At 58.7% G+C, this 57,671-nt stretch carries 50 protein-coding genes (2 of these 50 cut by a window edge); 17 read left to right on the forward strand and 33 right to left on the reverse strand.

All coding sequences use genetic code 11. The annotated features are described in order from the left end of the window. A protein-coding gene (gene minD, locus EDC30_RS09860) for a septum site-determining protein MinD (protein ID WP_132258656.1) crosses the window boundary here: on the reverse strand, positions 1-397 show its 5' portion. 419 nt of this gene lie to the left of the window's left edge; the window shows 397 of its 816 coding nt (coding positions 1-397); it begins with the start codon at positions 395-397; its stop codon lies beyond the left edge, outside the window. 66 nt (positions 398-463) lie between these two features. Further along, positions 464-1,222 carry a septum site-determining protein MinC gene (minC, locus tag EDC30_RS09865; protein WP_132258657.1) on the reverse strand — a complete coding sequence of 253 codons (759 nt, stop codon included), beginning with the start codon at positions 1,220-1,222 and terminating at the stop codon, positions 464-466. Between the two features lie 230 nt (positions 1,223-1,452). On the opposite strand from minC, the gene EDC30_RS09870 reads away from it, so the two are divergent. The 7 genes from EDC30_RS09870 (at position 1,453) to EDC30_RS09900 (ending at position 6,352) form a co-directional block, all read left to right on the forward strand. Then, positions 1,453-2,325: a DUF4184 family protein gene (locus EDC30_RS09870; RefSeq protein WP_132258658.1), complete on the forward strand. Its 873-nt coding sequence runs from the start codon at positions 1,453-1,455 to the stop codon at positions 2,323-2,325. A gap of 162 nt (positions 2,326-2,487) precedes the next feature. Then, positions 2,488-2,799 carry a hypothetical protein gene (locus EDC30_RS09875; RefSeq protein WP_132258659.1) on the forward strand — a complete coding sequence of 104 codons (312 nt, stop codon included), beginning with the start codon at positions 2,488-2,490 and terminating at the stop codon, positions 2,797-2,799. A 212-nt stretch (positions 2,800-3,011) separates the two neighbouring features. Continuing rightward, entirely contained in the window at positions 3,012-3,275 is a 264-nt protein-coding gene (locus EDC30_RS09880; protein WP_132258660.1) for a hypothetical protein, read from the forward strand. Between the two features lie 3 nt (positions 3,276-3,278). Further along, positions 3,279-3,659, forward strand: coding sequence for a hypothetical protein (locus EDC30_RS09885; protein ID WP_243656716.1), 381 nt, complete (start codon positions 3,279-3,281; stop codon positions 3,657-3,659). A 27-nt stretch (positions 3,660-3,686) separates the two neighbouring features. After that, positions 3,687-4,835: a DUF3182 family protein gene (locus EDC30_RS09890; RefSeq protein ID WP_132258661.1), complete on the forward strand. Its 1,149-nt coding sequence runs from the start codon at positions 3,687-3,689 to the stop codon at positions 4,833-4,835. Next, on the forward strand, positions 4,828-5,649 hold the full coding sequence (locus EDC30_RS09895) for an alpha/beta hydrolase family protein (protein ID WP_132258662.1): 822 nt from the start codon (positions 4,828-4,830) through the stop codon (positions 5,647-5,649). Before EDC30_RS09890 ends, EDC30_RS09895 begins: the two co-directional genes overlap by 8 nt. A gap of 394 nt (positions 5,650-6,043) precedes the next feature. After that, entirely contained in the window at positions 6,044-6,352 is a 309-nt protein-coding gene (locus tag EDC30_RS09900) for a hypothetical protein (RefSeq protein ID WP_132258663.1), read from the forward strand. A gap of 153 nt (positions 6,353-6,505) precedes the next feature. Here the strand turns inward: EDC30_RS09900 and EDC30_RS09905 are convergent, their stop codons facing one another. Continuing rightward, positions 6,506-6,751, reverse strand: coding sequence for a hypothetical protein (locus tag EDC30_RS09905; RefSeq protein WP_132258664.1), 246 nt, complete (start codon positions 6,749-6,751; stop codon positions 6,506-6,508). A 244-nt stretch (positions 6,752-6,995) separates the two neighbouring features. Here EDC30_RS09905 and EDC30_RS09910 point away from each other — a divergent pair, with 244 nt between their 5' ends. The 4 genes from EDC30_RS09910 to EDC30_RS09925 all read left to right on the forward strand — a co-directional run bounded on the left by EDC30_RS09910 (position 6,996) and on the right by EDC30_RS09925 (position 12,152). Beyond that, positions 6,996-9,590 (forward strand): penicillin-binding protein 1A, encoded by a 2,595-nt coding sequence (locus tag EDC30_RS09910; RefSeq protein WP_132258665.1) that lies wholly within the window; start codon positions 6,996-6,998, stop codon positions 9,588-9,590. Positions 9,591-9,859: 269 nt separating this feature from the next. Beyond that, the gene (locus EDC30_RS09915) at positions 9,860-10,183 is read left to right on the forward strand and encodes a hypothetical protein (protein ID WP_132258666.1); all 324 of its coding nucleotides are present in this window, start codon (positions 9,860-9,862) and stop codon (positions 10,181-10,183) included. 255 nt (positions 10,184-10,438) lie between these two features. After that, positions 10,439-11,056, forward strand: a complete 618-nt coding sequence (locus EDC30_RS09920; RefSeq protein ID WP_243656726.1) for a trimeric intracellular cation channel family protein — start codon at positions 10,439-10,441, stop codon at positions 11,054-11,056. A gap of 133 nt (positions 11,057-11,189) precedes the next feature. Further along, entirely contained in the window at positions 11,190-12,152 is a 963-nt protein-coding gene (locus tag EDC30_RS09925) for a hypothetical protein (RefSeq protein WP_132258668.1), read from the forward strand. Here EDC30_RS09925 and EDC30_RS09930 read toward each other — a convergent pair. Together EDC30_RS09930 and EDC30_RS09935 are read right to left on the reverse strand one after the other, a co-directional pair. After that, positions 12,149-12,976, reverse strand: a complete 828-nt coding sequence (locus EDC30_RS09930; protein WP_132258669.1) for a protein phosphatase CheZ — start codon at positions 12,974-12,976, stop codon at positions 12,149-12,151. The genes EDC30_RS09925 and EDC30_RS09930 overlap by 4 nt on opposite strands. A gap of 148 nt (positions 12,977-13,124) precedes the next feature. Then, the gene (locus tag EDC30_RS09935; protein ID WP_132258670.1) at positions 13,125-13,550 is read right to left on the reverse strand and encodes a hypothetical protein; all 426 of its coding nucleotides are present in this window, start codon (positions 13,548-13,550) and stop codon (positions 13,125-13,127) included. A gap of 126 nt (positions 13,551-13,676) precedes the next feature. Between EDC30_RS09935 and EDC30_RS09940 the strand changes: the two genes are divergently transcribed. Continuing rightward, the gene (locus EDC30_RS09940) at positions 13,677-14,735 is read left to right on the forward strand and encodes an AI-2E family transporter (protein WP_132258671.1); all 1,059 of its coding nucleotides are present in this window, start codon (positions 13,677-13,679) and stop codon (positions 14,733-14,735) included. Between the two features lie 59 nt (positions 14,736-14,794). Here EDC30_RS09940 and EDC30_RS09945 read toward each other — a convergent pair whose 3' ends face one another. From EDC30_RS09945 to bamE, 3 genes are all read right to left on the reverse strand, one after another. Continuing rightward, positions 14,795-15,310, reverse strand: a complete 516-nt coding sequence (locus tag EDC30_RS09945) for a sensor histidine kinase (RefSeq protein ID WP_165973786.1) — start codon at positions 15,308-15,310, stop codon at positions 14,795-14,797. 166 nt (positions 15,311-15,476) lie between these two features. Beyond that, entirely contained in the window at positions 15,477-16,031 is a 555-nt protein-coding gene (locus EDC30_RS09950; RefSeq protein ID WP_165973787.1) for a DNA-3-methyladenine glycosylase, read from the reverse strand. A gap of 22 nt (positions 16,032-16,053) precedes the next feature. Continuing rightward, entirely contained in the window at positions 16,054-16,560 is a 507-nt protein-coding gene (bamE, locus tag EDC30_RS09955) for an outer membrane protein assembly factor BamE domain-containing protein (protein ID WP_132258673.1), read from the reverse strand. A gap of 312 nt (positions 16,561-16,872) precedes the next feature. Between bamE and EDC30_RS19605 the strand changes: the two genes are divergently transcribed. Next, positions 16,873-18,570: a right-handed parallel beta-helix repeat-containing protein gene (locus EDC30_RS19605; RefSeq protein ID WP_207907251.1), complete on the forward strand. Its 1,698-nt coding sequence runs from the start codon at positions 16,873-16,875 to the stop codon at positions 18,568-18,570. Between the two features lie 25 nt (positions 18,571-18,595). Here the strand turns inward: EDC30_RS19605 and EDC30_RS09965 are convergent, their stop codons facing one another. Next, the gene (locus EDC30_RS09965) at positions 18,596-19,627 is read right to left on the reverse strand and encodes a TerC family protein (protein WP_132258674.1); all 1,032 of its coding nucleotides are present in this window, start codon (positions 19,625-19,627) and stop codon (positions 18,596-18,598) included. Between the two features lie 362 nt (positions 19,628-19,989). Between EDC30_RS09965 and EDC30_RS09970 the strand changes: the two genes are divergently transcribed. After that, on the forward strand, positions 19,990-22,398 hold the full coding sequence (locus tag EDC30_RS09970; protein WP_132258675.1) for a penicillin-binding protein 1A: 2,409 nt from the start codon (positions 19,990-19,992) through the stop codon (positions 22,396-22,398). A gap of 65 nt (positions 22,399-22,463) precedes the next feature. On the opposite strand, the gene EDC30_RS09975 is transcribed toward EDC30_RS09970, so the two are convergent. The 6 genes from EDC30_RS09975 to nhaA all read right to left on the reverse strand — a co-directional run bounded on the left by EDC30_RS09975 (position 22,464) and on the right by nhaA (position 34,988). After that, positions 22,464-23,864 carry an efflux transporter outer membrane subunit gene (locus tag EDC30_RS09975; protein WP_243656717.1) on the reverse strand — a complete coding sequence of 467 codons (1,401 nt, stop codon included), beginning with the start codon at positions 23,862-23,864 and terminating at the stop codon, positions 22,464-22,466. Between the two features lie 8 nt (positions 23,865-23,872). Then, positions 23,873-27,136 carry an efflux RND transporter permease subunit gene (locus tag EDC30_RS09980; RefSeq protein ID WP_132258677.1) on the reverse strand — a complete coding sequence of 1,088 codons (3,264 nt, stop codon included), beginning with the start codon at positions 27,134-27,136 and terminating at the stop codon, positions 23,873-23,875. Continuing rightward, positions 27,133-30,255 (reverse strand): efflux RND transporter permease subunit, encoded by a 3,123-nt coding sequence (locus tag EDC30_RS09985; protein ID WP_132258678.1) that lies wholly within the window; start codon positions 30,253-30,255, stop codon positions 27,133-27,135. Before EDC30_RS09985 ends, EDC30_RS09980 begins: the two co-directional genes overlap by 4 nt. Before the next feature lie 25 nt (positions 30,256-30,280). After that, positions 30,281-31,879 carry an efflux RND transporter periplasmic adaptor subunit gene (locus EDC30_RS09990; protein ID WP_132258679.1) on the reverse strand — a complete coding sequence of 533 codons (1,599 nt, stop codon included), beginning with the start codon at positions 31,877-31,879 and terminating at the stop codon, positions 30,281-30,283. Between the two features lie 419 nt (positions 31,880-32,298). Next, complete coding sequence (pbpG, locus tag EDC30_RS09995) at positions 32,299-33,414, reverse strand: D-alanyl-D-alanine endopeptidase (protein WP_132258680.1); 1,116 nt, start codon at positions 33,412-33,414, stop codon at positions 32,299-32,301. Positions 33,415-33,785: 371 nt separating this feature from the next. After that, positions 33,786-34,988, reverse strand: coding sequence for a Na+/H+ antiporter NhaA (gene nhaA / locus EDC30_RS10000; protein ID WP_132258681.1), 1,203 nt, complete (start codon positions 34,986-34,988; stop codon positions 33,786-33,788). A 368-nt stretch (positions 34,989-35,356) separates the two neighbouring features. On the opposite strand from nhaA, the gene EDC30_RS10005 reads away from it, so the two are divergent. Together EDC30_RS10005 and EDC30_RS10010 are read left to right on the forward strand one after the other, a co-directional pair. Further along, positions 35,357-36,904: a BCCT family transporter gene (locus EDC30_RS10005; RefSeq protein ID WP_132258682.1), complete on the forward strand. Its 1,548-nt coding sequence runs from the start codon at positions 35,357-35,359 to the stop codon at positions 36,902-36,904. After that, entirely contained in the window at positions 36,901-37,644 is a 744-nt protein-coding gene (locus EDC30_RS10010) for a MarC family protein (RefSeq protein WP_132258683.1), read from the forward strand. The genes EDC30_RS10005 and EDC30_RS10010 overlap by 4 nt, the downstream gene beginning before the upstream one ends. Before the next feature lie 340 nt (positions 37,645-37,984). Here the strand turns inward: EDC30_RS10010 and thpD are convergent, their stop codons facing one another. The 14 genes from thpD to EDC30_RS10080 all read right to left on the reverse strand — a co-directional run bounded on the left by thpD (position 37,985) and on the right by EDC30_RS10080 (position 52,650). After that, the gene (thpD, locus tag EDC30_RS10015; protein WP_132258684.1) at positions 37,985-38,893 is read right to left on the reverse strand and encodes an ectoine hydroxylase; all 909 of its coding nucleotides are present in this window, start codon (positions 38,891-38,893) and stop codon (positions 37,985-37,987) included. 16 nt (positions 38,894-38,909) lie between these two features. After that, the gene (locus EDC30_RS10020) at positions 38,910-39,311 is read right to left on the reverse strand and encodes an ectoine synthase (RefSeq protein WP_132258685.1); all 402 of its coding nucleotides are present in this window, start codon (positions 39,309-39,311) and stop codon (positions 38,910-38,912) included. After that, a complete protein-coding gene (gene ectB, locus EDC30_RS10025) occupies positions 39,308-40,603 on the reverse strand; it encodes a diaminobutyrate--2-oxoglutarate transaminase (RefSeq protein WP_132258810.1) in 1,296 nt (431 codons plus the stop codon). Before ectB ends, EDC30_RS10020 begins: the two co-directional genes overlap by 4 nt. A gap of 53 nt (positions 40,604-40,656) precedes the next feature. Continuing rightward, complete coding sequence (gene ectA, locus EDC30_RS10030; protein ID WP_132258686.1) at positions 40,657-41,184, reverse strand: diaminobutyrate acetyltransferase; 528 nt, start codon at positions 41,182-41,184, stop codon at positions 40,657-40,659. Positions 41,185-41,269: 85 nt separating this feature from the next. Further along, complete coding sequence (locus EDC30_RS10035) at positions 41,270-41,812, reverse strand: MarR family winged helix-turn-helix transcriptional regulator (protein ID WP_243656718.1); 543 nt, start codon at positions 41,810-41,812, stop codon at positions 41,270-41,272. 372 nt (positions 41,813-42,184) lie between these two features. Continuing rightward, positions 42,185-42,955, reverse strand: a complete 771-nt coding sequence (locus EDC30_RS10040; RefSeq protein WP_132258687.1) for an enoyl-CoA hydratase — start codon at positions 42,953-42,955, stop codon at positions 42,185-42,187. Positions 42,956-43,030: 75 nt separating this feature from the next. Then, positions 43,031-44,227, reverse strand: coding sequence for an acetyl-CoA C-acyltransferase (locus EDC30_RS10045; protein ID WP_132258688.1), 1,197 nt, complete (start codon positions 44,225-44,227; stop codon positions 43,031-43,033). Between the two features lie 31 nt (positions 44,228-44,258). Continuing rightward, the gene (locus EDC30_RS10050; protein ID WP_132258689.1) at positions 44,259-46,646 is read right to left on the reverse strand and encodes a 3-hydroxyacyl-CoA dehydrogenase NAD-binding domain-containing protein; all 2,388 of its coding nucleotides are present in this window, start codon (positions 46,644-46,646) and stop codon (positions 44,259-44,261) included. Between the two features lie 15 nt (positions 46,647-46,661). Further along, positions 46,662-48,452, reverse strand: a complete 1,791-nt coding sequence (locus EDC30_RS10055) for an acyl-CoA dehydrogenase C-terminal domain-containing protein (protein ID WP_132258690.1) — start codon at positions 48,450-48,452, stop codon at positions 46,662-46,664. Between the two features lie 15 nt (positions 48,453-48,467). Beyond that, positions 48,468-49,127: a TetR/AcrR family transcriptional regulator gene (locus EDC30_RS10060; protein WP_132258691.1), complete on the reverse strand. Its 660-nt coding sequence runs from the start codon at positions 49,125-49,127 to the stop codon at positions 48,468-48,470. A 118-nt stretch (positions 49,128-49,245) separates the two neighbouring features. After that, entirely contained in the window at positions 49,246-49,632 is a 387-nt protein-coding gene (locus EDC30_RS10065) for an RNA-binding S4 domain-containing protein (RefSeq protein ID WP_132258692.1), read from the reverse strand. 19 nt (positions 49,633-49,651) lie between these two features. Beyond that, entirely contained in the window at positions 49,652-50,821 is a 1,170-nt protein-coding gene (gene clsB / locus EDC30_RS10070; RefSeq protein WP_132258693.1) for a cardiolipin synthase ClsB, read from the reverse strand. A gap of 60 nt (positions 50,822-50,881) precedes the next feature. Beyond that, positions 50,882-51,691: an endonuclease/exonuclease/phosphatase family protein gene (locus tag EDC30_RS10075; RefSeq protein ID WP_132258694.1), complete on the reverse strand. Its 810-nt coding sequence runs from the start codon at positions 51,689-51,691 to the stop codon at positions 50,882-50,884. Beyond that, positions 51,688-52,650 (reverse strand): LysR family transcriptional regulator, encoded by a 963-nt coding sequence (locus tag EDC30_RS10080; RefSeq protein WP_132258695.1) that lies wholly within the window; start codon positions 52,648-52,650, stop codon positions 51,688-51,690. Before EDC30_RS10080 ends, EDC30_RS10075 begins: the two co-directional genes overlap by 4 nt. A gap of 161 nt (positions 52,651-52,811) precedes the next feature. Here EDC30_RS10080 and EDC30_RS10085 point away from each other — a divergent pair, with 161 nt between their 5' ends. Further along, a complete protein-coding gene (locus tag EDC30_RS10085; RefSeq protein WP_132258696.1) occupies positions 52,812-53,102 on the forward strand; it encodes a hypothetical protein in 291 nt (96 codons plus the stop codon). A gap of 133 nt (positions 53,103-53,235) precedes the next feature. Here EDC30_RS10085 and EDC30_RS10090 read toward each other — a convergent pair whose 3' ends face one another. The 4 genes from EDC30_RS10090 to EDC30_RS10105 all read right to left on the reverse strand — a co-directional run. After that, positions 53,236-54,810, reverse strand: a complete 1,575-nt coding sequence (locus tag EDC30_RS10090; RefSeq protein ID WP_132258697.1) for an acyl-CoA synthetase — start codon at positions 54,808-54,810, stop codon at positions 53,236-53,238. 92 nt (positions 54,811-54,902) lie between these two features. Next, positions 54,903-55,397: a dihydroneopterin triphosphate diphosphatase gene (nudB, locus tag EDC30_RS10095; protein WP_207907252.1), complete on the reverse strand. Its 495-nt coding sequence runs from the start codon at positions 55,395-55,397 to the stop codon at positions 54,903-54,905. 114 nt (positions 55,398-55,511) lie between these two features. Further along, complete coding sequence (gene aspS / locus EDC30_RS10100; RefSeq protein WP_132258699.1) at positions 55,512-57,317, reverse strand: aspartate--tRNA ligase; 1,806 nt, start codon at positions 57,315-57,317, stop codon at positions 55,512-55,514. A 73-nt stretch (positions 57,318-57,390) separates the two neighbouring features. Beyond that, positions 57,391-57,671, reverse strand: partial view of a DUF502 domain-containing protein gene (locus tag EDC30_RS10105; protein WP_132258700.1) — the final stretch only. 352 nt of this gene lie beyond the right edge of the window; the window shows 281 of its 633 coding nt (coding positions 353-633); the start codon falls outside the window, past its right edge; its stop codon occupies positions 57,391-57,393.

Here is a 57,671-nt window from a genome sequence, read left to right on the forward strand (position 1 = left end):
GCGCCATCACCGCGCCGCGCTCGATACCAGCGGGAGAATCGCAGACGATGTATTCAAAGCCCATGCCGATCAGATCGTTCAGCACGCGCTCGACGCCGTCTTCTGTCAGGGCATCCTTGTCGCGCGTCTGCGAAGCCGGCAGCACGAACAGGTTGTCGCAATGCTTATCCTTGATCAGCGCCTGATTCAGCGTAGCTTCGTTATTGATGACATTGACCAGGTCATACACGACGCGGCGCTCGCAGCCCATGATCAGATCGAGGTTGCGCAAGCCGACATCGAAGTCGAGCACGGCAGTCTTGTGGCCGCGCAGAGCCAGGCCGGAAGAGAAGCTGGCGCTCGAAGTCGTCTTGCCGACGCCTCCTTTACCCGATGTCACCACGATGATCTTTGCCACGAAATGCTCCTTGTCGAAATAAGGCAATCTAAAAAAACGGGAATTTTAATGGGTTTTAATGTTGTTTCAATGCGGATTGACCGGGACCAGCTCGATTTTGTCGCCAACCAGCTTCACCTGGGCCGGATGGTGAAAGACCTTGGGATCGAATCCATTCTCGAACGTACTGTAAATGCCGGCGATCGATACCAGTTCGGCTTCCATGCTCAGCGCAAAGATGCGCGCCGACGTATTGCCGGAGGCTCCAGCCAGGGCGCGACCGCGCAATGGCGCATAGACATGGATGCTGCCGTCGGCGATCAGCTCGGCGCCGGCATTGACGATGGCGGTGACCACCAGGTCGGCGCCGCGCGCATACACACGCTGCCCGGCGCGCACTGGAGTGTCGATGATCAGGGTCTGCGCAGCGGCCGGGGCCGGAATCGGCTCAGGCGCAGGCGCGGTTTGCACGACAGGTTGCGGTGCCGGCGCTGCGGATTCCTCGGCAGCACGCGCAGCCGGGGGCGCCCCGACATCCAGGCTCAAGCCGGCGGCGATGATATCCGGCGCCATTTCCGGCGGCGCATTGCGCACGGCCACAGGATTAAGACGGAATGACTTCAGCAAGCTCACCAGCGCAGGCCAGTCCACGCGCTTGCCTTCCAGTTCGACGGTGCCGACGTCGATAACGGCAAATTCATCGTCGAAGTAGTCAGGCGCGCCGCCTGTCATTTCCTGCATCGCCTGGTTCAGCAAAGACAGTTCAACTTCGTGCAGGATGACCGAGACAGCCACGACAGTGGAAATCTTGATCTCGATAGGCTTGCGGGATTGAATTTTTGACATGAAAACGGTATTCAGAATGCGGGAAACTGCCGCATCTCAAAAAACTGATTAAAAGCAATACAGATGCGGCTCGCAAGTATAGGGACAAGTTTCCCAATTGAGCAAGAAACTCCTGTCCTGCCGCATTTCTTCCGTCGTTCCAGCAAGCAGGGCTTTTAGAAGATAATGACGCTTTCTCATGCCAATCTGGCATGCCAATCAGCCACTAATACTGAATTGCCCGCCGATTTATGCCATTTACCTTTGCCCACCCTGCTGCCGCGATTCCCTTGCAACGAATCTTAAAGCACCGGGCAGTCCTGTCGGCACTGGTAATCGGCAGCATGGCTCCAGACTTTCAAAACTTTCTGCCATTTGATGTCGAGCGCGCCGATAGCCATAGCTTCGCCGGCATGTTCTGGTTCAGTTTGCCGGTGGGCATGGCGATATTCTTGGTTTTCCATCTACTCCTGAAAAAACCATTGTGCAGCCTGCTGCCCACGTCCATCGGCGCACGCCTCTCCCCGGTTCTTCATGGGCCAAGCCTGCCGCCAGTCTCCGGCAGCGCGATCGTCTGTTCTCTTTTACTGGGAACGCTGACGCATCTTGCCTGGGATGCCTTCACGCACTACACCGTCGTCACGACGTCGGCGCTGCCCGTGCTGAGCAGGCACCTGTTTTCAGTGGGGGGATACCATGTCTACCTTTATAAATTACTGCAGCATGCCAGCTCGCTCATCGGCACCCTACTGGTGGGATACTGGTGCCTGCGCGGGTTGCGGCGCGCCCCTTTGCCGGCGCAATCGCCGCCTTCCCTGCTAACCTGGCGCCAACGCTGCGCCGTCATCGGCATCTTGCTGCTCGCCCCGCCATTGATCGGCTGTGGCCGTGCCGCTCACAGCTGGCTCGTCTCCTATGTGCCGGTCATACTGAATGACCTGGTGCGTGAAGCGGTGGTAACGGCGATCTCGAGCTTCGGCATATTGGTCATCCTGTATAGCATGATCTGGCATGGCATCGTGCGCAAGCCGCAGGAGCCATCCTCGTCCAGCCATCCCTCCGGCTTTCCTTTTCCATCTGCGAAAGCGCACGGCCAAAAGCCTTCTACCTTAGTCAGCAAATAAGGCAATTGCGCCGGCAAACCGGGAAACGCCCTCCTTTACTTTCAGGTGATCAATACCGCGAATCTTCCTTCTCTTTTACAGGCATATGCTTTGCTAGCTTTCATGGGCACCCACGGAAAAGTGGCGATTCATCAAAAGCGAGCATATAAAAGAGGCAAACACATGGAAAAAATGCGTGTCCGGCATACAGATGATGCCGTCTCCGGCGTAAGCGCATTGCGGGAAATCCTGGTCAACGAATTAGCCAATATCGAAAGCCTGATTGCGCTCTCTGCGCAGGAGAGTGAGGATATCGAGGCGGACCCCTTGATTCTCGAGGCATACCAGCGACTGCGCACCAGCCTGATCAGCGGCGTCGTCAGCGCCGATGAAGTCCTGGGCTGGGTGCATGCGCTCGCTGAAAAGGACCCGGAAGGCAATGAACTGGAATGCGTACGTCGCCTACCGCATGTAAACATCTTGCCGACCAATTGATTCCGGACTGTTCCGCTGGCGCTCGCAGCGATAAGGCCGCACCCGATGTCGCAGCCTTGCTCAAGTCGGTGGCACACCGCAGCGAAGACAATCATGCTGAAACAAATGCCGCATCAATTACAAAGCGTTTGCAAAAAGCTGGATGCAATACGGTAAGCAAAACCGGGAAATTTTGTAGATTTTTTCAATCAGTTCGTCACGGAGATAAGCGCATGTCGCCACGCTACTTCAAGGCCGGGATCCTGATCGACACCTGCTGCGAGCACTGCGGTGCCCGGCACAAAGAAACCTTCGCCCGCCTTTACTCGGATGCCAAGCTGATCTGCGCAAGCTGCGGCCAGGAGCATACGAAAGACCGCAGCCGTTTTCGTCAGAACGTCGACGAGACGGAGTCGCTGGTGGATGACATGTCCGGTTGGGCGGATACCGTGGCAGTCAAGGTACGTAACTGGTGGAAAGGCATGCAGGCTGGATAAGCGATGGAATATCAATGTGACGAGGTGGAACTTCAGGCAACAGGGATGCTCAATGAGCATTTGCATCAGTCTGAATGGAACGATAAAGCAATGACTTTAGGAAAGCAGCCTTCACCTCTTCATTACAGCCCGGCCCGTTTACTCGATGCCTTGCTCCACCATCTCAAGCTCAACAACGACAATGCCCTATCACGTCGCCTGCATGTAACCGGCAATGTCATTCAGGCGATCCGCCACGGCACCATGCCGATCGGCGCATCCATGCTGTTATGGATGCAGGAAGTCAGCGGTCTCAGTGTTCATGAATTGCGCCAGCTGCTTGGCGACCGGCGCGCGCGATGCCGCCCGGCTCACGTCATCCGCTCGCGCCGCCCCCATCGATAATTCGCATCCTCTGCAAAGGATCCCCTCGTGATACCACATGCTTCACTAGCACCGAACACCAGGAAAGAATCTGCGGATGGGGGCATTCTGCTGCTGTACTCTTGCCAGCAACGCGCCGATCCGTCACGCCACGAGTACGCCAGCCAACTCGCCCTGGCGCGCAAGCTGGCAACCTTGCTGTCCTATGAATTCGGCGGCGAATTCGACCCGGCGCGACATTATGCCGCCTCTCCCTACTTTGTCCCGGTCGACACCCTGGAAAGCCTGGAACAGGCGCATGCGCTCGGCATCCATGGCAATGCACATCTCTTCGGCGGGGTCGTGCCACACCCGTTTGTCGCCACCAAGGTAATCACTCATCCGCTTGTCGCAGCCGATGCGCCGGCGCCTGCAGGCTGGTCCCATGAATTGGGCAAACGCATTGCGGACGTGGTCTTGCCAGGATATTCCGTTTTTTCGCGGGATGATGCCATGCGCGCCGCCACCGACCTGCTTAACCACGGCGCCGTGCGCATGAAAAAAGCCGGCGGCAGGGGCGGATGCGACCAGCTGGTAATCCGCGACCAGGCCTCACTGGAAAGCGCGTTGCGGAGCGTGGATGAGGAAGAATGGGCGCAAAGCGGCGTGGTCTTCGAACGTAACCTGACCCAGGCGACCACCCACAGCATCGGGCAAGTGCAGGTCGGCACCCTGCTCGCCACCTATTGCGGCATGCAGACAACCACGCGCGACCATCGAGGCAATGAAGTCTATGGAGGATCTCACCTGACCGTGGTGCGCGGCGGCTTTGACGCGCTGTTGGAGCTGGACCTGAACGCCGGCACGCGCACCGCCGTCGCCCAGGCGCGCACCTATCATGCCGCAGCATTGACAGCTTTTCCGGGCATGTTTGCGTCACGCTGCAATTACGATGTAGCGCAAGGCTACGACGACCAGCGGCAATGGCATTCCGGCGTCCTGGAGCAATCGTGGCGGATCGGCGGCGCCAGCGGCGCGGAAATCGCCGCCCTTGAAGCGTTCCAGGCGACGCCGGGGCTCGATGTCGTGCGCACCTCGACCACCGAACTGTACCAGGCTAATCCCGTGCTGCCGGATGACGCCATGGTCTATTGCCAGCAAGTCGACCCGGTGACCGGCCCGATCGTCAAATACGCAAGAATCGAAGCCTATGCCTAGCCACGACCATCCCATATCCATCCCCGTCGATGGCGGCACGATTGCCGGCACGCTGGTGACGCCGACCACCAGGCTCCCCGGCGTGCTCTTCGTGCATGGCTGGGGCGGCAGCCAGCAGCAATACCTTGCCCGCGCGCGCAAGATCGCCAGGCTCGGCTGTGTCTGCATGACGCTGGACTTGCGCGGACATGCCGGCACCAGCCCCCAGCAGGAGACCGTTTCGAGAGAAGACAACCTGCGCGATGTGCTCGCCGCCTATGACGAACTGGTCTCGCACGAGCAAGTCGACCCGACATCCATCGCGTTGGTGGGCAGTAGCTATGGTGGCTACCTCGCCACCATTCTCACCGCGCTGCGTCCGGCCAAGTGGCTCGCACTGCGCGCGCCGGCCCTGTACATGGACCGCGACTGGGACAAGCCCAAACGTCAATTGCACAAGGGGCAGGATCTGCATGCCTACCGTCAGCGCATCCTGCCGGCGGACGATAACCGCGCGCTGCGCGCCTGCGCCGCATTCGAAGGAGACATCCTGCTGGTCGAATCAGAGCATGATCAGGTCATTCCCCATCCTGTCATTGTCAGCTATCGTGAAGCCGCGAAACAGGCCCGCTCGCTGACTTACCGCATGCTGGAGGAAGCCGACCATGGCCTGACCGACGATGCCAGCCAGCGCGCCTACACATCGCTGCTGGTCGACTGGATGCAGGAAATGGTCATTAGCGCGGTGAGCGACATGCCCTCCAAGCGTGAACAAGACAAGACAAGGAAGAAAGCACGCGAAGGCGAGCGGGAACAGCCTGAAGGCGAAGGGTAAAAAGCAGGACAAAAAAAAGCCCGCCACCTTGAGGTGCGGGCTAAATCCAATTCATAGAGACTTGGAGGAGACAAGTGAAACTATAAATGACCAGTTCCCTCAAGTCTGCTTTATTTCCCACATAACTGTTATTCGATTTAAAAATAACAGGAGTGGTTTAATGAGTTTTAATTAGTACAAAGCGCAGCGAGAATATTCTCACTGCGCTCTGCTTGTCTCCCAGCTTCTCCAGATTTGGATTTTTTTAACTGCGACCGAATAATATTACAGTTCAGTTACACAGTCATTCTGCATTGCAATAGATTCCGCAGTACAATATTACCTAACAACAATATTGTGTTTTTTACTTTAATTTGTAATAAAATTAATTATTAAATTAATTACAAGGATGATTATGGACAGCAACCCACTGTTAAATCGGCCCGAGTATGATCCCAACAACCTGCTGGACTCTCTGATCGAGAAACTGGGATTGAAAAACGACGCCGCGCTATCGCGCGCGCTCGAAGTGGCGCCGCCAGTCATCAGCAAGATTCGTCATCGCCGTTTGCCGGTAGGCGCATCGCTTTTGATTCGCATGCATGAAGTCAGTGACTTGAGCATCAAGGAACTGCGCCACCTCATGGGCGACCGCCGCGAGAAATTCCGCATCAGCCCGGAACAGTTCAAGCCCAAACACCCGCAAGACACCAGCGGCGAGTAATTTAATCCGTCGCATGTGTATGCATGCGACGGATCGAAGGCATCAAGCCTGTTGATATCAACAGGCTTTTTCCATTGGTGAAAGCTAAAACGCGCCCATCAAGGTTCACGCTCGGACAGGCCTGCAAATAAAACCGGCCTGTTGTCAGTAAATTCACGAACCGGACTGCAGCTTGCGTAGCAGGCGCTCGGCTTCCACCGATGCATCGTACTGGCTCGAACCCCGCTGGTAAAGCATCGCACCGACCGTGCCGAGAAATGCAAACTCCTCTTCCGATACCTTGGACTGCATATGGGCCATGAATTCGGCGAACGGCGATACCAGATCTTCCAGTGACCAGGCATGGTCGAGCCGGTCGCTGAGCTGACGCATCAGCACGATCGCATCTTCTTTTTCCATTGTTCCTCCCTGTAATTGTTTTTTCATTCTAGGTAAGTGAGCGAGGAAAGAAATATCAGTATTGAAAAACCGGCGGCATTTTCACCAACTCCCTGCAAATCCTGACTTAACTGTCGCATGCCTGCTACAAAGCAAGGGCATAGCGCTACAATGCGGGTCCATGCCAGCTTCGTTTCACGATGTTGGCGGCGCTGACGGCCTTCCCTGCCCTGGCGCGTGATGCCGACGGAATTCAGTACGAAATATGAATTTGAAAGTGATTCGCAAGCTGGGCGACTGGCTGCAGCGCCAGGATTGGCGCAAGCGCACTGCCTGGGCCAGGCAATTCTGCCTTTATATCGCGACGTGCTTCAAGAGAGTCGTCGACCCCGCGCTGAGCAAGCGAGCCAGGATCGGGGCGCTGTGCAAAGGATTGGCCGCGCTTGGCGGCGCCATGCTTGGACTGCTGCTTGCGTATGCATTACTGCTCATTCCCTTCACGCCGGGCATATCCGACCTGCGCAAGGCCAAAATCGACCAGCCGGCCGTGCTGCTGTCAGCCGACGGCAAGGAACTGGCCACATTCAAGCGCAATAACCGCGAGTGGGTCGAACTGAATGAAATTTCCCCTTACGTCGTCAAGGCGCTGATCGCCACCGAAGACCACCGCTTCTATGAGCACCATGGCCTCGATTTCAAGCGCACCGCCTCCAGTATCGTGCACACCTTGCGCGGCAATCCGCAGGGCGGCTCCACGCTTACGCAACAACTCGCCCGCAACCTGTATCCGGAAGAAATCGGCCGCGAACGCTCGATCAATCGCAAGATCAAGGAATTGATCACCGCCCTCAAGATCGAGCTCACCTACACCAAGGATGAAATCCTGGTGACGTATCTGAATACCATGCCTTTTTTGTATAACGCCTTTGGCATCGAGATGGGAGCGCGTACCTATTTCGACAAGCCAGCGGCCAAACTGAACGTGCTGGAAAGCGCCACGCTGATCGGCATGCTGAAAGGGACCAGTTACTATAACCCGGTGCTGAATCCGGAACGGGCGCAGCACCGGCGCAATGTCGTGCTGTCGCAAATGCTCAAACGCGGCGTGCTCGGCCAGGCGGAATTCGATAAGCTCAAGAATCGCCCGCTGCGCCTGGATTTCGAGCGCCAGGAAGCGCCACAGGGCATTGCCCCTCACTTCGCCGAATACGCACGCAAATGGCTCATCGATTGGGCCGACCGCAATGACTACAACATTTACGCCGACGGTCTGGTAGTCCGCACCACCATCGATTCGCGCCTGCAGGCCGCTGCAAACCAGGCCGTGCAGCGCCAGCTGAATGCCTTGCAGGCTGTGGCCGATGTCGAGTGGGCATTGCCTTCCGATCGTCTCATTTCTTCCAGTCCGTATGCCTACGTGGGCATGCAGCGGCGCGTAAAGCCCTTCAGTCATTTCTGGAACAGCAAGGGTGCCATCACCGATGCCTTCGTTCGCGAATCGATTGCCTATCGCCGCGTAGTCAATGCCGGCATGACGGCAGATGAAGCGCTCACCCGGCTCAAAAAAGATGGCGCTTTCATGGACAAGCTGCGCGCCGAGAAAACCCGGCTGCAGGCCGGTCTTGTCGCGCTGGACCCGTCCAGCGGCGAAATCCGCGCCTGGGTCGGCAGCCGTGACTACGAAGCCGATCAGTTCGACCACGTGGCGCAGGCGCGCCGCCAACCGGGCTCGACCTTCAAGCCGATCGTCTACGGTGCCGCGCTCGAGAATGGCATGGCAAAAGACCAGCGCTTCGCCGACAAGGAAGTCGAGATTGCCATGAAGGATGGCACGGTGTGGCGCCCGACCGACATGTCAGGCCCGAGCGGACGCATGATGAGCATTCGCCAGGGGCTGATGTACTCGAAAAACACCATCACCGCCCAAGTCATGCAGGAAATCGGCCCGCGCAAGACGATTGCCCTGGCGCGCAAGATGGGCATCAGGCAAAGTGAACTGGAATCGCTTCCCGCCCTGGCGCTGGGCGTAAGTCCGGTCACGTTGCTGGAAATGGTATCGGCCTATGGCACTATCGCCGCCAGCGGTGAATATCGCGCTCCTGTGTTTGTCGCAAGTATCGAAGATAAACAGGGACGCTTGCTGGCAAGCTTCACCAGCAAGCCGTCACGCGCCATGTCGCGCGAAACGGCGGAAGAATTGATCGACATGTTGCGCGGCGCCGTCAGACAAGGCACAGGCCGCGGCCTGATCTCGCGCTTTGGCGTCGTTGCCGATGTCGCAGGCAAAACCGGCACCACGCAAAACAATACCGATGGCTGGTTCATCCTCATGCATCCCCGTTTGGTGACCGGCACCTGGGTCGGCTTCAACGATGCCAGGGTCACGATGCGCAGCGATTACTGGGGCCAGGGCGGGCACAATGCCCTGCTGGTAGTCGGAGATTTTTTCCGCCATGCCGCCAGCAGCCGTTTGATCGATGTGCGGGCGCAGTTCCCGCAGCCGGATGACGGCATGTTCGGCCCGCTGCTGCGGCACATCGATGAACTGCTGGGCCGGAAAAGGCCGGCGCCAGCGCCGAGCGCGCCTGCCGATCCGGAAGAAGAACCGAGCAAAGACACGCCGCTGGATGAAGTCGAGCGCATCATCAGGCAGGCGCACGACGTTGCGCAAACGGTCGAGCGGGAACAGCGCCGCATTGAAAAAGCCGTTGAAATGCCGATGAAGGCGCTAAATGACCTTCAGCGTGAAATCGCGGCACAAGGCGGCAACCGCGCAGAACCGCTTCCCCGGGGACAGGCGGAGGACAAGGCACACACTCGGGATACCGAAACGACCTCCGGCACGGTCACGAACCAATGATTGTTTCTGACGGCATGGCGCCTATTACAAGGCGCAAATGCCAGATTCACGCCAACCTGGAGATTGGTAGTCTATCAATTCCGTTTTTTCGAATTAACTCATCCAGTATTTCAGGTTTTAATATTTCCTTCGATCTGTATCATAATGGTTCGCCTGGCTGGCCAGAACATCTGGTCCGACATGGACCGCAGGAGCCCGTATCGCGATGCTGATATCGGGAGCTTCCTGGTGCTGACTGGCATAGTGGCACATTAGTCAAGGAGTACAGCATGCAGGAAAAAACAGATTGGGAACTCGTCGATGAGCCGATGCGGCAATCGCACTGGTCGAAATCCGAATGGAGTTCGCACGATCAGGCACAAAGCCGTGCGCAAGGCGCAGCGGGAATGAAGCCGCTATTGCAGGCAATGATGGGACGCTGGTGGCGCTGGAAGCTGATAGGAGCAGGCCTTTTCGCCGCCCTCACCCTTATCATGGTTGCCATGCTGACCGGCGTGGTGGCGCTGATTGCCGCCGCAAGCGCCGTACTGGCGATCGGCATCACCAAGGTTCGTCAATGGACCCGCCGCCACAGCAGCGCGCTGACTCCCTGACTCTTCCACTCTCGATCAGCGCCTCTCCGAAGCCGGTTTGTTCACCGGCTTTTTCCGGAATTCTTTCAGCAGACACGGCTTTCGTTTCCTGACATGCCCATCACGGGCAGACGAAGCGTGGCTTTGATGCGAAAATAGCGGCTTTCCAAGCAGACTGGATCGCCGCGCCGGCCCATGCCACATGGGAGCGCGCCATGGTGGCTTTTGCGGCTGCCGAGGCGGTCATGTCATCCCAAGAGTGCTGAACCGATGCTGCTGACTACGATATACATTATTGCCATCATTGCCGAGGCCATGTCTGGCGCCATTATGGCGATGCGCCGCGGGATGGATTTATTTGGCATTTGTCTTATCGGGATCATTACCGCGCTGGGCGGAGGCACGGTCCGGGACATGCTCCTCAATCATTATCCAATCGGCTGGGTCAAGCACCCCGAGTATCTCCTGTACACCTCGCTGGCAGCCATCGCCACGACCTTCACCGTGCGTCACCTGCATCACCTGCGTTATGTCTTCCTGGTGGTGGACGGCCTGGGACTGGTTGCCTTTACCATCATCGGCTGCAATATCGGCCTGGAAGGCGGGGTCCATATCAGCATCGCCATCATCGCCGGCATGGTGACGGGCGTGTTCGGCGGGCTGCTGCGCGACCTCTTGTGCCACCAGATGCCGCTGGTTCTGCAAAAGGAAATCTACGCCATGGTGTCGCTCGCGGCCGGCGCCGCTTATGTCGCCATGCTCAAGGCAGGCATCAATACCGGCACGGCTTCCGTGCTGGCGCTTGCCGGCGGGGTGACATTCCGCATGCTGGCGATCCATTTCCGCTGGCAGCTCCCCAGTTTCAAGAACGCCGATATTCGCGGTTTCGACTGAGTTAAGAACGGCTTAAAAAGCATTCGTGCATTAACCGAATCAGTGTCATAATGACCACATTGTTATAAAAATATAAACACAGGCAAAAGAAGTCGGCGGACAATGCATCCGTTGCAAACGAGGAGACCATGCCATGCAAGTGCTCGACCACCTGGATGTCACGCATTCCGTTGACCTGACAGATCCGCTCGCTGTCTGCACGGCGGTATGCGCCGTGCTGGAAGATGCGGGCTGCACTGTCGAGCGAGGCCTGATCGAACGCGGCTTCGATTTTTTTTCGCGCCTGTATGCGGGCGAACTGCCGGAATACCACGGTTGCGAAACCTTCTATCACGATATGCAGCATGCGCTGGATGTCACCCTGGCCTGCGCGCGCCTGCTGGCCGGGCATGAGCACATGCAGTCGCCTGCGCTGCGTCTCGGTGCGGCGCGCGTGACACTCGGCGTTATCGTCGCGCTCTTGCATGACGCCGGTTATCTCCGGCGCCGCGAAGACCGGGCATGCTGGCATGGCGCGCAATACACGCTGCTGCACGTCGGGCGCGGCAGCGGCATGCTGAGCGACTTCCTGCGCCGCGAAGGCCGCACCGACTGGGCGGAGCGCGCGAGCAAGCTGATTCACTTCACGGGTTACGAAATCCCGCTCGACCAGATCGAGCTTAACGATCCGCTCGACCGCCGGCTTGGCCACCTCATCGGCACGGCCGATCTGATCGCGCAAATGGCGGACCGCATGTACCTGGAAAAATGCCGCGACTATCTGTTCGAGGAATTCGAACTGGGCGGCTTAACCACACGGCGCCATGCCGATGGCAGCGTGGAAGTCATTTACGGGTCCAGGCAAGAATTGCTGAGCAAAACGCCGGCCTTCTACCAAGCCATGGTGCGCAAGCGTCTGGACAAGGATTTTCAGGAAGGATATCGATATCTCGAAACCCTGTTTGATGGCCGCAATCCCTACCTGGAAGCGATCGAGCGCAATATCGCTTATCTGCAGCAGGTGCTGGATGACGGCCATTCGGAGAAACGGCTGCGGCGGCGCCCGGAGCCGGTGCTGGCTCCCAGGGAAAGCGCGGCCGACATTTTGCAGGCTTAAAAGCCCAGGTCTGCCAGCAAGTCGTCGACGTCGCCCTGCACCAGCGCCACGCCCGGCGCCGATGGCCCTGAAATCAATTCGGAATGCTTTTCCTTGACCGAAGCGGGCGCATTGTCGAGCAAGAGCTGGGCAAGTTCCTGCTCGATACTCTTGGTCACGCCAAGGATCTTTTTGATCATCTGGCCGGTCAGGTCCTGGAAATCCTGCGCCATCATGATCTCCAGCAGGCGCGACTTTTCCTGTTCTCCAATCGTGGCGACATTGCCGGCAAATGCGCGGGAATCGGCGGCCAGCACCTTGAATTCCTCGATGCCGATCTTGCCGGCGTATAGCTGGGCCCAACGCTCTTCCATCTCGCGGCCTTGCTTGATCAGCGCTTCCTGCGCCGGCATGGCTTCTTCGAGCGTATTCAAGACCTTGACGGCGGATTGTTCCGTCAATGCGGCGATATGTTCCAGCCTGTCCTTGGATTCGGTAATTTGCGAACTGGCATCCGCCAGCGATTTGTCGTAACCCAGCTCGCGCAGCGAATCATGCAGCAGACGCACGACGCTGCCCAGCCGCTCATACAGGGAACCATCGGCACCATCCGCCTGTCCTGAACTGGCTGCTGCCGCCATGTCCGTGGCGGCTGGCGATGCTGCCGCGGCAGCAGGACGCTCCTGGTGATACAGCCCGGATACCGCTTGATAATAACGATCCAGACTGTTTTCTACCGCATCGGCAGCAGGGGCGGCAGATTGCGGGGCTGCTGGCGCGGCTTGGCCAAAACGCGCCGCCTCGGCATCAAACAAGGCTTCCAGGTCGTCCATTTCACTCGACATAAACCATTACTCCGAAACTGATACGCTTGGGCGCATTCAAGGGTTGCTGGGCGGCATCAAATCACCGTGGCCAATAGTACAACGCTTCGCCGGCATTCGCACCTCTCATGATGTTAAGAAACATCACATTGGCACAGACTTACCACAGTTACCACAGGCGCTTGCGGATCCGGAAATCGTGGTCGATGACGACGCGGGAAGATTCAATCAGGCTGCTCAGGCCCAGCAACAATTGCGTCAGCTTCGTGCCAGGCAAGGCCCAGATCTGCGAGGAAGGCGGATTGCATCCGGTGGCCGCAACAATCACGGGGGTGACCCATTCGGCTTCCGGCGTGACATCCAGGATCACTTCGCCTTCCGGGTCGGTATGTAGGAAGATTTCGCCACCGTGACCGAGGCGAAAGCAGATGCCATGACGGTTGGCCTGCGGCTTGCTGACGACCTGCTGCAAATCACGGTTGAACTGGTCGGTCCAGGCTTCGACGTCATAGCTGGTGGTCAGCACGATCCAGGGCCGTTCCTTGAATTCATCCTGTTGATCGTCCTTACGCTTGCCATCTGCTTCGCCAGTCATTGCTTGGTGCTTTCATTGATCTATCCAAGTATCGAGTATCGTCATCCCTGAGAATTCTTGCAAGTACGGAGCGACAGTCGGGTAAGATTGTGATAAGAACAATCATTTGACGCGCTGCATATAAATATGGGCTCTCCCGAACTCCAAAACAAGACTTTCGTTTTTCTGCTGATCGCCGTCTCCATTGCTTTTGCCTGGATTCTGCGGCCGTTTTTCTTTCCGATCTTCTGGGGGGCAGCATTCGCCATCCTGTTTGCGCCGCTGTTTCGCAAACTGCTGGTGCGCTTCCATGGCCGGCGCAATATAGCCGCGGCTGTGACGCTGTTGATTTGTGTATTGATGGTGATTTTCCCGCTGTCCATCGTGGTGTCGTCCCTGATCAACGAAGGCACGCACATGATTCAGCAACTGGAGAACCATCCTTTGGACTTGGGCCTGTATGTCAAACAATTCGCGCATCTGATGCCGTCTTCCCTCGAGCGCCTGCTGGAGCGCATGGGCTGGACCGATACGACGCAATTGCAAACGAAATTGAGCACCCTCCTGAGCCAGGGCGGCCAGTTGATGGCGCAGCGCGTGTTCAATATCGGCCAGGGCACATTTGATTTCCTGGTCAGCTTTGCCGTCATGCTTTATTTGCTGTTTTTTTTGCTGCGCGATGGCGCCACGGTCGTGGACAGCATCCGGCGCTCGCTGCCTCTGAGCACCGACCATCAAAAGCTCTTGATCGGCAAATTCACTACGGTGCTGCGCGCCACGGTCAAGGGCAATATCGTCGTCGCGATCGTGCAAGGTGCGCTGGGCGGCCTGATTTTCTGGATTCTGGGTGTGCAGGGCGCGCTGCTGTGGGGTACGGTGATGGCATTCCTGTCGCTGCTGCCGGCGATTGGCGCGGCCCTCGTCTGGCTGCCGGTGGCGATCTTCTTCCTGTTCACCGGCCTGATCTGGCAAGGCGTCACGCTGATCCTCTTTGGCTCGATCGTAATCGGCCTGGTAGATAATTTGCTGCGCCCCCTCCTGGTGGGCAAGGATACGCAAATGCCGGATTACCTCGTATTGATTTCTACCCTGGGTGGCATGGCCTTGTTCGGACTGACCGGTTTCGTATTGGGGCCTGTGGTGGCGGCCCTGTTCATCGCGGCGTGGGACTTGTTCAGGATTGAAAAGGAATACCGCAAGGCCTGAGTTTGCCACGCGGCTTGGCCTGGATGCGGGCGACATTTCCCGCCTTCCGAGCCAGGGATTTATGCCGAGGCGCCATGCGGCGGCAGCGGCAAGCGCAGGCATACGTGGGTGCCGCCACCCGGGACGCTGACGATATGCAAGCTGCCGCCGCATTGCCCCGTGCGCCGGCGCATGCCGGCAATGCCATGCTCGGGCGAGCCTTCCAGACTTGCAGGTGCCGCGCCAACGCCATTGTCGGTCACATCCATCTGCAGCAATCCCGGCATCAGCCTGATGCGAATCCTTACGAGTGTGGCGCGTGCATGACGTGCCACGTTATTGAGGATTTCTTGGAACAGGTGAAATGCCGTTGCCGCCAGCGTGCCTTCGGGAGCGGCGCAGTCTGGCGCCAGATCGATCGTCGAGTCGCATGCCAGTTCGGTGGTGCTGGCGAATTCGCTGATCTGCCATTCAAGCGCCGCGATCAAGCCCTGCTTGGCCACATGCCATTCCCTGTCCGGCGGGCGGCTGGCGAGGTCGCTCGAATTTACCGATGCGGCATTGGCAGTTGCTGAGGTGCGGGAGAGTGTAGGCACGATATGATCCGGGCTGAGTCAGAACGATACCCTGCTTCTTGCAAGGCACGTGCCAGTCATATCATCAGATTTTTTGCCGCGATCACCGTTTAAGTGCGGGAGAAACGAATCAGCACGGTGCATGCCGCGGGATTCGCGCCAGCTGCCGGTGCATCCATTCCTGCATTCATTTTTTTGAAATACAGGGATTGTCCTTGATATAAAAGCGCAACTCGCGGGCAGCCCATTCGCCGGCATAATCCACGCCGATGCGAGGACGCTCGACGATCGTCACGGGCTCTCCCTCGCCGCTGTCGGCGATATAGAGGTCGTCACTCAGCAAGTCATGCATATTACGGTGCAGGTCGATTGCCATGGCCTTGCATAGCAAGCCTGGCCCGCTGGTTCTGGTTTCGACGTTGCGCACCGACTCAAGCGCCCGCAACAGGACGGCTGCGCCATGCCCTTCTTTTTCCGTCACGACGTTCATGCAGTGATGCACGCCATAGATCAGGTACACATAGGCAAAACCGGGCGGCCCGAACATGACCTTGGTGCGGGCCGTGATCCCCTTGGAAGAATGCGAAGCGAGGTCGTGCACGCCGATATAGGCTTCGGTCTCGACGATGCGGCCGATCCGCTCGACGCCCTCGACCACGTGCACGAGATATTTGCCAAGCAAGTCACGCGCGACCTCGATCGTGTCGCGCGCATAAAAGGAACGAGGCAGCTTGTGCATCATGCGCCGATCTCCGGTTGCCGGGTCAGCCGGGCAGATGCTGTTCGCTGATTGAGGTTTGCGTGACCTTTCCCGTGCTCATGTCGAAGTGGACATTGAACATTTTGGTATCCACACCATCCAGGAAACGCCAGTCCCAGACTTCTTCATTTTTGCGCTTAAATTGCACGACACTGCCGGGCTTGCCAAGGATGCGGCGCACCTCGTCACGGCTTAATCCCGGCTGGATGCGGGCAAAGTTTTGCGATGTCAGCACCTGCTGGTAATCCTGCAGCTTGCCATCCCGGTCGATGATGAACATCCAGGTACGCGCCCCTTCCGGCCCTTTCGGGTATTCGAGGGTACGGGTGCCATCGTCTTCTTCCCATACCGTTTCCGGTTTTCCCATTACCATGCGCACGTCGGCTTCGGACGACACGCCCTTTCCCAGCTTGTTCAAGCCCGGCTCCTCGATGGGGCGCCCCTGTTCATCGCAGCCAATCAGCAAGAGACTTGCCGCCACCAAGATAAGTTTGCGCAAACTGGCTCGCATGGTGCCAACTCCAGAGACGAATGAATGAAAAACGAAACAAACATGGATGCAATCTTTACCAGCTTAATATGAATGTGCATCCCCGCATTGCCGATTCAGCATTGAGTAATTTGCATGACATGCACCAACCGAAGATAACATACCTGTCTATCCTAATTATGCAGATCCGCATTGTTTGCCTGAGTTCTTGATTACTTTGGCAAGTTGGCGCGAGGTAAGCAATAGTTACATATGGCATGAAACTTTTTGGGAGACCCTTGTTCAAACCGGTTCATTGCTTTTCCTTCAGGAAGCAAGAAATTTTTTAACCAAATGAACAAGAAAGTCCGCATGTTCTCCTGTCATTCTGCTGCCCTCCCGACCTTGCCTCGCCGTTCAATGATCGCCACTGCGGTCACCTTCGCATTAGCCGCTCCTGCCATTCACGCCTCTGCCGCGACATTGAGCGTGGGCCCCGGAAAAGCGTACGCCATGCCTTGCCAAGCCCTGACCAGAGCGGCTGCGGGCGACGTGGTGGAAATCGATGCCGCAGGAAGCTATGCGGGCGACGTCTGTGCTTTTGCTGTCGATAACCTGACGATCCGCGGCGTGAATGGTCGGCCGAAAATCGATGCCGCCGGCAGGTATGCCGCCGGCAAGGGCACCTGGGTTGTACAGGGCAAGTCGAACGTGATCGAGAATGTCGAAATGTTCGGCGCCAAAGTCCCTGACCGCAATGGTGCGGCGATCCGCCTGGATGGCATCCATCTGACCCTGCGCGGCAGCTACCTGCATGACAACGAGAATGGCATCCTGACCAGCAACGATGGCATCAGCGATATCGTCATCGAAAATACCGAATTCAGCCGCAATGGTTATGGCGATGGCTATTCGCACAACCTGTATGTCGGCCACGTCAACAGTCTGACGTTCCGCTACAACTATTCACACGATGCCAATGTCGGTCATAACCTGAAGTCGCGTGCCAAGCTCAATACGATTACGTACAACCGTTTTTCCAGCAGCGGCCAGGGCCAGCCGAGTTATGAAATCGATTTGCCCAATGCCGGCACATCTTATGTCATCGGCAACGTGGTGCAGCAGCCCGCCAATAACGGCAACAGCAATTTGCTGACCTATGGCACGGAAGGCGCGACCAACCCGGGCCAGGACCTGTACGTGGTCAACAATACCTTCATCAACGATTACAGCTCGGGCGGCAATTTCATCCTGGTCGGCAGCACGGTGACCACGCCGGTCCTGATCCAGAATAATATTTTCGCCGGCACCGGCACCATGACGAACCAGACGCTGGCAACGCTGAAGACCAATTACCAGTCGCTGCTGCCAGCCTTCGTCGACCGTGCCAACTACGACTTGCGCCCGGCTTCCGGTGCGCCATTCATCAATGCCGGTTCTGCACCGGGCACGAGCGCCAGCGGCGTATCGCTGGTTCCGGTCAATGAGTATCGTCACGTCGCCTCGGCCCAGGTCAGGCCTGTTGCCGGTCAACTCGATATCGGCGCCTATGAAGCCGCTGCAAGCGTGACGACCACCACGGTCGTCACCGGTGCGCCGACGACGACCACGCGTGCATCGACGACCTCGACACAGGCAAGCACCACCACGACCAAGGCGCCGACCACTACCACGCAAGTGACGACAACGACGTCGCCGGCGCAGAGCTCGACACAGGCAACCACGACAACATCGCGGGCATCGACCACGACCACTCAGGCGGCTTCGACGAGCACGACAAAAGCGTCAACCACGACGACAAGGCGTTCAACGACCACGACGAAAGCTGCGACAACCTCGACAAAGGCTTCAACCACTTCGACGAAGGCGTCGACCACTTCGACAAAGGCCGCAACGACAACGACAAGGGCTTCGACGACAACGACGCGGGCCGCGAGCACCACAACGCGGGCTGCGACCACGACGACGAAAGCCAGCTCAACAACGACGTCCTCCACCACCACTTCCACGGCTTATACCAATCCGCGCCCCTGGTGGCGTTGGTGGCGTTAAGAGCCTGACCGGGCACTGTCACGATTCATCGCGGCAGTGCCTTTTCCGCATGCTCGGCATGCCCATCATCGTCCCCTCGGGTTTTCCATAGCGAGAACAGCACGCCGCCTGCAATCAATCCCACTGTTACGCCGAGCGACACTCCTGCCGGAATCTTGCCGATTATGCCGACCAGGAAAATCTTTGCACCAATAAAGACCAGCACCAGAGAAAGCGCATACTTCAAGTAATGGAAGCGGTGAATCATCGCCGCCAGGGCAAAGTACAGCGCACGCAAGCCGAGCACGGCAAAAATATTGCTCGTATAAACAATGAACGGGTCGGTGGTAATCGCGAAAATGGCGGGCACCGAATCCACGGCAAACACCACGTCGGCACACTCGATCAAAATCAGCGCCAGAAAGAGCGGTGTTGCCGCGCGCACCAGCTTGCCGCTTGCGGGATCACGTTCCCGCACCCAGAAATCATGTCCATGCAAATGCTTGGTAACCCGCATGTGGCGCTTGAGAAAATTGAGTAGCGGATTGTGAGCGATATCCGGTTCCTGATCGACCGCAAACCACATTTTGATGCCAGTAACGATCAGGAATGCGCCAAACAAGTAGAGAATCCAGCTGAATTGCGTCACAAGTGTAGCGCCCAAGCCAATCATGATTGCGCGCAGCACGATGACGCCCAGGATTCCCCAGAACAGTACGCGATGTTGATATTTGCGGGGAATGGCGAAGAAACCGAAGATCAGGGCAATGACAAAGATATTGTCCATCGAGAGCGATTTCTCGATCAGAAAGCCAGTGAAATACGCAATGCCGTTTTCTGCACCCATATACCACCACACCCAGGCACCGAAAATTAATGCCACAGTGATATATCCCGCGGAAAGCAGCAAGCTTTCGCGCACACCGATTTCCTTGTCGTCCTTATGCAGTACACCCAGATCGAATACGAGAAGTGCGGCGACGATCAATAAAAATGTCACCCAAATCCAGGCAGGGGTACCGAGAAAGCCGGCCTGCAATACGCTCCATTCCGAAAATGCCGTTATAGAAGTATCCATGTCATGTACAAATTAAAATGATTTGTACAATCGTGCCTAAATTGCATTTTCGGATAAACCGTAAAATTGCTGAAATTCGCTTCGAAAAAAGCAGAGTCTATTTTTGCTTTTGGCCTGACGAACTTGCCACAAGCGTGCAGGGACAAATACTTTTACTCGGCGTCAGGTTGCTGCCCCAGCGAAGCCTAGCGGAAAGCGGCTAACTTTTCACAAGCGGTGACGATGCGCTGGATGGTAGGAAAGTCGTCCATTCACTATGCATGAACGATTTGGCAAATGGTGTAATTGTCATTTCAAAATTGTGGAAATGCATGGAAAATCCCAGCATCTTTAATGCCTGCACATGATGTTGCACGTCCTGCATGACTAATTCGTCCGTACCTGTCCCATCGCGCCTGCGCCGCACCGTCAAATTCATCGCTGGAACTACCATCGGCCTGTGTATCGGCGGTTCCCTCGGTGCCGCCTATTCCATTCACCAGCTATGGCAAAAATTGCCGGCCATCGATCACCTTGCCAGCTACGATCCCATGCTGCCGATGCGAATCTATGACCGCGATGGCAACCTGATGGCCGAGTATGGCGAGGAGCGGCGGGAATTCGTGCCGATCACGCGGATTCCGAAGAAGGTGCAGCAAGCCTTGCTGGCGATCGAGGATGCCGATTACTACGAGCACGGCGCGGTGGATTTCACCGGCTTGGCACGGGCTGTCGTCAGCAATGTCGTGGCCGGCGGCCATGCCCAGGGCGGCAGCACCATCACCATGCAGGTGGCGCGGGTGTTTTTCCTGAGCCGGGAAAAAACCTATAACCGCAAGATCATGGAAATCCTGCTGGCCTATAAGCTCGAATCGACTTATAGCAAGGACAAGATCCTCGAGCTGTACATGAACCAGGTATACCTGGGCGAGCGCGCTTACGGCTTTGCCGCCGCTGCCTCGGTTTACTTCGACAAGACGCTCGACCAGTTGAGCGTTGCCGAAGCCGCCATGCTGGCCGGCTTGCCGAAAGCGCCCTCCGCCTACAACCCTGTCGCCAATCGCGAACGCGCAACCCAGCGCCAGCAATACATCCTGAAACGCATGCGCGACATGGGCTATCTCGACGAACAGGCGTACCAGGTGGCGCGCGCGGAAGAACTGGTGCTGCGCCCGCAATACAAGTCGATCGTGCCAGCCGCCGCCTACGCCGTCGAGCAGGCGCGCAAGATGGTGGTCGAACAGTATGGCGATGATGCCTATTCCCTTGGCCTGGATGTCGTCACGACGATCAGCAAGCCCGAACAGATCGCCGCCACCGCAGCCTTGCGTACCGGCTTGATGAATGCACAGGACAGGCGCGGCTATGCCGGACCGGAGGGGCGCATTCCGCATCCTGTCGATGCCGGCGATGCGGCGGCCATGCGCACGGCGCTGCGTCCCTGGCGCGACAGCGGCGACTTGCGCGCAGCGATCGTGGTGGAAGCTTCTCCTTCGGCTGGCATCGCCGCCGCGCTGCGCGATGGCAGCGTGATCCGTATTCCGGCAAAGAAGCTGGAGACCAGTGAAATCGCAGCGCTCAAAAACGATGCGCCGGCGCGCAAGCGCATCGAGCCGGGCGCCGTGATACGCGTCATGCAGGATGCCGACAAGAGCTGGCGCCTGATGCAATTGCCGCAGATGGAAGGCGCGCTCGTCTCCCTCGATGCAACGTCCGGCGAAATCCTGGCGCTGACCGGCGGCTTCGACTTTAACTTCAACAAATTCGACCATGCCGTGCAGGCAAACCGCCAGCCCGGCTCGACCTTCAAGCCCTTTGTCTTTTCCGCGGCGCTGGAAAAAGGTTACTTCCCTGGCACGCTGATCGACGATACCCAGCGCCTGGTGACGCCTGCCGCAAAAGGACGCAAGGCCTGGAGCCCGCGCAATTACGGCGGCAATTACGAAGGCTTCATCTCGGCCAGACGCGCCCTGGCGCGCTCGAAGAATGTCGTGGCGGTCAACCTGATGGAGGCCGCCGGCACGGACTATGTGCAGCAATTCGCTACCCGCTTCGGCTTTGTATCGGAGCTGAATCCGCCGGGCTTGCCGCTGGCGCTCGGCGCCGGCGCCATCACGCCGCTGCAGCTCACGCAAGCCTATGCCGTTTTTGCCAATGGCGGCGAGCTGGTCGAGCCGCGCTTGATCAGCAAGGTGAGCGAGCGTGGCGGCAAGATCCTCTATGAAGCCGAAACGGAATCGTCGCGCTTGCGGGTCATTTCGGAACGCAACGCCTACGTGATGCATAGCATGCTGCGCGATGTGGTGCAGCATGGCACGGCGCGTCGCGCAGTGTCGCTCGGTCGCGAAGACATCGCCGGCAAGACCGGCACCTCGAACGATGCAAGGGATGCCTGGTTTGCCGGTTATTCCTCGGGCATCGCATCGGTGGTCTGGATCGGCTACGACCAGCCGCGCAGCCTGGGCAATGCGACAGGCGGCGTGCTGGCTTTGCCGGTCTGGATGGAATACATGAAAGCCGCGATCGCCAGCCGGCCTGAGTCGGAGCGCGAAATGCCAACGGACCTGGCTCTTGTCGATAACGACTTCGTCTACCAGGAATACCTGGAAAAGACTTGCGTCGATGACCGCCACACTTTCATTCAAAGCCGCTTCGAATGTACCCGAGTCGCTGATAAGCCGGAATTGAACAATGATGCGCCTGATCCGTCGGCAGCCAGTGACGCGGTGCCGATCACGCTTTCGCAGGAGCGCGACAAGATCATGAAATTTTTCATGGAGAGAACGGAGTAATACGCCGGCTCATCCCGGCAGCCTGCCGGCGCGGCGCTCTCGCGTCACTCTTTATGCTCCGCACTTCATTCGGCTTGCCAGCCGCCGCCCAAGGCCTGGATCAGCGACACGGCGGCAAGCTGGCGATCGGCCTGCACCTGCACCAGCGCGCGGCGGGCATTCAAGGCGCTGGCCTGGGCAAGGACGACTTCCGAGTAACCGACCTGCCCTTCCTTGTAACGGTTCAGCATCCTGGCTTCCGCTTCATCCGCTGCCTGCGATGCCTGGCGCCGGTACGTTTCCTGTTCGGCGAGAATACGGGCCGCCGACAGTTGATCTTCGACATCGGCAAATGCCGACAACACGGTTTGCCGATAGCGCGCGACCGCTTCTTCGTATCCGGCTTGAGCGCCCTCCACTCTTGCGCGCGTCGCCCCGGCATTGAACACGGATTGCGCAAGCGACAAGCCGAGCGCCCAGACGCTCGTACCTGCGGCGAACAGATCGGCGACATTGCTTGCGCCCGAACCCAGCGAGGCATTCAGCGCGATGCTAGGAAAATAGGCAGACTTCGCGATACCGATTTGCTCATTGGCGACGGCAACGAAACGCTCGGCCGCGGCAATATCCGGGCGCCGCTGCAACAGGAGCGACGGCACACCAACCGGCACCGCCGGAACGTTCGCCTGCCACTTTGTCGCAGGAAGAGAAAACTCGGCCGGCAGCTTGCCGATCAGGACGGCAATCGCATGTTCAAACTGCGCGCGCTGGCGCACCAGGCCGAGTTCATCGGACTGGGCATTGGCAAGCTGTGTCTGCGCTTGCAACACATCGGTCTTGCCTGCAATGCCGGCGTTATACCGGTTTTGCGTAATCTGCAGATTGCGCTGGTAAGCAGCAATCGTATCGGCCAGCAAGGCACGCGCCGTATCGATCTGGCGAATGGAAATATAGTTGGCAACCAGCTCTCCCTGCGCCGACAAGGTCGCTGAGGCCAGATCCGCAGCGCTGGCTTGCGCGCTGGCGCCGGCGGCGCTGACCGAGCGGCGCAAGCGGCCCCAGACATCCGGTTCCCAGCTGCCACCGATGCCGAGCTGGAAACGGTTGCTCGCGCGAGCATCGCCACTGCCGGCGTTACGGTTGGCGCTGCCGGTCAGCGATACCACTGGAAAAAACGAAGCGCGCTGTTGCTGCACCAGCGCTCGCGCCTGCGCATAAGCGGCTGCCGCGGCGGCGACGTTTTGATTCGACACTTCCACGGCGGCTGCCAGCTCATTCAATACCGGATCGTTAAAGATTTGCCACCAGGCGCCGCGATCGATATGGTCGGCCGGTGATGCCTTGACCCACCCTTCGGCTTCCTTGAAATTGGCCGGCATTTGCAGGTCGGGGCGATGGTAATCCGGCCCGACCGCACAGCCGCCTATGGCCAGCAGCACGGAGAGCGCAAAGGTCGAACGTCGCAAGAATGGAAGGCTCATTCGCATGGAAGGATTCATGAAGAAGATGTGGAAGACGCGGACAGGTCGCCGCCGCTGCGGCTCAATTCCCGCTCGCCCGGACTGCGGCGGCGCAGCTTGTCGAGCAGGACATAGACTGCCGGCGTAGTCAGCAGGGTAAGAAATTGGCTGGCGATCAATCCGCCGATGATGGTCACGCCCAGCGGCCGGCGCAGCTCGGCGCCCTCGCCGAAGCCGATCGCCAGCGGCAAGGCGCCCAGCGCCGCGGCCAGGGTCGTCATCAGAATCGGCCTGAAGCGCAGCAGGCAGGCTTCGCGCACCGCTTCCACCGCCGGGATGCCGCGCGCGCGTTCCGCTTCAAGCGCAAAGTCGATGATCATGATGGCGTTTTTCTTGACGATCCCCAGCAGCAGGAATACGCCGATCAACGCGATGATCGAGAAATCCATCTTGAAAATCAGCAGCGCCAGGACCGCGCCCACGCCGGCCGACGGCAAGGTCGACAGCACGGTCAGCGGATGCACCAGGCTCTCGTAGAGGATGCCGAGGACAATATAAATGACGATGATGGCAGCCAGGATCAGCATCGGCTGCTGGTTTTGCGATTCCTCGAAACTGCGCGCCGTGCCGGCAAAGCTGCCCCGGACATTGGTCGCCATGCCGATTTCCGCCTCGGCTTGCTTGACAGTGGCCTGGGCATCGCTGAGCGTGGTGCCGGGCGCCAGGTTGAATGAAATGGTGGAAGCCAGTTCCGCGTCTTCGTGGCTGACGGAAGAATCCGTCGCGCGGTCGGCATAACTGGCGATCGCCGACAGCGGCACCATGGTGGCGGCGCTGGTGCTCAAGGCCTGTCCGCTGGACTGGTCCCGCAGCGCCGGGTTGATCACTGCAGAGTTTGCCGATGTGGCGACGCCCGATGCGGCACCGTTTGCATTGCCGGATGTTGTGGAAGTGGCGCCCCTGGCCGGCACATAGATATCGTTCAATGCCTGCGGGCTGCGGGTATAGCGGGATGCCACTTCCATGATCACGTGATACTGATTCAGCTCGCCGTAGATGGTGGCAACCTGGCGCTGGCCGAATGCGTTATACAGGGCATTGTCCACGTCCCGTGCATTGATGCCTAGCCTCGCGGCGCTGTCGCGATCTACCGTGACGAAGGTTTCGACGCCGTTTTGCTCGAGGTCGGTATCTATATCGGTGAGCTCCGGATGCGTCCTCATCTGGTCGGCCAGGCGCGTCGTCCACTGGCGCAAGTCCTTGACGTTATCGCTCTTTAGCGTGTACTGGTAAGTCGAATTGCTTTGCCGCCCGCCCATGCGCACATCCTGCACGGGATTCAGGAACAGCCGGACGCCGGTGACCTTCGAAAATTGCGGACGCAGCCGTGCAATCACCGCCTGCCCGGTATCGCCCGGCGCGCGCTCGCTGACCGGCTTCAAATTGATGAACATGAAGCCGCCGCCGGCGCGCGACCCGCCGGTAAAGCCGACGACCGTATCGACCGCCGGATCCTTCTTGATGATATTCACCAATTGCCGCAACTTGCCTTGCATCGCCTCGAAGGAAATGCTCTGATCCGCCCGCAAACCGCCATTGATCTGGCCGATATCCTGTTCCGGGAAAAATCCCTTGGGCGCGGCGGCATACAGGTAGACGCTCAAGCCGGTCACGCCAAGCAGCACAACCAGCACGATCCATACATTGTCCAGCGCCCAATCCAGGCTGCCGGCATAGGTGCGGTGGATGCGGTCGAATCCCCGTTCGAGCCAGCGGGCGACGCGGTTCGGCTGCCGCTTGCCATTGTCGGACTTGAGCAGCCAGGCGCACATCATCGGCGTCGTGGTCAGCGAGATGAGCAGCGAAATCATCACCGCCGCCGACAAGGTCACGGCAAATTCGCGGAACAGGCGGCCGATCTGCCCGCCCATGAAGAGCAAGGGAATGAATACCGCCACCAGCGACAGGCTGATCGACAATACCGTGAAGCCGACTTCGCGGGCGCCGAGCAAGGCCGCCTTGACACGGTCCATGCCTTGCTCGATATGGCGTGCGGTATTTTCCAGCACCACGATGGCGTCATCCACTACGAAGCCGGTGGCGACGGTCAGGGCCATCAGGCTCAGGTTGTTCAGTGAAAACCCGAGGAAGTACATGACGCCGAAAGTGCCCAGCAGCGACACGATGGTGGCGACCGCCGGAATGATGGTGGCGCGTGTGCTGCGCAAAAAGGCGCTGACCACCACCACGACCAGCACGATGGCGATCACCAGGGTCATTTCGATTTCGAGCAGCGAGGCGCGAATGGAAATGGTGCGATCCGATGCCACCTGCAATTTCACATCCTGCGGCAATTGCGCCTGCAGTTCCGGCAGCAAGTCACGGATGCCATCAACCGTTTCGATGACGTTGGCGCCGGGCTGCTTGGTGATCAATACCACGATCGCCGGGTCGCCGTTGAACAGCCCCAGCGTGCGCTTGTTCTCGACACCATCCGTGACTTCGGCGACATCGTCGAGCCGGATCGCCGCGCCATTGCGCCAGGCAACGACAAGCCCGCGATAATCGGCCGCCATCGGCCGTGCCGTGGTGCTGCTGCCTGTCTGCGAATAAATCTGCAGCCGCTTGCCATCGTCCTCGACCACGCCCTTGGGGCGGCTGGCGCTATTGGCCTGGATGGCGGCACGCACATCTTCCATGGCGACGCCGTACTTGTTCAATGCAAATGGCAGCAGCTCGACCCGCACCGCCGGCAGCGAGCCGCCACCGAGTTCCACGTCGCCCACCCCGGGCACCTGCGCCAGCTTTTGCTGCACCAGGTTGGCCACGGCTTCGTAGACTTGCCCCGGCGAACGCGTCGGCGACGTCAGCGCCAAGATCATGATGGGCGAATCCGAGGGATTCACTTTCCGGTAAGTCGGGTTGCTGCGCAGGGTCGACGGCAAGTCGGCGCGGGACGCATTGATGGCGGCCTGCACTTCACGGGCGGCGGCATCGATCTTGCGGTTGAGATCGAACTGCAGGCTGATACGGGTCTGACCATTGCTGCTGTTGGACGTCATTTCATTGACGCCCGCGATCACGCCCAGCCGCCGCTCGAGCGGCGTCGCCACGCTGGTCGCCATGGTTTCCGGACTTGCCCCCGGCAGCGAGGCGGAGACCGAGATCGTCGGGTAATCGACTTGCGGCAAGGGCGCGACCGGCAGCACGAAAAATGCCGCGATGCCGGCCAGCGCCAGGCCGATGGTCAGCAGAATCGTGCCGACCGGCCGCCTGACGAAAGGCGCTGACAGGTTCACAGGCTGCCCTCTTGGCGAACCGCATGGTCGCCGGCATTCTGGCCTTTGCCTTGCCAGCGATACGACAGGCGGTCAAACGCCAGGTAAATCACCGGCGTGGTAAACAAGGTGAGCAACTGGCTGAGGATCAGGCCGCCGAAAATCGACAAGCCCAGCGGCCGGCGCAATTCGGCGCCCTCGCCAAAGCCCAGCATCAGCGGCACTGCCGCAAACAGCGCAGCCAGCGTCGTCATGATGATCGGCCTGAAGCGCAACAATGCTGCCTGGTGAATCGCCTCGCGCGGGGACTTGCCTTCGTGACGTTCGGCATCGATGGCGAAGTCGATCATCATGATGGCGTTTTTCTTGACGATACCAATGAGCAAAATGATACCGATGATGCCGATCACACCCAGCTCATGCCCGCTCAGCATCAGCGCCAGCAGCGCGCCCACACCGGCCGACGGCAGGGTCGACAGGATGGTCAGCGGGTGGATATAACTTTCGTACAATACGCCCAGCACGATGTAGACGCACACCACTGCTGCCAGGATGAGCCATAACTGGTTGGACAGCGAGGCCTGATATGCGCCGGCCGCACCCAGAAAGCTCATCGTCACGCTGGGCGGCAAGACGATGTCCTTGGCGGCGGCGCGGATGGCATCCACGGCCGTGCCCAGTGACACGCCCGGCGCCGTGTCGAAGCCGACAGTCGTGGCGGGAAATTGCGCGACGTGGGTAATTTGTAGCGGCGCCGGCTTTTCCACGATCGTGGCAATGGCCGATAGCGGCGTGGTCTTGCCGGAGCCGGTGCGAATCTGCAGGTTGTTCAGGGCGTCAATCGCCGCCGCGTGATTCTGCTGCGCTTCGAGAATGACGCGGTATTGATTGGTTTCCGTAAAAATCGTCGAGACGATGCGCTGGCCGAATGCGCTATACAGCGCGTCGTCAATATTGGCGCCGGTAATCGACAGGCGCGATGCCGTATCGCGGTCGATCTGGATATAGGCCGAACTGCCCGAGGCCCCCGCATCGGAGACGACATTGCGCACCTGCGGCAATTCCTGCATGCGTTGCGACAGCTTATTGGCCCATTCCACGACGGTGGCGTTGTCCGCGCCTTCCAGCGAAATGCGGTACTGGGTCGGGCCGCTTTCGGCGTCGATCGTCAAATCCTGTGTCGGCTGCAGATAGATCGTCACGCCAGCGACCTGGGCCACGCGGTCGCGCAGGCGCTGCATGATGTCTTGCAGATCGCCACGGTCTTTCTTCAGATTGATCAGCATGCTGCCGGTATGCTGCATCATGTTATTGGCAGCATCCACGCCGACGATCGAACTCAGCGTGTCGACATCCGGGTCTTCCAGGATGGCCTTGGCCGCCTGTTGCTGCAACTCCGCCATGCGCGCATAGGAAATCGATTGCGAGGTCTCGATGCGCGCCTGCAGCTGGCCGGTATCCTGGATCGGGAACAAGCCTTTGGGTATCAGCATGTACAACAAGACCGTCAGCACCAGCGTGGCCACTGCCACGATCAACGTGAAACCCTGGCGAGCCAGCACCCAGTTCAGCCCGCGGTCATAGTGATGGATGATGCGGTCGAAATGTTCCTGCATCCAGCGTCCGAAGCGGCCGCCTTCCGGCGCGCCTTCTGTAACTTTCTCATGCCGCAGCCAGCGGCCCGACATCATCGGCACCAGCGTCAGCGACACCACAGCGGAAATCAGGATCGTGATCGCCAGCGTGACGGCAAACTCCCGGAACAGCCGGCCGACCACATCGCCCATGAACAGGAGCGGAATCAAGACCGCAATCAGCGAGACGGTCAGCGAGATGATGGTAAAGCCGATTTGCGCCGCACCTTTCAATGCCGCCGCCATCGGCGACTCACCCTCTTCGATATAGCGCGAAATATTCTCGATCATGACGATCGCGTCATCGACAACAAAGCCGGTGGCAATCGTCAGCGCCATGAGCGACAGATTATTCAGGCTGTAACCGAGCAGATACATCACGCCGAAGGTGCCGATCAGCGATATCGGCACCGCCAGGCTGGCAATGACGGTGGCGCGCACGCTATGCAAAAAGGCAAAGATGACCAGCACCACCAGCACGACTGCCAGAATCAGTTCCATCTCGACGTGTTGGACGGATGCCCGAATGCCGGTGGTGCGGTCCGACAATACCGCGACGTGCAGGGATTCCGGCAAGCCGGCTTGCAGTTCGGGCAAACGCTGCTTGATGGCGTCCACGGTGGCAATCACGTTAGCGCCGGGCTGACGCTGCACGTTCAGGATAATCGCCGGCTTCATACCCGACCAGGCGCCCAGACGAACGTTTTCTGCGCTGTCGACCACGTTGGCCACATCGGTGAGCCGGATCGGCGCACCGTTGCGATAAGCGACGATCAAGTTTTTGTACTCATCGACCGTGAGCAACTGATCATTGGCATTGATGCTATAGCTGCGCGTCGGCCCGTCGATGCTGCCCTTGGCGCTGTTGGCATTGGCCGCGGCAATCGCCGTGCGCAAGGTATCCAGCCCCAGACCATTGGCGGCGAGCGCTTGGGTATTGGCCTGGATGCGTACCGCCGGACGCTGGCCGCCGGACAAATTCACCAGACCGACACCCGGAACCTGGCTGATCTTCAATGCCAGGCGCGTATTGACGATATTCTGCACTTCCGTCAGCGGCAGCGTGTCGGAGGTAATCGCCAGCGTCAGCACCGGCGCATCCGCAGGATTGACCTTGGCATACACCGGCGGCGCCGGCAAATCCGCAGGCAGGAGCGAAGCGCCGGCATTGATGGCGGCCTGCACCTGCTGCTCGGCCACATCCAGCGGCAAGCCCAGAGTAAATTGCAGCGTGACGACCGAGGCGCCGGCGGTGCTGGTCGAACTCATGCGCTGCAAGCCCGGCATCTGGCCGAATTGCCGCTCAAGCGGCGCGGTGACGGTCTGGCTCATGACTTCCGGGCTGGCGCCGGGATACAGCGTCTGCACCTGGATGGTCGGAAAGTCGACCTGCGGCAAGGCCGACAGCGGCAGGAATTTAAAACCGATTAAGCCGGCCAGCACGATAGCCAGCATCAGCAAGGATGTGGCGACGGGCCGCTGGATGAAGGGACGGGATGGGCTCATATCGATGCGCCGGCGGTGTGGTCAGTCATTGTCCTGCGTCCTGCCCGCGATCGCGGCGACGCTCCTGGATTTGCTGCCAGCGCGCAATAGCTTCGGGATCGCCCTGGTCGATCTTGTCGAGGAAGGCCTTGCGGCGCGCCAGCGCCTCCGGATCATCCTTGACCATGTCCAGCATGCGCTGGCGCTGTTCCGGGGTCGGGCCGGCCACCTTGTTGGCAGCAGCAGGGCTGGCCTCTTTGCCGGATGGTGCACCCGCGGGCGGTTGCTGCGCGGCGCGATTTTCAGAGCGGCTGCCGGCAGTCGGCGCCGGTTGGCGCTTGCCATCCGCGTCGACGGGACGATTACCGCCTTGTCCATCACCCGCTCCCTTACCCGCTCCATTGCCGAACCCTTTTCCGCCTTTGCCGCCCGCAGGACGTTCACCCGGCAAAATCACGCGGGCTCCATCCTTCAAGCGGTCGGCGCCTTCGGTGATGACTTGCTCGCCGGCTTTCAATCCAGTGGCGATCTGTATCTTGTCGCCGCTGGCTTGCCCGCGCGTGACAAGACGCAACGAGGCGGTCTTGTCAGCGGCATTCACCACATAGACAAAATCGCCTTTACTACCGTGGCGCAATGCATTGGCCGGCACGACAACCGCATCCTTGATGGTATTGACGGTCAGGCGGACATTGACGAACTGGCTGGGGAACAAAGCGGACTTTGCATTCGCAAACCGCGCCTTGGCGCGTACCGTGCCGGTTTGCGTATCGACCTGGTTATCCAATGCCAGGAAGGTGCCGGAATCCAGCAAGGTGGTGCGCGAGCGGTCATAGGCCAGCGCCGTCAGCTTGGCGCCCTCATTGATGCGCGCCCGCAGGTCTGGCACACGGTCTTGCGGAATGGCGAATTGCACATCGATCGGTTCCAGCTGGGTAATGACGGCAATGCCATTGGCATCGCCGGCGTTGACGAGATTGCCGACATCGACATTGCGCAGGCCGACCCGCCCGCTGATCGGCGCGGTAATCCTGCTATAGCCGAGATTCAGGCGCGCGGTGTTTTCCGCGGCGCGATCCGTCATGACCGTGCCCTCCAGCTGCTTGACCAGGGTGGCCTGGGTATCGACATCCTGGCGCGCAATCGAATCCTGTTCCAGCAAGGTGCGGTAACGCTTGAGCGTCAGCCTGGCGTTTTCCAGTTGCGCCTCGTCTCGCTGGCGCTGGCCGGTCGCCTGCATCAGCTGGTTCTCGAACTGGCGCGGGTCGATGATGGCCAACACCTGGCCGGCCTTGACCGTCTGGCCTTCGGTGAACAACACCTTTTGCAAAATGCCGGAAACCTGCGGCCGCACCGTGGCCGTCGCGGCTGCCACCACCGTACCCAGCGCATCGAGCGTCACCTGGATATCGGCCTTTTCCGCCGTGGCGACGCCCACTGTTGTCGGCGGCAGACCGCGCCGTCCGCCGGCACCCGCGCGCGGACCACCTTGTGTCGTTCCCTGGTGGGTCAGATACCACGCCAGCCCGCCCAGTGCTGCCAACAGCAGGATGGCGAGCACGCTGCCGATCAGGGATTTCCGCCGGCTGGTACGGCGCGTCGTTGCAGGCGAATCCGGATTTGCTTCGTTATGGCGGGAATTCATCAATTTTCCTTGGTGTGTAACGCACTGGCTCAAACGTGTTGCATGCGGAACCGGACCAGTATCCTGAGACCGTTAATCAGGCAATTGATCTCATGCATGGTGCATTGTCCGCACTTTTCATACATGCTGCTATCGGTCATCTTCTGACAAGACGACCTTGCTAGAAAGCAAATGGATAATGATACGCCAAGCGAAGGCAATGTGGGATAGATAGGCTTGCCGGCACATAGGACGGGAATGCTGAAGGCTCAATGCGCGGCCAGCGTCAGGAATAGTGCGGCTTTTCGGAGCGTCCTTGTTCGGAGTGTCCTTGTTGAAGGGCTGGGCCAAACCACCTTGGCGGCCTTTGCAAGGCCGTATAGCGACCGGGGAACCGCGCAACGCGCCAGGAAAAGTTTCGGGTTCGTTCCGAAAATGGATTACATCATGGGCAGCTTGCGTTCGACCAGCCAATGCCGTATGTGGCTGGCGTCGGCCGCGCGTGCGAACTTGCCGCGCGCATTGAGAATGACCATGATAAGTTCACGCTCCTCGATGACCGTGTACATCACCATGCAGCGGCCGGCTTCAGAGATGTAACCTGTCTTCTGCAAGACGATTTCCCATTGCGGGTTGGCGATCAATCGATTTGAATTTCGATACTGAAGAGAATGGCCGCCCGGCTCGACTTCAAACTCGCGGTTGGTCGAGTATTGCTGGATCAGTGGATACTTCTGAGCCTCCAGGACAAGCTTGGCCAGGTCGCGCGCACTCGATACGTTGCTGCTTGAAAGACCAGTCGGCTCCACATAATGCGTGTCCGCCATGCCCAGCGATTGCGCCTTTGCATTCATCGCTGCCACAAAATTTTTCAGGCCGCCAGGATAATGCCGTCCCAAAGCCGATGCAGCACGATTTTCAGAACTCATCAGGGCGATGTGCAGCATGTTTGCACGAGTCAGCTTCGATCCGACCGCCAAGCGCGACGAGGTATGCTTGATGCGGTCGATATCGTCGCTGGTGACGGTAAGCACTTCGTCCAAAGGCTGTTGTTCATCAAGGACCACCAAGGCTGTCATCAGCTTCGTAATGGAAGCAATCGGCACTACCTCCGTCGCATTCTTCTCGTACAAAACATGTGATGTGGTCGCATCAAACACAAGCGCCGAACTTGCGGTCAACGGAATCGAGGCTTCCGAATCCAACAGGCTTCCCTTCGCTGCGGCGAGAGACTGAGAATTTTGGGAGAGAACATACTTCTTGCCACTTGCGGCCCTGGCAACCGCTTCTACCGAATTCCGTCGCACCCTTTTCGCGCGCTGCGCTGATTTTCTCGGGCTACTGCGCGCAGCAAGCTGCCGCTTCGTTGGCTTGGCCTTGGTGACGCGTTTATTGGGCGTCGCTTTTTTCTTGATTGCGCGTTGTTTGTGCTTGAGACTGGACGAACTAGACGCATCAGGCTTGGCCGGTGCTTTCGCCGATGCGTGAGAGGAAAAACAAAAAACGTGCAGCAGTAACAGAAGCGCTACCAGCCCATGCCTATACAAGCTATACATTGCAACGACCAAACATCTATGTGCGGCATTGCAGTGTAGAAAATAAATTGAATAGGCTCAAGAAAAAAATTGGCCTACGCAAATTTTTTAAGTGAAACCTTAAGCTGGGATTAAGATACGGCCGTTACGCAATAACTTGTTTGCAAGTTGTTGATGAATCAGCACGGAATTAATGCGGGTGCTGCGGCGAGATGGGAGTGCTACCAAACGCCTTCGCGCTCCTGCCTGAAAAAAAATCGACGTTATTCCGCAGAGCTGCGCCCCATGCATACTGGCTCAATCAGCGATAAGCATTCACGCGAAGTCCATCACTGTCGAGTCGAGAATCTCAGCTTTTCACACCGCCGTTCTCGACCTCTTGCAGGAAGCATTCAATCAGCAAAGTCCATCGTATCCGGATCCGTATCCACCTCTTGCGGTTTCCCCAGCAACTTCAGCCAGATAAAACCTATCGTCCCTGCGATAACGGAAGCAAGCAGAATAGCCATCTTCGAGGCGTTGATCGCCGCCGCATCGCCGGTGAAGGCCAGATTGGTGATGAAGATGGACATGGTAAAGCCGATGCCGCCCAACAGCCCTGCGCCAAAGATATGTTTCCAGTTGAGGTCAAGCGGGAGGCGGCAAACGCCAATCGCCACCACGATAAAGGCAAGCATCGTAATCCCCAATGGCTTGCCGAAGACGAGGCCGGCCATAATGCCGAGACTGTTGGTGCTGGCCAGCTCCTGTTCCCATCCCGAACCGATGACAATACCGGTATTGGCCAATGCAAAGATAGGCAAGATCAGAAATGCCACCGGTTTATGCAGAACATGTTCCAGCCTGTGAGATGGCGAGGTTTCATCATCCTGTTTGGCCGAATAAGGAATCGCAAACGCCAGCAGCACGCCAGCGATAGTGGCATGCACGCCTGATTTCAGCATCAGATACCACATGAGCACGCCGCCGATCAGGTAAGGCAGCAAGGCCATGACTCGCCATATCCGATTCATCGCCACCAGGATTCCCAACACGACCAGGGCGCCAAATAGATAAGCCGTCGCCAATTCCGCGGTGTAGAACACGGCGATGACAATGATGGCGCCCAAATCATCGATCACGGCCAAGGCTGCCAGGAAAACCTTGAGCGAGGCCGGCACGCGCTTGCCAAGCAATGCCAGCACTCCCAGCGCAAACGCAATGTCGGTGGCCATGGGGATGCCCATGCCGGCCTGCGTCGGTGTTTCGGCATTCAGGCTGAAATGGATCAGTGCCGGAACAGCGATTCCGCCCACTGCGGCAAAGATCGGCAGCAAGGCATTCTTCAGGCTGGACAGTTCACCGCTGTAGAGTTCGCGCTCCAGTTCAAGGCCGATCAGCAGAAAGAAAACTGCCATCAGGGCATCGTTAACCCAGTGCTCGATGCTGAGACCGGCAATCGGCACGTGCCAGAAATGCAGATAAGAGGTGCCGAAGGAGGAATTGGCGAGGGTCAGCGAAATGATGGTGCAGGCGATCAGCAGAATGCCGCTGGATTTTTCAGAGTCGAAGAAACGCTTGAAGGTATTGGATAAAGGTCGTTGAGTCGCCGCCATGGTTTTCGTAATAGAAAAACTGCGTGGCGGCCCGACCAACGCATAATCCTGCATACACGAACATGCATGCACCCTCGACGAAGTATAACTTTTATTTCTTTATTGCCGCCATAGGGCGCGCGCTATCCATGGCCAAAGATTCGCTTAAGGTAACAACGGTATAGTTAAGGCCAGTATCCATGCCGCATGCGCTTTCTCGTTCTATACCCACATCAAATAAAGATCAAAAGCGGACATTGTTCCGTGATGACGGCCTAATACTTTTTTGAATGTCGTCAGGTCGATGCTTTAGTCAAAGTAGAGACCCTCTCTTTTCTCCCAGTCTCGCAGCGGCGTCGGCACATGTCACGTTTTCTAGGAGTTAATGGATGCAGCTAGTCATCTCTTCAGGCTTGATTCTTATCGTCGTACTCTGGGGGATTTTCGCCCCGGCGTCGCTCTCGGCAATATTCGACCGCATACTGGCGCTGATTACGACCAACTTCGGCTGGCTGTATTTGTGGACAGTCCTGGGTCTGGTGATTGTGGCGGCGATGCTGGCCTTCAGCCGCTATGGCAACCTCAAGCTGGGAGGGGAAGACGACGAGCCGGAATTTTCGCTGCATAGCTGGTTCGCCATGCTGTTTGCCGCCGGCATGGGCATCGGCTTGGTCTTCTGGGGCGTGGCGGAACCGATCTCCCATTTCGGCACGCCGCCGCCGGGCATCACAGCACGCACACCGGAAGCGGCCAACGCTGCCATGCGCTACAGTTTTTTCCATTGGGGTTTGCATCCGTGGGCGCTGTATAGCGTCGTGGCGCTGGCAATTGCCTTCTTTTCCTTTAGAAGAGGAAAACCCGCGCTGATCAGCGCCGCGACCGAATCGCTCCCCTGGAGATGGGCTCCCAAGCTATCGGTTGCCGTGAACGTCCTGGCCATTATCGCGACCGCGTTTGGTGTCGCCGCCTCGCTGGGAATCGGCGCGCTGCAAATCAATAGCGGCCTCAACGCCGTGTTTGGCTTGCCGATCAGTGCCCCATCGCAGCTTGGCATCATCGCGATTACCACCACACTGTTCATCGGCTCTGCAGTCAGCGGCGTAACGCGCGGCATCAAATGGCTTTCGAATATCAATCTCGGCCTGGCCTTCCTTTTAATGGCCACACTCTTCATCGTCGGCCCGACCATTACCATCATCGACACGTTCACTACGACCTTGGGCACCTATGTGAGCGACTTCGTGCGCATGAGCCTGCGCATGACGCCTTTCCGCGAAAGCGGCTGGGTCGGCGACTGGACCGTATTCTATTGGGCATGGTGGATTACCTGGTCGCCCTTTGTCGGCCTGTTTATCGCCCGCGTATCGCGCGGCCGCACCATCCGGGAATTCATCGCCGGCACCGTGTTCGCGCCGACCTTGGCGTGCATTGCCTGGTTTTCCGTGTTTGGCGGCACGGCGCTGCACCTGGAAATCTGGCAAGCCGTCCCGCTTTCCGAAGCCGTCAAGACTGACGTATCGACCGCCCTGTTCGTGATGTTCGACGCCCTGCCGTTAGGCACCATCATGTCGGTTGCCGCGACGGTGCTGGTGCTGGTGTTCTTCGTCACATCGGGGGATTCGGCGACCCTGGTGCTCGGCATCATGAGCACCGGCGGCGACCACGATCCGAGTGCGCGCGTCAAGATCATGTGGGGCTTGCTGGTTGCCGGCATCGCCACCAGCCTGTTGCTGGCCGGCGGCATCAAAGCGGTACAGACGGCCACCATTGTCTTTGGCTTGCCATTTGCGCTGGTGATCATCCTGATGGTCGTCGCGCTCTGGCGCGCCATACGCCAGGACTGGATCGACGAAGACCATCGCGAGCGCGCGCTGCGCCGGCGCTTGCGCGAAATCGCCGAAAAGCCGCCCGGGCGCAGTGATCAGACATCGTCATGACAATTGAACTTTTGCTGGCATTCGCCAAAGGCTTTCTCCTGGTGCTGGCGACGATGTTGCCGATTCTGAATCCGGCCGCAACCGCGCCGATTTTCCTGAGCATGACCGATGGCGCATCGGCGGCGACTCGCACCCTGCTGGCCCGCCGCATCGCGCGCAACATGTTCTGGCTGGTGGCTGGGTCGATGCTGATCGGATCCTATGTGCTGGATTTTTTCGGCATCTCGCTGCCGATCGTCCGTATCGGCGGCGGCTTGATCCTCACTTCCGTGGCCTGGCGCCTGCTTGGCGCCAAGCCGGCCACGCCCGACAGCCGGGCGGCGCTAGCTGAAACGTTCACATTGGACCATGCGCATCGCCAGGCTTTTTATCCGCTCACCTTTCCGATCAGCTGCGGTCCGGCATCGATCTCCGTCGCCATTACCGTGGGCGTCGCCCTGCACGATGTCCGGCTGGTGTTGTCGCTGGCGCGCATGGGCGGCGCCTTGCTTGCGCTAGGGCTCATCGGCGTGCTGCTATATCTCGCCTTTCGCTATGGGGAACATTTGCTGCGTTTGATTGGCGACGCCGGAACCGCCGTCTTTCTGCGGCTTACCGCTTTCATCCTGCTATGCCTCGGCGTGCAGATTATCTGGGATGGCGTCAGCGAACTGCTGCTCGAGATCATGGGCGTTACCACCCAGGTGGCCGCAATCCAGCCCGCATTCCGCTTCCTGCAAACGGTGGGTGTCGATGGCTGAATTCCACCTCTCTCGTGCTGGCTTTCTGTTCGGGCTATTGGGCTGCATTTTCTGCAGCAGCGTCGCCGCCCGGAGCGAATTCAGTTTTGACTTTTACGGTTCGTTGCGCACGCAATTCGAAGCAGTCCGCCCGGACCGGCACGATCGCTTGAACCGTTATGCATCCTTGCGCGCCAGCTATTCTCCGGGAACATGATCAAGCTGATGCCAGCGAAAGTGGGGACTTATGGCGATCATGCCATTCACCGCGCTTCTCGGCTGTGAATCGACTAGCGGGAGTAACGCCCACTAGTCGATTCACGCAAGCCGGTGGAAACCCCGGCTTGCCTGGTTCAGCCTTCTACAAGGCTTGCGGAGTCAAGGCTTCGACATCCTCGCGCGCGGCAATGTACTCCGGGCGAGGCTTCAAGCCATCCCTGGGAGCGCCCAGTTGATTGTCGATGCTGTTATAGACAAAAAACACATTGCTGCGCGGGTAAGGCGAAATATTGCCATTGGAGCCGTGCATGGTATTACAGTCGAAAAATACCACTGAGCCTGCCTTGCCCTTGCAGGAAGTGATGCCACCCAAGTCAGCCAGATAGCGCAGCAGCACTTCATCGGGCACGCCGATTTCCTGCTTCTTCAGCGACTTCTTGTAATTCTCTTCCGGCGTCTCTCCCTGGCAAGAAATGAAATGGCGATGCGATCCCGGGATCAGCATGAGCGGACCATTGTGTTCGTTATTGTCGGTCAACAGGATCGAGCAGCTCAAAGCGCGCATGGCCGGCATGCCGTCTTCGCTATGCCATGTCTCGAAATCCGAGTGCCAGTAAAACTCCTTGCCTTGAAAGCCAGGCTTGTAATTGATGCGCGACTGGTGGATATACACTTCACTGCCGAGAATATCGCGCGCCACATTCAGCACGCGCGGGTCGCGCACCAACCGGGAAAACAGCGAGTTCAGCCGATGCACGTTGAAAATCGAACGCACTTCGCCACTGCCCGGTTCGGCAATGACCTCGGCGCGCCCGGCATGCGCGAATTCCTTGCGCATGTGCTGCATCTCGGTGAACAAGCCCTGGACTTCTTCCTGCGAAAACAGCTCGGGCAGCAAGAGAAAGCCATTCTCGCGATAGGCGTCGCGCTGAGGCTGGCTCAGCACGGCAGGCCTGACCGACTGTTCCGCTTCGTACACCACCGGCTCCTGGCGCTGCAGGATGCCGGCATTGGACTGGGCGCGAGTCAGATAAGTATTGTGGGATAACATTGACGACTCTCCCCTCTTATTCGACCGTATCCGGCGCTTTGGCATACACGCCATCGGCGTCGTGCACTTCATCACCAACCAGCGGCGGATTGAAAGCACAGACCACGCGCATGTCGCAACCCGGATCGGCGCGCAGCCAGTGACGGTCATGCTTGTTGAGGGCATACATGGTGCCGGGTTCGATGCGGAAGATTTCACCGGACGGAATCAGCTCGACTTCGCCGCTGCCTTCCACGCAATAGACGGCTTCGACATGGTGCTTGTACCAGATATGCGTCTGGGTGCCGGCAAACAGCGTGGTCTCGTGCATGGAAAAGCCCATGCCATCTTCACGCAACAACAGCCGGCGGCTGGCCCAGGTATCGGTCTTGATGTCGCGTTCGGTGTTCAGAATATCTTGCAGGCGGCGTACGATCATGCTTCCACTCCTTTTTTGCTGGTGACGTTTTCATTGCTGATTTCGGTGACGGTGTCGGCGACGGCCTGTTCCAGGATATCCAGGCCGGCCAGCAGGGTTTCATGCTCGATGGTCAGCGGCATCAGCAGCTTGACGACTTCGTCGCGACCGCCCGATGTTTCGATGATCAAGCCATTCTGGAACGCCAGCGAAGTGACGCGGTCGGCCAGTTCGGGATTTTTGAATGCCAAGCCCTGCATCAGCCCGCGGCCGCGCCGGGTCATTTCGGCTGCCGGATAATTCTTGACCAGCTTGTCCAGATAAGCCGACACCGTTTGCGCCTTTTTCTCGATCGACGACTGGAATTTGCCGTCGCTCCAGTAGTGATCAAGCGCGGCCGCGGCTGTGATGAAGGCCATGTTATTGCCGCGGAACGTGCCGTTGTGCTGGCCCGGCTTCCATACGTCATGCTCCGGCTTCATCAGCATCACCGACAGCGGCAAGCCATATCCGGAGAGTGATTTCGACAAGGTGATCATGTCGGGCTTGATGCCGGCAGGTTCGAAACTGAAGAAGGTGCCGGTACGGCCGCAACCGGCCTGGATATCGTCGACGATCAGCAAAATCTCGTGACGGCGGCACAGCTGTTCCAGCTTCTTCAGCCAGTTCAGGCCGGCGACATTCAAGCCGCCCTCGCCCTGCACGCATTCGACGATGACCGCCGCCGGATGGTCGACGCCGCTGCTGGGGTCGGCAATCAACTTGTCGAGCATGGCGATGGTATCGACATCCATGCCGAAGTAGCCGGAATACGGCGCATGATGCACGCCGGTCAGCGCCACGCCGGCGGCGTCGCGGAACTTGCGGTTGCCCGTCAGGGACAGCGCGCCGAGGGTCACGCCATGAAAACCGTTGGTGAACGAGATGATGTTCTGCCGTCCGGTCACGTTGCGCGCCAGCTTGATGGCGGCTTCGACGGCGTTAGTGCCGGTCGGACCGGTGAACTGCAGCTTGTACTGCATCTGGCGCGGCTTGAGGATGCGTTCTTCGAAAGTGCGCAGAAAGTGTTTTTTCGCCGTGGTCGCCATGTCCAGGCCATGCACGATGCCGTCGTTGAGCAGGTATTCAACCAGCGCCTGCTTGAGCAGCGGGTTGTTATGGCCATAGTTGAGACTGCCGGCACCAGCCAGAAAGTCGATGTATTGCTGGCCATTTTCGTCAGTCAGCCTGGCGTTTTGCGCCTTCGTGAAGATGGTGGGAAAGGACCGGATATATCCGCGAACCTCGGATTCCAGGCGTGTGAAAGTACGCATCATGCTTCTCCTTTTCGGATAGGTGATGGATGGAGAGTGTCTAGCGGCCAGAATCAGGCCGGCCGATCCCAGGGACCGATCTTGTAGAGACTCTCCGCTTGGTGACCACTTGCGCCAAAGTCGCTGGCAGCAAACAGCGTGGTCGTGGTGCAGCCGGCGTCATGACGCACGGCGAATTGCGTGAATAGATTGTGGGAAGCCAGGTTATCCGGGCTGATGGTGGTTTCGACCCAGCGCAGGCCCTGCGCATGAACGCAATGCTGCAAGAGGTGTTGCAGCATGCGTGTGCCGAGTTTTTGTCCGCGTATGCGCTCGGCGACGGCAACTTGCCATATGAAGAGGGTATCCGGCTGCTGCGGAGGAACATAGGCGGTAATCGCGCCGACCAGTTCGCTGTCGCTTTCCGCGACCACGCTGGTTTGTGCATGATGCTCGCATAGCAGCAGATAGGCGTAGCGAGAATTGAGGTCCAGCGGCGGGCAAGCCGCCACCAGGTCATGCAGCGCGGCGCCATCGCGCCGTTCGGGAGGACGCAGCTGCAGGCTGCGGGCGACTGCCAGGTCCGGCATAAGTCCGTTCATGCATTCTCCTTTTTTAGGCGACAGTTCTCCCTGCAGCAGAATTGCCGCATCTTGAACTGTCAGGCGGAAGGGGAAATCAGGAAGCCTACAATGTGCCGCCGGGCGATTTGACTTCCAGCAGAGTGGCAAATTGTTCCAGTGCGATCACCAGCGTATGCTGGTCATTCTCCGGCAAGGTGCTCAGCGCACTGGTAAAGCCCTGGGGCAGCGCAGACGGCGCACTTTCGATCAAGGCCAAGCCTTCAGCTGTCACGGTGACATAGACGTTGCGCCGGTCACGGGTATCCCGCTCTCGCCGCACCAGCTTTTTTTCTTCCAGCCGGTCGACGATGCCGACCACGGTGCTCGGGCTGAGGTAGATGGCCCGCCCAATCGATTTCAGCGTGCTTGGTCCCAGTTGGGCAATCGCCATCAATGCCACCAGTTGCGGTGATGTGATCTTGTGAGTAGTGCTTAAGCGCTTGGAATGGTGCTCGACACACTGGGCGATCCGCCGCACGCTTTGCAGAATGCGGATGGAGTCATTGACAGCGACAAGCTTGGTGACATCGTTCATATCCGCAAGTTTATCGACATCCAGCCCCTCTGTCTCGCTCTCCGAAGCCTTGGGGCGCGTACTGGCTTTCACTGTTCTGATTTCCGGTATCTCCAAGTTGTTTTTTTTCATTGTATTCGCAGAAATATTCCATGTCAAATGATGTGAGTGACGATCATTCGCATTCAAATCATTTTATTGCGTGTATGCGGATACGAAAATTGCGCTGCGCATGTCGATGCAATGGCAGGTAAGAATGGCACGAAATTGAAAGTAAAAAGCCCTGATGAACAGGGCTTCTAAAACTAAAAAAACTTCAATGTGCAAGATAAAAATCGAGGACAACTTAATCTGTTACATGGAAGTGAGCAAGAGAGTTTCACTCTCATTTTTACGAGATCAGTTGCATTTTCATCGTGAAAATCACGCGTGTTTTGCCACTTCACGCACGATGCAATGCGCCCTTCACTCTTGCGGCAGCTTGCTGAAATCCGGCTTGCGCTTTTCCAGGAAGGCCTTGACCGCTTCCTGTGCTGCCGGCGCAAACAGCATGGCGGCGAAATGACGGATTTCCTCTGCCATCTGGGCTGAGACTGCCGCCTGCCGCCCTGCCTTCATCAATTGCTTGGTAATGCGGATTGAGCTCGGCGGCAGCGCTGCCAGCTTGCCTGCCTGGGCCAGCGCGAACGCCGCCAGTTCCTCCTTCGGCAGCACACGGTTAACCAGGCCCATGTCGCACGCTTCCTTCGCGCCAAACGTTTCGCCCAGCATCAGTGCTTCCGCAGCGCGCTGGTAGCCGGCCAATTGCGGCAACAGAAAGCTAGACGCAAACTCGGGACAGACACCCAGCTTGGCAAACGGCAGCGCGAATTTCGCATTGTCTGCCGCGTAGACCAGTTCGCAATGCAACAGCAGCGTGGTGCCGATGCCGACGGCATTGCCGGCGACGACCGCCACCAGCGGCTTGGTGGCTTTGGTGACGGCCGCCATGAAACGGAATACCGGCGCATCGGGATTGGTCGGCGGCTCGTTCAAAAAATCTTCCAGGTCGTTACCGGCGGTGAAGGCTTCTGTATTTCCCGTAAACAGAATCGCGCGCACCAACGCATCGTTTTCTGCTTCATGCAAGGCGTCGGTCATGGCCTGGTACATCGCCGCCGTGAAGGCATTTTTCTTGTCCGGCCGATTGAACTGGATGGTCAATACGCCATCGGCCTTGCTGCTTGCAATATCCATGTCTGCTCCAGTAAAAAAGCCGCACAGCTTGTGACCGTACGGCTTGATACGTCGATTTTTGATCCGCTATTAAACTTACACGCGTTCGAACACGCCGGCGGCTCCCATGCCGGTGCCGACGCACATGGTCACCATGCCGTACTTCAGATTACGGCGACGCAAGCCATGCACCACGGTCGCCGCGCGGATGGCGCCGGTGGCGCCCAGCGGATGGCCCAATGCGATCGCGCCGCCCAGCGGGTTCACCTTGACCGGGTCCAGCTGCAGGTCGCCGATCACCGCCAGCGCCTGTGCCGCAAAGGCTTCGTTCAGTTCGATCCAGTCGAGCTGATCCTGGGTGATGCCGGCGGCACGCAATGCCAGCGGCACGGCTTCCTTCGGGCCGATGCCCATGATTTCCGGCGGCACGCCGCGAATAGCAAAGGAAGTGAACTTGGCCAGCGGCGTCAGGTTGTGCTCCTTGAGGATTTTTTCGCTGACTAGGATCAGCGCGCCGGCGCCATCCGACATCTGCGAGCTGTTGCCGGCGGTGACCACGCCCTTGGCGGCAAACACGGGCTTCAATTTTGCCAGCGCTTCGAGGTTGGTATCGGCGCGCGGGCCTTCATCCTGCGTCGCCGTGCGAGTCTTCACATCGATTTCGCCGGTGGCGAGATTGGGGAATTTCTCGACGATCTCGAATGGCGTGATCTCGTCATTGAACTCACCCTTTTCCTGCGCCGCGATCGCCTTCTTGTGCGAATTCAGCGAAAACTCGTCCTGCGCCTCGCGCGAGACTTTCCACTGCTGCGCCACTTTCTCGGCTGTGATACCCATGCCGTACGCCATGCCGACATTTTCATCCTTCAGCACCAGCGGATTGATCGACGGATGGTGTCCCATCATCGGCACCATCGACATCGATTCGGCGCCGCCGGCGATCATCACATCGGCTTCACCCACACGGATGCGGTCGGCCGCGATCGCCAGCGCCGCCAGGCCAGAAGCGCAATAGCGGTTGACGGTCATGCCGCCGACGGTATTGGGCAAGCCGGCCAGCAGCACGCCCATGCGGGCAAAATTCAAGCCCTGCTCGGCTTCCGGAAAGGCACAGCCGATCACGGCATCCTGGATCAGCTGCGGATCGAGATTCGGCGTCTGCGCCACGGCAGAGCGGATCGCATGCACCAGCAGGTCATCCGGGCGCACATGGCGGAACATGCCGCGCGGCGCCTTGCCGACGGGCGTGCGGGTGGCGGCGACGATATAAACTTCTTGCAATTGCTTGGTCATCATTAACCCCTTAGTTTGCCCCGTAGGCCCATTAGTTACGCACCGGTTTGCCGGTCTGCAGCATGCCCATGATCCGTTCCTGCGTCTTCGGACTATTGAGCAGTTCGAGGAAGTACTTGCGTTCCAGGTCCAGCAGCCACTGTTCGCTGACCAGGCTGTCCGGCTCGACATCGCCGCCTGACACGACTTCGGCGATCAGCGAGCCGATCTTGTAGTCGTGGGCGGAGATGAAGCCGCCGTCACGCATGTTGATGAGCTGCGCGCCGATGGTGGCGATGCCGTAGCGTCCGGCCACCCGCACCGGCTCCCGCAGCGGCGCACGGTAGCCTGCATCGAACAGGGCGCGCGCCTCGCTCTTGGCCACGTGCAGTAATTCGTATGGATTGAAAACGATGACATCATCCTCGGCGAGGTAACCCAGCTTCTTGGCTTCCAATGCCGACTTGGAGACGGCAGCGGTAGCGGCATGCATGTAGGTGTCTTTCAGGAATTGCAGTATATCGGTGCCCTTGGCTTGCTTGGCCGCGCGCAGCGCGATTTCCTTCAGACCGCCGCCGCCCGGCAGCAAACCGACACCCACTTCCACCAGGCCGATATACGATTCCAGCGCCGCCACCCGCTTGGCGGCATGCATGATCATTTCGCAACCGCCGCCCAGCGCCAGCCCTGCCACTGCCGCGACTACCGGCACGTTGGCGTATTTGAGCATCATGTGGGCATTCTGCAGGCGCGAGACTTCCGGGCCGATAGCCTTGACGCCGCCTGCCATGAAGACCGGCAGCATGGATTGCAAATCGGCGCCAGCCGAGAAGGCCCCGCCTTCAGCCGCATCGGCATGCCAGATCACCAGACCCTTGTAATTCTTTTCCGCTTCGGCGACCGCGCGCTTCATGCCCTCAACGACGTCCGGGCTGATGATGTGCATCTTGGTCTTGAACGACAGGATCAGCACATCATCGTTCTGGTGCCAGATGCGCACGGCATCGTCTTCATGCACGGTGGTGCCGGCGGTCGCTCCCTTGGGTGCATTTTCGCCCACCAGCTGCGCGCGGAAAGCCTGGCGCTGATACACCGGCAAATCGGAACGCGGCACATAGGCATTCTTTTTCGGCGAATACGAACCTTCTGGCGTATGCACGCCTTCGCGGCCATCGAACACCCAGGCTGGCAGCGGCGCCTTGCACAAGGCGTTGCCAGCCTCGATGTCTTCCTTGATCCAGTTGGCGACCTGCTGCCAGCCGGCGGCTTGCCAGGTCTCGAACGGACCGACGCTCCAGCCGAAGCCCCAGCGCATGGCGAAATCAATGTCGCGCGCATTGTCGGCAACCGATTCGAGATGCACGGCGATATAGTGGAAAGCGTCGCGGAAGATCGCCCACAGGAATTGCGCTTGCGGGTTGGTCGATTCGCGCAGGGCTTTCATCTTCTTGACCGGATCCTTTTCCTTCAGGATGCGGCCGATGATGTCATCCGCCTTGGCGCCGCCCGGCACGTAATCGCCCTTGGCCGGATCCAGGCGCAGGATATCCTTGCCCACCTTCTTGTAGAAACCGGCGCCGGATTTTTGTCCGAGCGCGCCGGACTCCACCAGCTTCGTGACCACTGCCGGCGTGGCATACACGTCGTAGAAGGGATCATCCTTCAAGGATTCCTGCATGGTGCGCACCACGTGCACCAGCGTATCGAGGCCCACCACATCGGCGGTTCGGAACGTGCCTGACTTGGCGCGACCCAGCTTGGCGCCGGTCAAGTCATCGACCACATCGTAGGACAGGCCAAATTTTTCCGCTTCATGGATCGTCGCCAGCATGCCGAACACGCCCACGCGGTTGGCGACGAAGTTCGGCGTATCCAGCGCGCGCACCACGCCCTTGCCGAGCGTGGTCGTGAGGAAGCCTTCCAGCTGATCGAGAATATGCGGCGCGGTGGACGCGGTCGGAATCAGCTCGACCAGGTGCATGTAACGCGGCGGGTTGAAGAAGTGCACGCCGCAGAAGCGCGCCTTCAACTCGGCATCAAAGCCTTCCGACAGCGCATTGATCGACAGCCCGGAGGTATTGGAAGCGAAGATGGTATTCGGGCCGATGTGCGGCGCGACCTTCTTGTACAAGTCGTGCTTCCAGTCCATGCGCTCGGCGATCGCTTCGATCACCAGGTCGCAGTCTTTCAGGAGATCGAGGTTGTCCTCGTAGTTCGCCGGCTGGATCAGCGCGGCATCGTCCTTGTTGCCCAGCGGGGCAGGATTGAGTTTCTTGAGATTCTCGATGGCTTTGATGACGATGCCGTTTTTCGGACCTTCCTTGGCCGGCAGATCGAACAGGATGACCGGCACCCTGGCGTTGATGCAGTGGGCGGCGATCTGCGCCCCCATCACGCCGGCTCCGAGCACGGCGACTTTCTTGACGATGAAGTTGGACATCAGGGGCTCTCCTTGTTAAAACAGATCGGCGTCCAGCGCCATCAGGTTGGACGCGCCGGAACGGGCCTGGCGGATCAGCATCGCGGTTTCCGGCAGCAGGCGGCCAAAATAGAATCGCGCCGTCGCCAGCTTGGCCTTGTAGAAGTCGTCACCGGAATCCTGCTTTTCCAGGGCGATCTTGGCCATGCGGGCAAAGAAATACGCAAACACCAGGTGGCCCGCCACGCGCAGGTAAGGCACTGCTGCGGCGCCTACCTCTTCCTGGTTCTGGAAGGCCTTCATGCCGATTTCCATGGTGAGCTTGGTCACCTTGTCGCCAAGGTCGGCCAGCGGCGTAATGAATTCGTTCATCGCTTCATCGGTGCCATTTTCTTCGATGAAGGCCTGGATTTGCGCACCGAACTTGCGCAGCTTGGCACCGTTATCCATCAGCACCTTGCGCCCCAACAGGTCGAGCGACTGGATGGTGTTCGTGCCTTCGTAAATCATGTTGATGCGCGAATCGCGCAGGAACTGTTCCATGCCCCATTCGGCGATGTAGCCATGGCCGCCATAGACCTGCAGCGCTTCCGAAGCGGCAATGAAACCGTTATCGGTCAGGAAGGCCTTGACGATCGGCGTCAGCAATGCCACCTGGTCTGCAGCATCCTTCCTGAATTCCTCGTCCGGGTGATTCAGCTCGCGGTCGATCATCAATGCGATATACGAACTGAAGGCGCGACCGCCTTCGGCATAGGCACGGGCAGTGAGCAGCATGCGGCGCACGTCCGGATGCACGATGATCGGGTCGGCCGGCTTGTCCGGCGCCTTCGGACCCGACAGGCTGCGCATCTGCAGGCGGTCTTTCGCATACACCACGGCGTTTTGATACGCCACTTCCGTCAAGCCCAGCGATTGCATGCCCACGCCCAGGCGCGCGGCATTCATCATCACGAACATCGCCTGCAAGCCGCGGTTCGGCTCGCCGATGATCCAGCCGACTGCGCCATCCAGATTCATCTGGCAGGTGGCGTTGCCGTGGATGCCCATCTTTTCTTCGATGGCACCGCAGGTAATCGGATTGCGCTCACCCAGCGTGCCATCCGCATTGGGGATGAACTTCGGCACCAGGAATAGCGAAATGCCCTTGGTGCCGGCGGGCGCATCCGGCAAGCGCGCCAGCACCAGGTGGACGATGTTTTCCGCCATGTCGTGCTCGCCGGCGGAAATGAAAATCTTACTGCCGGTAAGACGATATGCGCCATCGGCTTGCGGTTCAGCCTTGGTGCGCAACAGTCCCAGGTCGGTGCCGCAATGCGCCTCGGTCAGGCACATGGTGCCGGTCCATTCGCCCGACACCAGCTTGGGCAGGTACAGTTGCTGCAATTCGGGCGTGCCGTGCGCATGCAGGCACTCATAGGCGCCATGGGAGAGGCCCGGATACATCATCCAGGCCTGGTTCGCCGAATTCATCATTTCATAGAATGAATTGTTCACCACGATCGGCAAGCCCTGGCCGCCGTATTCCGGGTCGCACGCCAGCGCAGGCCAGCCGCCTTCTACATACTGGCGATAGGCTTCCTTGAAGCCCTTCGGCGTGGTGACGGTATGCGTTTCCTTGTCGAGCTTGCAGCCTTCGCGGTCGCCGCTATGGTTCAGCGGGAACACGACATTCGAGGCAAACTTGCCGCCCTCTTCCAGCACCTGGTTGATGGTGTCGGCATCGAGGTCGGCATGTTTGGGAAATTGTTTCAATTCCTCTTCCACATGCAGCAGCTCGTGCAAGACGAATTGCATGTCACGCAGGGGAGCAATGTATTGTCCCATGGCAGTCTCCTTAGCTTAGGCGGTTTTTTTAGTAGGTTTTGTGGGGGTGGCAGCAGGCAAGATCGCTGCTGCCGGATTACGGTAACTCTCGATCAAACGCTCGAAACCCGTCTGCGCATGCTGCACGCTGCCGGGGCGCTGGATGAAGCGGGCATCGTGGTGCAGCGCCAGCACCAAGCCATACATTTCAAACACCATCTGGTCGGGATCGGTATCGGCGCGCAAGTGGCCTTCGTCGATCGCTTGCTGCACGCAACGGCGCAAGCTGCGCTGCCAGGTTTGCACCATTCCCGCCAATTCTTCACGCACCGCGCCAGGGCGATCGTCGTACTCCACCGCGCCGCTGATATAGATGCAGCCGGAGGCGATTTCCAGCGTGACGCGCTTGACCCAGCCTGAAAACAATGCCCGCAAGCGCGGCAGTCCGCGCGGCTCGTTCATGGCAGGGTAAAAGATCTCTTGCTCGAACTGATGGTGATAAAGCTTGACCACGGCAATCTGCAAATCTTCGCGCGAGCCGAAATGAGCAAACACGCCGGATTTGCTCATCTTCATCCGGTCGGCGAGCGACCCGATGGTCAAGCCTTCCAGTCCTTCGCGGCTGGCCATGGCCAATGCCGTTTCCAAGATGGCGGCATGGGTTTGCTCACCCTTGCGCAATTGTCTTGTTGCCATGCCCGTTTCTATAAAATGGAGTGAATGCCAAATAATCGTACGACCGTACTATTATGCATTCCCCGCCAAAAGTCAAACGGGTTTTTTAATACTGTTTGGAATAAACAAAAAGCAACTTTTACCACGAAGAGCGGTCCAGCTTGCGGCGATCGCGCTTGGTGGGACGGCCCTTGATCGCTTCGCCCGGCTCCTGGAAAAACTTCCGCTGTTCCGATTTTTGCTGGCGCTTTGCCATGCTTTCCGGGGTCTCGGCATAGAGGGTTTGCGCTATGCTGGCTGGCCCACGGGTTTCCGACAAGTCCAACACCTGCACTTCCCATTCCGTCGAACCATTGTCGATATCCAGCTTGTCGCCGGGCTTGACGCTCCTGGCCGGTTTGACGCGCTCGCCATTGATGCGCACCTTGCCGCCATCGACCGCATCGGTCGCCAGCGAGCGGGTCTTGAAGAAACGGGCGGCCCACAGCCACTTATCGATGCGCACCGCCGTGCTGTTTATACTCATGTTTTATCTCAACAACCTGTCAGGATTCATTAGCCCATGCAATCAGCTTGATGGTGTACCGATAAAAATAATACGCGATGCCATAGCTGACGCGCTTGTACCAGGGGATCTTGGCGAAATCCACCTGCCGCATCGGCACGCCATCGGCCACGCCCCGCTCGATATGCTGGCGCAACGAAACCGCGAACGCCTCGTCGCGCACCACCACATTCGCTTCCTGGTTGATGAACAGGCTTAAGCCATCGTAATTGGCCGACCCCACTGTCGCCCACTGATCGTCAATCACGGCCACTTTGCCATGCAATTGCGTCTTGTGGTATTCGACAATTTTCACGCCGCTTGCCAGCAGCTTGGGATAATACGAACGCGCCACCGCATCCTGTAGGCGGAATTGCCCCACGCCCAGCAGCAAGGTCACGTCCACGCCGCGCGACGCCGCCCTGGCCAGCGCAACCCGCAACTTGCGGCCCGGCGCGAAATACGGATTGGCCAGCCAGGCACTCTTGCGCGCGCGCCCAAGCGCTTGCAGATAGGCGCGTTCGATGGTGCGGCGGTTACGCAAATTGTCGCGCACCACCAGCGCCGCCATGGTCGGCTCGGCCTCAGCTGGCGGACGTCGCCGCCGCAATGCCTTGAATTGCTCCAGCCGCGTGCGCAGATTCAGTTGCAGGCGTCCCATCCGCATCCATTGCGCTTCCATTTCACGGTGGATTTCCATCACCAGCGGACCGCTGATGGATACGGCAAAATCCCAGCGCCGCGCCGGCAGGATGACGCGGTAATCCTCATCGTCGCGCATGTCGTCGTTGATATTCAAGCCGCCGACAAAGCCAAGGTGACGATCCACCACGCACAGCTTGCGGTGCAGGCGCGTCGTGCCGCGCCGGAACCATGGGTTATAGCAGCGAAAATGCACGCCGGCGCCGGCAAACTCGCGTTCGAGCCGCTGGCTTTGCTCCTTGCCGGTGCCGAGCCAGTCGACGATCACATTCACGAACACGCCGCGGACAGCGGCACGTTTCAAAGCGGCTTCTATGCGGATTCCGGTTTCATCCGGCGAAAAGATATACGTCTCCAGATAAATCTCCACTTTCGCCGCATCGATAGCGGCTTCGAGCGCCGGAAAAAACTCGGCGCCGCAATGCAGAAGCTTGACGATGTTATCGGTAGTGAATTTTACGGAACGCATAATGGGAAAAGCCGGCAACGAAACGCCACAACGCGGCGTCTTCAAAAAATCCACGTTTGATCACTTGGAATGTTTCAAATGCAATGTTGCCACAATCGGCGCATGATCCGAAAGCTTGGTCCACAGCCCGCCATGCAGTACTTGTGCATTTTCCACGGTAAAGCCGCGCACGTAGATACGGTCAAGCTGGAGAAACGGCATCGCCGCAGGGAACGTGCGTGCAGGTGCCACCTTAGGTCCGCGCCCGGCCATACGCCGCAGGTAAGTGCCGAAGCCGCGCCGCGAAATGGCATCGTCAAATACTTCACAGACGCTCAGTTCCGAACGCAGCGTGTCGCTCAACTGATTGGTCCAGTCATTGAAATCGCCGGCAATGATCACCGGCGCAGTGTCCGGCGCCAGCTCCTTGACGGCGCAGATCAGGGCTTCGGTCTGGCGCTTGCGGCTACGCGCAAACAGGCCGAGATGAATGACGAAGCAGTGTACGTCGACAGGGTCCGCCGCGCGCACGATGCAATGCAGGATGCCGCGTTTTTCAAAGGCATGGTCGGAGACATCCTGATTGCTATAGGAGACGATCGGGAAACGGCTGACCAAGGCATTGCCGTGGTGGCCGTGATCGTACACGGCATTCATGCCATAGGCGACATGAAAGGAATCATCTCCGGCAAGAAAGTCTTGTTGCCCGACTTCCGGCCAGTTGGAAGCGTACTTGGCGGCCAGCAGATCGTGCCGCCCTTGCACTTCCTGTAAAAACAGCATGTCTGTATGCAGGCTGGCGATCGCCTGTTTCAAGGCATGAATGCGTGGCCGGCTGCCAAAGGAAGAGACTCCCTTGTGGATGTTATAGGTAGCAATGCGTAGCTTCATGAGCCCATTATAGTGGCAGGTGCAATCTCGATTCCTTGCTTTTCTTCAGTGCACCAGTGATCGACTTCGGGATTCGTGAAACGTGCCGTCATAAAATCCACGAACACCCGTACCTTGCTGGAAAGCAGGCGCCGGCTTGGATAAACGAGCAAAATCGGTAATCGATCCAAGTGATAGTCAGGCAGGATGCGCACCAGGCGTCCGGATGACAGATCATCCCGTACCGCAAAGGAAGGCAGGATAAAGATGCCCATGTCCGCCAGGGCGAATTCACGCATCAGGTCCGCGCTATTGGTCACCATGCGTCCCGAGATCGGCACGTCGGTAGAGCCGTCCGGCCCTTGCAGCGTCCATTGGTGCCGCACGCTGGGAAAGGGATACGTCAGGCATTGATGCCTGGTGAGGTCTTCCGGCTGCTTCGGCATGCCATGCTTGCGCAGGTAGCCGTTCGATGCCACCAATAAGGTTTGCGACACGCCAAGCTGGCGCGCGATCATGCTTGAGTCAAACTGCTGCAAGTTGCCGAGCAAGATGGCGGCGTCGAACTGTTCCTCGACTAGGTCGACAGACCGGTCAACGAACGAGACATCCAGAACGATCTGCGGGTAAGCCGCCGCGAAATACGGCAGCAGCGGCGACAGTTGCGCGCGCCCAAACGCAGTCGATGAGGAAATGCGCAAGGTGCCGCTGGGCATCCCTGCCATGGATGAAGCGATGGCTTCGGCATCTTCGACATCCTGCAGAATTTGCCGCACGCGCTCCAGGTAAAGCTCGCCGGATTCCGTCAGCGACAGCTTGCGCGTCGTGCGGTTGAGCAGGCGTGTGCCGAGATGCTTTTCCAAATCCGCCACCAGGCGGGTCACTACCGTATCCGAGATATCCAGGGCACGCGCCGCCCGGGCAAAGCTGCCGTGTTCGACAACCCGCACGAATGCCCGCATCGATTGTAATCGGTCCATTTTCAGATTCCTGCTAATTACGCAGCAGTGTATTGCAAGTATTCATATTTTTCAGAACGCGCCGAAGCGATAAAGTTTGCTTCATCGAAGAGCGCAAACAAAAAAGAGTGTGCTCCCCGAGCAGGAAAGCGACTCGCCGCAATCTGGCAACAGTCGCCTTAATGAATCGCGAAACTGAAATCTTTGGAGAAATTGAAATGAAAACTAAAAACCTGATTGCTGCTGCTATCGTCTCTGTCTGCGCTTCGGTTGCGTTTGCTGCCAACACCACGCCACAAGTCGACTTCACCAATACGATGACGCCTTACGAAGTGACCGCGCAAGCTCAAACCAGCTCTGCCGGCTCCGACGCTCAAGCCAAGAATGCGGGCGCCGGTGAGCAGTCGAACCAAGCCGTGAACTTTGCGAATTCGATGCAACCTTGGGAAGTGACTGCCCAAACTAGCAAGTAATAGAAAAGTCGTCAAATAGCTGAGTCGTTATTCAGCTTGTAGGCAACAGCCCTCTATTCCAGAGGGAGCGCGCTCCGCGGCATATACAGCCATCATGCGGAGCGCGTTGCATTTTGTAATTGCACGCTAACAATTACTGTCGCAACTGTTCGCGGATACTCGCCTTCAACACCTTCCCGGCCGCATTGCGCGGCAAGTTTTCCAGCAATAATAATTCACGCGGCAGCTTGTACCGCGCCAGCTTAGTCTCGGCAAAGTTGCGCAATTCTTCCAACGTCACGCTGGCGTTCGACTTCGGCACCACCACCGCGACCACGCGCTCGCCCCATTTCTCGTCGGGCGCGCCGACCACGGCGCATTGCGCCACGGCCGGATATTCATACAACACGCTTTCCACCTCTGCCGGATAAACGTTTTCGCCGCCAGTGATGATGACATCGCGAATCCGGTCGCACAGGTATAAAAATCCTTCGTCGTCGACATAACCGACATCGCCTGTGCGAAACCACCCCTCTTCATCGAAAGCCGCGGCGCTGGCCGCAGGATTATTCCAATACCCTTTCATGACATTACTGCTGCGTACGCATATCTCGCCTTTGGCATGCGCCTGGGTAATACGCTGCCCGGCACCATCCTTCAGGCAGATATCCGTCAGCATCCCCGGCGTGCCGCACGATCCCAGCTTGTCGGCCGCCCTGCCGGAATGCAGAAAACTGATCGTCGCCGACGTCTCGGTCATGCCATATCCCTGGTGCAGCGGAATGCTGCGCGCTTGATAGACTCGCAAGAGCGGCTCGGGCATCGGCGCGCCGCCCACCGACATCAGGCGCAGCGATGATAAATCGGCGCTCTCGAAATCCGGATGCTGGCTCATGAACAAGAGCATGGCCGGCACGGCGAACGTCAAGCTCACACGATAACGTGCGATGGCGTTCAATACCGCGCCCGCATCGAAGCCGCGCAACAAGATCACGTGGCCGCCAGCCAGCAGCGTCGGCAGCGTCACCGTCAACATGCCGCCGACATGAAACAAGGGCACGAATCCCAGCGTGACATCATCCGACGTCAAATCCTTGGTCAGCAAGACATTCAGATTCTGCGACCAGAAATTGTGATGGGTGAGCATCGCCCCTTTGGGATGACCCGTCGTGCCGGAGGTGTACATCAATGCCGCCACGTCTTCCGGCTCTGTCTTGACCTGCGCTGGAATGCTGCCGCAGTCAACCATCAGTGCCAGCGCAGATGGCCAGCCCTCGGCATCGCGGGAAGCACTGAGAAAACGGCTGCACGAAATGTCGCGACGCACGCCATCGATGATGCCCTGATGCTCAGGCCCCGCAAGCAACAGATGCAAGCCGGCGTCATTGATGATGAAGGCCAGCTCCGGTCCCGTGAGGCGAAAATTGAGCGGCACGAATATGGCACCGAGACGCGCGGTAGCAAACTGGCACACCAAGAACATGGGGTCGTCGAATCCAAGGTAACCGACACGGTCGCCCTGCTTGACGCCTTGCGCGGCCAGCACGGCGGAAAGCCGCTCGATGCGGTCCCACAATTCGCCATAGGTCCAGGTCACGTCATCGCAAGTCAGGGCCGGTCTATGCGCGGCACGCAAGGTACGGCGGCGCAGCCAGTCTGCGAGACCAAGTATGGAGGAAAATCCGCCCGCCAATGCGCCGCTCACTGCCAGGTTCCTTCGTGCGGACATGGCTTTCCATAACGACCTGATTCAAGCTTGGCCATCCTGTACATTCCCTGCATTCTTATTTCATCAGCCTTGTTCAGTGGCATGCGGATATCTCAGTCATGCAGATGGCGCGGCAACTGCAGGATCGCCTCCGCATTCGATGGCGAAAAGCAGCGATCCGCGGCTTCGCGATAAGGCAGCCAGACATGATCGACATGCTCGCGCGGACTGAGCGTGACGGCAATACCGCGCGGCACCAGCAAGCCAAACACATGCTCGGTGTTTTTCACCACGCCCGGCGCATAGCGGTGCCGCCAGACCGGATAGATTTCATAAATATTGGATAGCCGCCAATCGCGCAAGTGATGCGACGGTACGGCATCCGGATTTTCCGCCCAAGGCATGCCCTCTTCTGCAACGCCGATCCCGGTTTCCTCGAACACTTCGCGCACCGCCGTTTGCCGCAGCGGTTCATCTTCGCGATCTTTCGATCCCGTCACCGATTGCCAATACCCGGCCTTATCAGCTCGTTCAATCAGCAAGACGTCAAGATCGGCGGTGTGAATCACCACCAATACCGATTCCGGAATCTTGTAGGGCTTATCCATGCGCAGTCAGTCACGAAAAAATAAAAAGGCGCGGAACTTCCGCGCCTTTATTATCGGGCAAAACACACAAGCCATTGACAACGGCTTGACGCAGCCTCGCCATGCACGGCGATGTTACGACTTGATCGCCGGCTCCGCCGCGCGCAGACGGATATGCAGCTCGCGCAATTGCTTTTCGTCGACCGGCGACGGCGCATGCGTGAGCAAGTCCTGCGCGCGCTGGGTTTTCGGGAAAGCGATTACGTCGCGGATCGATTCGGCGCCGGCCATCATGGTGACGAGACGATCCAGGCCGAATGCCAGGCCGCCATGCGGCGGCGCGCCGTACTGCAGGGCATCGAGCAGGAAGCCGAACTTGAGCTGCGCTTCCTCGGCATCGATCTTCAGCGCGCGGAACACCTTGCTCTGGACATCGGCACGGTGGATACGGATCGAACCGCCACCCAGTTCCCAGCCATTCAATACCATGTCGTACGCCTTGGCGATGGCCTTGGCCGGATTGGTTTCGAGGAAGTCTTCGTGGCCATCCTTGGGCGAGGTGAACGGATGATGCAGAGCGACATAGCGCTGGTTTTCCTCGTCGTACTCGAACATCGGGAAGTCCACCACCCACAATGGTCTCCAGGCATCCTCGAACAGGCCACCCTTCTTGCCGAATTCGCTGTGGCCGATCTTCACGCGCAGCGCGCCGATGGCGTCGTTGACCACCTTGGCCTTGTCGGCGCCAAAGAAGATCAGGTCGCCATCCTCGGCGCCGGTCAGCTCCAGCACCTTGGCAATCGCAGCGTCATGGATGTTTTTCACGATCGGCGACTGCAAGCCATCGCGGCCCTTGGCCTTTTCATTGACCTTGATGTAAGCCAGGCCCTTGGCGCCATAGATGCCGACGAATTCGGTGTAGGCATCGATTTCCGAACGCGGCATGGCAGCGCCACCCGGCACGCGCAAGCCGACCACGCGGCCGCCTTCCATGTTGGCGGCGCCCGAGAATACCTTGAAGTCGACATCCTTCATCACGTCGGTCAGTTCGGTGAACTGGAGCTTGACGCGCATGTCCGGCTTGTCGGAACCGTACAGGCCCATGGCAGTGGCGAAATCCATCACCGGGAACGGGTTCGGCAGGTCGATATCCAGCACATTCTTGAACACGCCGCGGATCATGCCTTCGAACATGTCGCGAATTTCCTGCTCGTTCATGAACGAGGTTTCGCAGTCGATCTGGGTGAATTCCGGCTGACGGTCGGCGCGCAGATCTTCGTCGCGGAAGCACTTGGTGATCTGGTAATAGCGGTCGAAGTTAGCGACCATCAGCAATTGCTTGAACAATTGCGGCGATTGCGGCAGCGCGAAGAAGTTGCCCGCGTTGACGCGCGACGGCACCAGGTAGTCGCGCGCGCCTTCCGGCGTCGACTTGGTCAACATCGGCGTTTCGATGTCGATAAAACCGTTCGCATCCAGGAACTTGCGCACTTCCATCGTCGTCTTGTAGCGCAGCATCAGGTTGCGCTGCATTTGCGGACGGCGCAGGTCCAGCACGCGATGCGTCAGGCGAGTGGTTTCCGACAGGTTGTCGTCGTCGAGCTGGAACGGCGGCGTCACCGACGGATTCAACACTTCCAGTTCCTGCGCCAGCACTTCGATGTTGCCGGACTTCAGGTTGGCATTGGTGGTGCCTTCCGGACGATTGCGCACCAGGCCGGTCACGCGCAGGCAGAATTCATTGCGCACGCTTTCGGCAGTCTTGAACACGTCGGCGCAGTCCGGGTCGCAGACGATCTGCACCAGGCCTTCACGGTCGCGCAAATCGATGAAGATCACGCCGCCGTGGTCGCGCCGGCGATGTACCCAGCCGCACAGGCTGACGGTTTGGCCGAGCTGCGCTTCAGTAGTAAGGCCGCAGTATTGGGTTCGCATAGACATATCGGTTTCCGGTTTTAAATTATGGTTTCGGGTTCGGTTAATCAGGTTGCATCGGCTCTGCGCAGCGCGCACATTACATGCCGACTTTAGGCACTTCCGTTGAGGCTTTCTTGTCAGTGACTTCCGGCGCCACTACACCCATCGAGACAATGTATTTGAGTGCGGCATCGACGGTCATATCGAGCTCGACAGTCTCGGATTTGTGCATCATCAAGAAGAAGCCGGATGTCGGATTAGGCGTCGTCGGCACATACACGCTGATGTAATCGCCTTGCAAATGATTGGCGACATCGCCGCCCGGCGCGCCTGTCAAGAAGGCAATCGTCCATGAGCCCTGGCGCGGATACTGTACCA

Source organism: Paucimonas lemoignei, from assembly GCF_004342585.1.
GTDB lineage: Bacteria > Pseudomonadota > Gammaproteobacteria > Burkholderiales > Burkholderiaceae_D > Paucimonas > Paucimonas lemoignei.

What these genes read in the sequence shown, in the direction of transcription:
- thpD (WP_132258684.1), bottom strand. Translation starts at nt 38,893, where the DNA reads ATGTTATCCCACAATACTTATCTGACTCGCGCCCAGTCCAATGCCGGC.
- EDC30_RS09880 (WP_132258660.1), top strand. Translation starts at nt 3,012, where the DNA reads ATGTCGCCACGCTACTTCAAGGCCGGGATCCTGATCGACACCTGCTGC.
- EDC30_RS09985 (WP_132258678.1), bottom strand. Translation starts at nt 30,255, where the DNA reads ATGAGCCCATCCCGTCCCTTCATCCAGCGGCCCGTCGCCACATCCTTG.
- EDC30_RS09970 (WP_132258675.1), top strand. Translation starts at nt 19,990, where the DNA reads ATGACTAATTCGTCCGTACCTGTCCCATCGCGCCTGCGCCGCACCGTC.
- EDC30_RS10040 (WP_132258687.1), bottom strand. Translation starts at nt 42,955, where the DNA reads ATGGATATTGCAAGCAGCAAGGCCGATGGCGTATTGACCATCCAGTTC.
- nudB (WP_207907252.1), bottom strand. Translation starts at nt 55,397, where the DNA reads ATGGATAAGCCCTACAAGATTCCGGAATCGGTATTGGTGGTGATTCAC.
- EDC30_RS09895 (WP_132258662.1), top strand. Translation starts at nt 4,828, where the DNA reads ATGCCTAGCCACGACCATCCCATATCCATCCCCGTCGATGGCGGCACG.
- nhaA (WP_132258681.1), bottom strand. Translation starts at nt 34,988, where the DNA reads ATGGCGGCGACTCAACGACCTTTATCCAATACCTTCAAGCGTTTCTTC.
- EDC30_RS09885 (WP_243656716.1), top strand. Translation starts at nt 3,279, where the DNA reads ATGGAATATCAATGTGACGAGGTGGAACTTCAGGCAACAGGGATGCTC.
- EDC30_RS10005 (WP_132258682.1), top strand. Translation starts at nt 35,357, where the DNA reads ATGCAGCTAGTCATCTCTTCAGGCTTGATTCTTATCGTCGTACTCTGG.
- EDC30_RS09935 (WP_132258670.1), bottom strand. Translation starts at nt 13,550, where the DNA reads ATGACTGGCGAAGCAGATGGCAAGCGTAAGGACGATCAACAGGATGAA.
- EDC30_RS09930 (WP_132258669.1), bottom strand. Translation starts at nt 12,976, where the DNA reads ATGTCGAGTGAAATGGACGACCTGGAAGCCTTGTTTGATGCCGAGGCG.
- EDC30_RS09925 (WP_132258668.1), top strand. Translation starts at nt 11,190, where the DNA reads ATGCAAGTGCTCGACCACCTGGATGTCACGCATTCCGTTGACCTGACA.
- EDC30_RS10080 (WP_132258695.1), bottom strand. Translation starts at nt 52,650, where the DNA reads ATGGACCGATTACAATCGATGCGGGCATTCGTGCGGGTTGTCGAACAC.
- EDC30_RS19605 (WP_207907251.1), top strand. Translation starts at nt 16,873, where the DNA reads ATGAACAAGAAAGTCCGCATGTTCTCCTGTCATTCTGCTGCCCTCCCG.
- EDC30_RS10045 (WP_132258688.1), bottom strand. Translation starts at nt 44,227, where the DNA reads ATGACCAAGCAATTGCAAGAAGTTTATATCGTCGCCGCCACCCGCACG.
- clsB (WP_132258693.1), bottom strand. Translation starts at nt 50,821, where the DNA reads ATGCGTTCCGTAAAATTCACTACCGATAACATCGTCAAGCTTCTGCAT.
- EDC30_RS10010 (WP_132258683.1), top strand. Translation starts at nt 36,901, where the DNA reads ATGACAATTGAACTTTTGCTGGCATTCGCCAAAGGCTTTCTCCTGGTG.
- EDC30_RS09940 (WP_132258671.1), top strand. Translation starts at nt 13,677, where the DNA reads ATGGGCTCTCCCGAACTCCAAAACAAGACTTTCGTTTTTCTGCTGATC.
- EDC30_RS09905 (WP_132258664.1), bottom strand. Translation starts at nt 6,751, where the DNA reads ATGGAAAAAGAAGATGCGATCGTGCTGATGCGTCAGCTCAGCGACCGG.
- EDC30_RS10055 (WP_132258690.1), bottom strand. Translation starts at nt 48,452, where the DNA reads ATGGGACAATACATTGCTCCCCTGCGTGACATGCAATTCGTCTTGCAC.
- EDC30_RS10065 (WP_132258692.1), bottom strand. Translation starts at nt 49,632, where the DNA reads ATGAGTATAAACAGCACGGCGGTGCGCATCGATAAGTGGCTGTGGGCC.
- EDC30_RS09900 (WP_132258663.1), top strand. Translation starts at nt 6,044, where the DNA reads ATGGACAGCAACCCACTGTTAAATCGGCCCGAGTATGATCCCAACAAC.
- pbpG (WP_132258680.1), bottom strand. Translation starts at nt 33,414, where the DNA reads ATGTATAGCTTGTATAGGCATGGGCTGGTAGCGCTTCTGTTACTGCTG.
- EDC30_RS10060 (WP_132258691.1), bottom strand. Translation starts at nt 49,127, where the DNA reads ATGGCAACAAGACAATTGCGCAAGGGTGAGCAAACCCATGCCGCCATC.
- bamE (WP_132258673.1), bottom strand. Translation starts at nt 16,560, where the DNA reads ATGCGAGCCAGTTTGCGCAAACTTATCTTGGTGGCGGCAAGTCTCTTG.
- ectA (WP_132258686.1), bottom strand. Translation starts at nt 41,184, where the DNA reads ATGAACGGACTTATGCCGGACCTGGCAGTCGCCCGCAGCCTGCAGCTG.
- EDC30_RS09875 (WP_132258659.1), top strand. Translation starts at nt 2,488, where the DNA reads ATGGAAAAAATGCGTGTCCGGCATACAGATGATGCCGTCTCCGGCGTA.
- EDC30_RS10085 (WP_132258696.1), top strand. Translation starts at nt 52,812, where the DNA reads ATGAATCGCGAAACTGAAATCTTTGGAGAAATTGAAATGAAAACTAAA.
- minC (WP_132258657.1), bottom strand. Translation starts at nt 1,222, where the DNA reads ATGTCAAAAATTCAATCCCGCAAGCCTATCGAGATCAAGATTTCCACT.
- EDC30_RS10050 (WP_132258689.1), bottom strand. Translation starts at nt 46,646, where the DNA reads ATGTCCAACTTCATCGTCAAGAAAGTCGCCGTGCTCGGAGCCGGCGTG.
- EDC30_RS09990 (WP_132258679.1), bottom strand. Translation starts at nt 31,879, where the DNA reads ATGAATTCCCGCCATAACGAAGCAAATCCGGATTCGCCTGCAACGACG.
- EDC30_RS09915 (WP_132258666.1), top strand. Translation starts at nt 9,860, where the DNA reads ATGCAGGAAAAAACAGATTGGGAACTCGTCGATGAGCCGATGCGGCAA.
- EDC30_RS09950 (WP_165973787.1), bottom strand. Translation starts at nt 16,031, where the DNA reads ATGATGCACAAGCTGCCTCGTTCCTTTTATGCGCGCGACACGATCGAG.
- EDC30_RS09965 (WP_132258674.1), bottom strand. Translation starts at nt 19,627, where the DNA reads ATGGATACTTCTATAACGGCATTTTCGGAATGGAGCGTATTGCAGGCC.
- EDC30_RS10075 (WP_132258694.1), bottom strand. Translation starts at nt 51,691, where the DNA reads ATGAAGCTACGCATTGCTACCTATAACATCCACAAGGGAGTCTCTTCC.
- EDC30_RS10020 (WP_132258685.1), bottom strand. Translation starts at nt 39,311, where the DNA reads ATGATCGTACGCCGCCTGCAAGATATTCTGAACACCGAACGCGACATC.
- EDC30_RS09870 (WP_132258658.1), top strand. Translation starts at nt 1,453, where the DNA reads ATGCCATTTACCTTTGCCCACCCTGCTGCCGCGATTCCCTTGCAACGA.
- EDC30_RS10090 (WP_132258697.1), bottom strand. Translation starts at nt 54,810, where the DNA reads ATGTCCGCACGAAGGAACCTGGCAGTGAGCGGCGCATTGGCGGGCGGA.
- EDC30_RS09975 (WP_243656717.1), bottom strand. Translation starts at nt 23,864, where the DNA reads ATGCGAATGAGCCTTCCATTCTTGCGACGTTCGACCTTTGCGCTCTCC.
- ectB (WP_132258810.1), bottom strand. Translation starts at nt 40,603, where the DNA reads ATGCGTACTTTCACACGCCTGGAATCCGAGGTTCGCGGATATATCCGG.
- aspS (WP_132258699.1), bottom strand. Translation starts at nt 57,317, where the DNA reads ATGTCTATGCGAACCCAATACTGCGGCCTTACTACTGAAGCGCAGCTC.
- EDC30_RS09910 (WP_132258665.1), top strand. Translation starts at nt 6,996, where the DNA reads ATGAATTTGAAAGTGATTCGCAAGCTGGGCGACTGGCTGCAGCGCCAG.